Below are 57671 nucleotides of genomic sequence, written 5' to 3'. Positions count from 1 at the left end.
GCGTCCCCAGCGGCCCACGGTTCACACCGTAAGGACGGGTCTTGCCGACCGGCTCCACAACAAACATGAGTCTGTCAGCTGGTCCCGCTGCTAAACTCCCCAACGGAGATGACACCTCAATAGTCTCGGGACTGGTCCGAGCATGCTCAAAAGGAGGCTGTACAAAAAGTCTGAATCGGGTGCCCATCCACCCCTCCAAAAGACCCTGTATTTGCCAAAGCCGGCCATCGCCGTCCGATGAATTTTAGCACGTCGTAAAGTAGTATTGAAAACAGTTGGCTAAATGTAAAGGGGTATTATGCGTAAAGCTCAACCAACTTCAGGTACCGAAGGTTCTCGCGAATGGAATCCAGATCGGAATCGTGCATGAACCAAAGCCTCATCTCAGCGCCGACTTGAGGCATCCAGCCTTCCAGCACATCGATCGCTCGATCAACCTCGCCGAGCAGCGCATAGGTACAGGCAGCATTGTATTGGATGTTTATGTCGTTTGGGTCGGTTTCCAGAGCGCGGGCCAGCCATTCCAGCGCCCGATCGCTGATACCAAGAAAAGCCAAGGCGGTCGCTCCAAGACAAGCGACGTTAGCGTTTTCCGGATGTAACCGCATTTCCTGCTCAGCCTTCCTGATCGCGATACGAGCGTAGCTCTGTGCCCGGTCTAACTGTCCGAGTGAACGAAAGACGTTCACAAGCATGATGGGTGCACCGTAATCCGCCGGCTTGATTTCCAACGCGCGCTGAAAGTATCTCGCCGCAGGCTCGAATTGCCCCTCGGTGACGCAAAACTCAGCGTAATACCGATTGGCCTCGTGGCAACTCGGGCCGAGTGACAAAGCCTGCTCGAATGCGAAAACCGCCTCGGCGCGATTGCCGGCGACCGCCAATGCAAATCCTCGGGCCGCATGCGCCTCCGCCAGATTCGGATCGATGGCGAGGGCCTTTGCCGTGTTTGAAAGAATGTCATTCACCGAGATCTCCAAGCCAAACTGAGAGCGGAGACGCGCGTCGCAAACCGCTACGCCGGCATAGGCGCGAGCGTAACCTGGATCCAATTCGATCGCCCTTGCAAAGCTCTGCCTAGCCATCAAATGGTTTGATCTCGAGGCGATGTGGTAGTACTCGCGCCCCCTCAAATAGTGCGTGTAAGCCTCCACGCTCTCTGTTGGTGCCTGCTCGATCGCCCGTTTCTCTTCCGGGAGCAACTTGACCTTCAGCTGATCGACGATCGCCTTTGCGATCTCGTCTTGGACTTCGAAGATGTCAGTCAGGTCACGGTCGTAACGCGCGGCCCAGACGTGACCGTCACTTGCCGCCTCGATCAATTCGGCATTGATCCTCACATGGTTGCCGGCCTTGCGGACGCTACCTTCGACGACATAGGCGACGCCGAGTTCTCTGGCGATACGCTGGAGGTTCTCGGTTCGGCCTTTCCACGTGAAGACGGTGTTGCGGCTCAGCACAAACAGACCTGAAACATTCGACAAGTCGGTGATGATGTCCTCAGTGATGCCGTCGCTAAAAAACTCTTGCGCTGCGTCATTGCTGATGTTGGCGAACGGCAGGATCGCAACCGACGGCTTGCTGGATGATGCCTGTGTGTGAGTGCCCACGGCAATATGAAGCTGGTCGCTCGAGCTTTCGTTGCCCCAGTCGGCAAAATAGACATGCACTGGACGCGAGATATTCTTGACGGTCCTCTCGCCCTGGTCGGCAAAGTCGAAACCAAGCTTGTTTCCGACTTCATGACGCACAGGCGCCGAGCAGGCGATGCCGCCGGGAGCAGCGAGCGCTTGCAGCCGCACGGCAACGTTTATGCCATCCCCATGAAAGTCATCTGTATCGAAGACAATGTCACCCAAATTGAGGCCTATCCGGAACGCGATATGTCTGTCCGCTGGAATACCGACGTTGCGCTCCAGCATCCCGCGCTGGATTTCAACAGCGCAGCGTGCGGCGCTGAGCACGCTGCCGAACTCGACCAGGAAACCGTCGCCCATTACTTTGATTATATGCCCGCCGTGACTTGCGACGGCGGGATCAAAGAGCTCTCTGCGATGAAGACGAAGAGCATTTAGCGTGTCCTCTTCGTTGGCCTCCAACAGACGGCTGTAGCCCACCACATCGGCAGCGAGGATAGCCGCCAATCGACGTTCAACATGCTCGGCGCACATGCCCGTCCCCCAACCTACTGGTGGCAACATCACTCAATTCAATCACTAGGCAGCGATGTTGCCGGACGTTTCCATTGCTGACAACTAAAATATGCCCGTGCTGCTAAACCGGCAATTGAGTTGCGACGCGATTTCGAACAGACCGCCTGTGGCGGACCTATCTGCTCCTGATCTCGCGTAATTCTCTGACTGATCATCGCAGGTGCAAAGGCAGTACGCCTTTCAATCTGGTCGCCAAAACCAAGGCACAGGACGGGCAGTCGCTGGCATTAGGCCATCAGACGGGCATATAGATCTGCTGCGCAGCTTCGGCGCCCGTAGGCTTGCCTTGCTTTGTCGCCCTTCCAGCCGCCATGCCGTCAATCGCCACCGGCCTTCGCATCAGCCTTGGGCGGAGCACCATCGCGGTCATCATGGCGGAAATGCTGGGCGCCTATAGCGGGTCGGCCAGATCGTGACCGCGCTAAAGCGAAGATGGATTCGCAAACCGTATGGTCCGCCATTCTCGTCTCATCGCTGACGGGCCCCGCGCTTTACGCCCTGCTGGTGATTGCCAATCGGCGTTTGATCTGGTGGCGATGACATAGACCGACCCGGGCGGAGCACCTACGGGTGGTCCTGAAGGTCATAGGATGCATCTTCGCCAACGGCGTCGACAGCGCCTGCGATTTGATAGTCTCCGTCCGTTGTCAGCGCGGGGCGGCGGTACAACCATGAGGCCGCCCGCTACCATTTTCTATCGACTACCGCGCACACACCCGCTAGATGATCGCGCAACTCACCTTCGCCTCCGTCATCGGAGCCTCGAGACGGTAGCGTCCTCGCCGCCAAGGCGCCGACCTTAGAAGGTCGCCGCACCGCTGCCCCATGGGCCGTGGTGGAAGTCCTTGCCGTCGAGGCGGTCGAAGCCGTGCGCGCCGAAGAAGTCGCGCTGCGCCTGGATCAGGTTGGCAGTGCCGCGGCCCTGGCGGTAGGCGTCGAAGTACGTCAGCGCCGAGGTGAGCGCCGGAACCGGCAGGCCCGCCTGAAGCGCGGCGCCGACGACGCGACGCAGCGCCGGCAGCGATTCCTTGACCATGTCGGAGAAGGCAGGCGTCACGATCAGGTTGGCAACGTCAGGCGCCTTCGTGAAGGCCGAGGTGATCTCATCGAGGAACTGCGAGCGAATGATGCAGCCATCGCGCCAGATCTTGGCAATGACAGGCATCGGCAGCGACCAGTTGAACTCGCGCGACGCTTCCGCCATCACCGCAAAGCCCTGTGCGTAGGCACCGATCTTGGCGGCGAACAGAGCCAGTTCCAAGTCCTTGACCAGCTCGGGACCGTAAGCGATCGGGAACTTGTATTCCGGCTTGCCAAAGATCTTTTCGGCGGCTTCGCGCTCGGTCTTCATCGACGACAGGCTGCGGGCGGCAACCGCCGCTTCGATCGCCGTTGCCGGAATGCCCATGTTCTGCGCTTCGATCGCCGACCACTTGCCGGTGCCCTTCTGGCCGGCCTTGTCGAGGATCATGTCGACCATCGCACCGCCGGAGATCGGGTCGGTCGCGGCCAGAACCTTTTCGGAAATCTCGATCAGGTAGGAGTTCAGGCGGCCCTTGTTCCAGTCGCCGAAGATGCCGGAGATGTCCTTGGCGCTCTTGCCGAGACCGTCGCGCAGGATGCCGTAGATTTCGGCGATCATCTGCATGTCGGCATATTCGATGCCGTTGTGGATCGTCTTGACGAAGTGACCGGCGCCGTCATTGCCGAGCCAGGCGACGCACGGGTCACCCTTGTACTTGGCGGCAATCGAGGTCAGCACCGGCTCGACGCGCTTCCACGAGTCTTCGGTACCACCGACCATGATCGACGGGCCATGGCGCGCACCTTCCTCGCCGCCGGACACACCCATGCCGATGAAGGTCAGTTCGGTGTTCTTCAGCCGGTCGAAGCGGGCGATCGTGTCGCGGAAGTTGGCGTTGCCGGCATCGATCATGATGTCGCCCTTGGAGAGATAAGGACGCAGGAGCTCCATCTGCTGATCGACGGCTTCACCGGCCTTGATCATGATGATGATCGGGCGCGGCGGACGGATCGCCTCGACGAACTCCTCGATCGTCTTGCAGGGAATGATCTGCTTCTTCAGATCGCCCGCACTTTCGTAGAACTCATCCGTTTTCTCAGGAGTACGGTTGAATACCGCGATCTTGTTCCCTTTTTCCGCGATGTTGAGCGCCAGGTTGGAACCCATGACCGCAAGGCCGATCAGCCCGATTTCTGCCTTTTCCATAGTGCCTCTGCATTTGAAGGCGTTCGAATTTATCAGAACGCGAGTTGGACCTTCATCGACTTCGTACGGTCGCCAGCGGCTTCGAATGCGCTAACGGCATCCTCGATCGCATAGGTGCCGGTCAAGAGAGGCTTGAGATCGACCCGTCGCTGATTGATGAGATCGACGGCCAAACCAAACTCCTCGTGGAAGCGGAAAGTACCCTTCATCTCGATTTCCTTGGCGACCACCATGTTCTGCGGGATCGACACGTCTCCACCGAGTCCCAATTGAACAAGCGTGGAGCGCGGACGAAGAACCTCTAGGCCGGAGCGGACAGCACGCTCATTACCGGACGCTTCGAACTGAACGTCGAAATATCCCTTGTTGGCGGAATAGGCCGAGAGCTCCTCCGGATTATTAGCAACGTTGATGACGCGATCGGCTCCGATCTCGAGAGCCTTCCCGAGTACCGTGTCCATCACATCTGTCGCGACAACTTCGCGCGCGCCATGCGCACGCGCCGCGATGATGGCGAGTGCGCCGATCGGGCCGCAGCCGGTCACCAGAACGCGCTTCCCGAGAAGCGGTCCGGCGCGATTAACCGCATGCAATGTGACCGCGAATGGTTCCGCCATGGCTGCCTCATTGATCGAGACGCCGCTGGCAACCTTGTGGCACTGCCAGGCTTCCGCAACGAGGCGCTGGCGGAAAGCGCCCTGGATGTGCGGCATCGGCATCGCCGAGCCGTAGAAGCGCATGTTGAGGCAATGGTTCTGCTCGCCGCGCAGGCAGTATTGGCAGGTATTGCAAGGCCGGCTTGGCGACACCGCCACCCGATCACCGACAGCGAGATGAGAGACGCCTGTTCCAAGCGCCCTGACCGTTCCAGCCACCTCGTGGCCGAGGATCATCGGCTCGCGAACGCGCACCGTGCCGAAGCCGCCATGATTGTAGTAATGCAGGTCAGAGCCGCAAATGCCGCCTGCCTCTATGGCGATTTCCACCTGACCGGCTGAAACCGTTTCGACTTCGCGTTCTTCGACCCGCAGATCCTTGGCCGCATGAATGACGACTGCTTTCATGATGGGTTCCTCACACGACAGGGGTCGGCAAAGACTTGCCGGCGAAATGCGCAGCGAGATTGTCGCGCACGAGTTGGCCCATTGCCCTCCTGGTTTCGACCGTGCCGGATCCGTGATGCGGCTGCAGCACCACATTGTCGAGCTCCAGAAAGCGCGGATCGATCGTCGGCTCGTTGAGGAAAACATCGAGACCAGCGGCCTTGATCGCGCGGTTTCGAAGCGCGGCAATGAGAGCGTCTTCATCGACGGTCGAGCCGCGCGACACGTTGATGAGAATGCCTTCCGGCCCCAGAGCCTCGAGCACCTTGCCATTGATGATGTTTTTCGTTGCATCACCACCCGGAACAATGACCACGAGAAACTCCGACCATTTCGCCAGGGCAATCAGATCCGGCTCGTGCGAGAAGGAAACCTGCGTCTGTGGGTTGCGCGAGAAATAGCGGATATCGCATCCGAATGCGGCAGCGCGCTGGGCAATGGCCTGGCCGATGCGGCCCATGCCGACGACCCCGACCCGCTTGCCACTGACGCGCGTGACGAGCGGCATCGCGGTCTTTCCCCACAGTCCCGAACGCACCATGGCGTCGCCATGTGGTATCAGCCGCGCGGCTGACAGAAGAAGGCCGAGCGCCATGTCGGCAACGTCTTCCGACAGGACGTCTGGCGTATTGGTAACGCGAATGCCGTTCTCGCGTGCATGCGGCAGGTTCACCGCATCGGTGCCAACACCATAAACGGAAACCACTTCGAGCTTCGGAAGGCTCTGCATCAGTTCGGCGGAGGCACCGAGTTCACCGCGCGTGGCAATGGCACGGATATTGGCGCCGACATCCTTGAGGTAGGCGTCGCGGTCGCTAGCCTCGTACAGCCTGTGGACGACGTACCTGTCTTCAAGATCGACCATGTCCCATTCCGGATAGGGGCCGGCGAGTAGAATTTCGGGCTTGGACATGCTTCCTCCGTTATTTTCTGGATAGTTCGCTTTGCCGTTTGGACAGCGAGGCCAGGGACGCCATGGCGATCGAGACGATGCGTTCGATCGTCTGGTCGATTTCGATGGTGACGACATCCCGCTCTCCCCTTGGCAGTTCAAGGGTTGCGAACTGGCTGTCGAGCAGCGAAAGCGGCATATAGTGTGCCTTACGGCCGCTCATTCGCGCAGCAAGCGTGGCGCGATCGCCCTGCAAGAATATGAACGTGATTGGTCGACCTGCCCGCAATCGCAAAAGGTCGCGATAGGACTTCTTCAAGGCCGAGCAGGAGATCACCGTTCCCTCCATGGCCGCCAGCTCTTCGCCAAGCACTTCCAGCCACGGCCACCGGTCATCATCGCTGAGCGCAACGCCCGAGCTCATCTTCGCGACATTGCTTTCGGGATGGCGGCTATCGCCCTCGACGAAGCGATAGCCAAGTTGCGAAGCCAGCATCTTTCCGACAGATGTCTTGCCACACCCGGAGACGCCCATAACAACGATGGGCCCGAGGCCCGCGTCCCCGTTAGAGGCAGGTTGTGATGCCACCATCGACATAGAGAGTGTGTCCATTCACAAATGAGGATGCCCTGCCGGAAAGGAAGACGGCAGCGCCAACGAGCTCGTCGACATTGCCCCAACGGGCGGCCGGCGTGCGCTTTTCAAGCCAGGCGGAGAACTCGGCATTGTCGACGAGCGCCTGATTGAGCGGTGTCTTGAAATATCCGGGCGCGATCGCGTTGATCTGGAGCCCATACTTGGCCCAGTCGGCACACATGCCCCGCGTCAGGTTTTTCACCGCTCCCTTTGTCGCCGTGTAGGGGGCGATGCCAGGACGAGCGAGTTCGCTCTGCACCGATGCGATGTTGATAATCTTGCCTTCGCCACGCTTGATCATGTGGCGGGCGACTGCCTGACCGACATAGAACACGCTCGACACATTGGTCTTCAGCAACTGCTCCCAACGATCCGCTGGAAAGTCCTCCAGCGGCGTCCGGAATTGCATGCCTGCATTGTTGACGAGAATGTCGACCGGTCCGATCTCGCGTTCGATCTTTCCGACGCCGTCTTCGACGGCCTTCGCGTCGGTGACATCGAAATCGGCTGTGGCAACCAGATGGCCGGCATTGCCGAGATCCCTGGCCGCCGCAGACAGCTTCTCCGGATCCCGCCCGTTGAGCACAATGCTCGCGCCGTGCTTGGCAAGCCCCGTAGCCAGCGCGAGCCCGATGCCCTGAGAGGATCCCGTTACAAGAACCCTCTTTCCTGAAAGATCAAAGAGCGGATAAGTCATTGTCTGTTCCTCAGTGCCACGTCGGCTCAGGCCTCGACTACCAGGCCCTTCGCTTTCAGCACAGCTTCGAGATTGGACACCTCTACGACCGATTTTCCGGCCTTGTAGGCGGCGATATAGCCTGCTTCGGCATCCTCGCGTGCCTGCGACAGCTTGGCAACGTCGCGGACCTCATTCTTCCTGACCACAACCAGACCATCGGCATCACCAACGATGATGTCACCTGGGTTGATGATCTCGTCCCCAATCGTGATCGGCTCGTTGGTTGCTCCGAGCGTCTCCTTCACGGTGCCCTTGATGCAAACGCTCAAGGAGAAGACCGGGAAGCCGAGTTCGCGAAGCTGAACCGTGTCGCGCACGCCCGTATCGGTCACCAGACCGCCGATGCCCTTTGCAAGGCAGGCGTTTGCCAGCACATCACCGAAAGAGCCTGCTTCTTCATACTCGCCGGCTGACACCACGATGATGTCGCCAGGCTGAGCATAGTTGATCGCGACCTGAAGCATGATGTTGTCGCGCGGCGCGCACTTCACTGTAAATGCGGGACCGCAGAGCTTCATGCCGTGATCGACGGGCTTGATGCGCGACGAAAGCGCACCCTTCCGGCCCTGTGCCTCGTGGATCGTGGCAGGCGAAAACTTGGCGATTGCCGCGATCTCGTCCTTGGACGGACGCTCGATCTTCTGGTTCAGCTTGATCATTTTTTCCTCCTTGGCGGGGCAGACGACTTGGATCTGCTCGGTGCTGCCCAGCGTCTTATCAGCGGGGCAATCCATCGCACAAATATATGTTCTCGATGCCAGCTATAACTTGCCTGTATACGAAACAATGCGCGCGCCAGTTCGGTGTACGGGCGATACGTTCGCCGAAACACAACGCGCCGAGATCGTGAGATGAAGGGCGAAGAGGCGGCCAGACCCTAGTGCAGAATCTGGCTGAGGAAGAGCTTCGTGCGCTCGTGCTGTGGATTGTCGAAGAACTCGGCTGGCGAGTTCTGCTCGACGATCTGCCCCTGGTCCATGAAGATGACGCGGTTGGCGACCTGGCGTGCGAAGCCCATTTCGTGGGTAACGCAGAGCATCGTCATGCCTTCTTCCGCAAGGCCAACCATCGTATCCAGGACTTCCTTGATCATCTCAGGATCGAGTGCCGAAGTCGGCTCGTCGAACAGCATGATCTTCGGGTTCATGCACAGCGAGCGGGCGATTGCGACGCGCTGCTGCTGACCACCTGATAGCTGGCCCGGATACTTGTTCGCCTGTTCCGGGATCTTGACGCGCTTGAGGAAGTGCATGGCAACTTCCTCGGCCTGCTTCTTCGGCATCTTGCGTACCCAGATCGGCGCCAGCGTGCAGTTTTCCAGGATCGTCAGGTGCGGGAAGAGATTGAAGTGCTGGAACACCATCCCGACTTCGCGCCGGACTTCGTCGATCTTCTTCAGATCGTTGGTGAGTTCCACGCCATCGACGATGATGCTGCCCTTCTGGTGCTCTTCCAGCCGGTTGATGCAGCGGATCATCGTCGACTTGCCGGAGCCCGACGGGCCGGCGATGACGACGCGCTCGCCGCGCATGACCTTGAGGTTGATATCGCGCAGCACGTGAAAATCGCCGTACCACTTCTGAACATTGACGAGATCAGCTGCGGGGAACGTGTCTGACATAGGTTATCCGATATGGCTGGCTTAACGGGTGCGGTTGACGGCCGACAGGAACGAGCGCACTTCGGACGGCGCATCTTCGGAGAAGAAGGCAGCGGGCTCGCCGTTGAACTTGAGCTCGCCCTTCTTCAGGAACCAGATCCGATCCGACACTTCGCGGGCAAAACCCATCTCATGGGTGACGCACATCATCGTCATCCCCTCCTCCGACAGCTTCCGGAGCAACTTGAGAACTTCGCCGACCATCTCCGGATCAAGCGCGCTCGTCGGCTCGTCGAGAACGAGGACGCCGGGCGTTAGGACGAGCGACCGCGCAATAGCCACACGCTGCGACTGACCGCCGGAAATATCGGCTGGAAGCGATTTGGCCCTGTCGGCAAGGCCGACACGCGTGAGCATGTCCATCGCAGCCGGTGCCGCTTCCTTTCGTGACTGCCCGCGAATTCGCTGCAGAGGCAGCATGACATTTTCGAGCACCGTCAGATGCGGGAAAAGGTTGAACTGCTGGAAGACGAAACCAATACCTGTCCGCAATTTGTTGACGTCGACGCCCGCCGCATGGATGTCGGCGCCATCGATCGTGATCTTGCCTTCCTGGATCGGCTCCAGCCGATTAACGGTGCGCGCAAGCGTCGACTTGCCCGACCCTGATGGACCACACAAGACAACCGTGCTGCCCTTCGGCACGGTCGCCGAAATCGAGGTCAGGACCCGAACCGCGCCGAACCACTTCGAGACATTGCTGAACTCGATCATGCCAGGGCCTCCACGAAAACACGTCCCGTCCGTCTCTTGGCGATACGGCGTTCGAGCCAGTTCGTCGCCTGCGAGAGACAAAAGCACAGGATGAAGTAGGTCGCAGCCAGAATGCCGAAGATCTGCAGCGGCTTGGTCACTTCGTTCGAGTTGACCTGCAACATCACATAGGAGAGTTCCGAGACCGCGATGATCGAGCCGAGCGAGCTTTCCTTGATGATCGTCGTCAGCTGATTGATGATGCCCGGGATCACGTTGAAGAGTGCCTGCGGCAGCACGACGCGAAAGGTCGTTGGGATGTAGCCCAGCCCCAAGGCCTTGGCGGCCTCCGCCTGCCCTTTCGGCAGGCCCTTGATGCCGGCGGCCACGATCTCACCGAGATAGGCGGTCTGATAGATCACGATGGCGACGACGAGCGTGACCGTCGCATCGATGGGAAAGCCCGTCAGCATCGGCAGCGCGAAATAAGCCCAGAAGATCAGCATCAGCAGCGGTATCGCCCGCACCGAATGCACGAATCCAGCAGCCAGCCTCTGCAGCCAGACCACATTTCCTGTTCGCGCCAAGGCGACGAGAACGCTGCACGGAAATGTCGCGAAGAGGCTGACAAAGGAAATGATCAGGGTGAGCGCGAGGCCACCAAGCTTACCGTGCGGATATTCGCCGATAAGCAGCATCAATCCATATTCTCGGAGAATTTCCAACATCACTTGACCCGCAACTGGAAGCGCTTTTCGAGCAGGGAAGATACCCACATGATGGCGAAGGAAATCACCATGTAGATGAGCGTGGTGATCCCGTAGGCTTCGAAGATCCGGAACGACTGTTCCTCGACATAACGCGCTTGATAGGAAAGCTCCGCGACGCCGATTGCAGCACCAAGACTGGTCGCCTTGAACAGGATCAGCGTCTGGCCGAGAAGCGCCGGCAAGGCGAGCCTCCAGGCCTGCGGCAGGATCACCCACCGCATTGCGCCGAGATAAGTCAGCCCGATCGACCTTGCGGCCTCCATCTGCGCCGGGTGTATCGAGCGCAGCCCGCTGCGGAAGTCTTCCGACATATAGGCGGCCTTGTTAAGAGCAAGGGCGACGATCGCATAGCCCATCTCCGCCCCGATGTCGTTCAGGAAATCGTTGATGGAGTCGGGCAGGATAACGGCAAAACCGAAATACCAGACGAACAGCTGGATCAGGATCGGCACATTGCGGTGGTACTCGACGAAGGCTGCGACGAGGAAATTGGTTGGCTTGAATTCGGTCGCCCGGATGACGGTGACGATGATCGCCAGAACCAGTCCGAAGACCCAGGAGACAACGAAGAGTATCATCGTTGTCTCCAGGCCCTGCAGGATCATGTCTAGATACTGGCCCTGCAGGACCTTGCCGAAGTCGAGTTGGTAACCCATGCAATTAGGCCTTGGTCGATTAGTTCGTAAACCAGGTTTCCTGGGGCTTGCCGAATTGGAACTTGCGCGTCGACTTTAGGTCGGAATCCTTACCAAGCCACTTGTCGTAGAGCTTCTGGCCCTCGCCAGATGTTTCCAGCTGAGCAAGAAAATCGTTGGCGGCCTTCACCAGTTCCGGCGACCCTTTGCGGAACGCAAAGCCTGACGGCATCGAGAGCAGCGGCTCATCCAGGAAGCGGAGTGCCTTGATGCCATCGCCGGCATTTCGTTCCACCGCCTTGCCCTCGGAATAACGGTAGACGGTCGCCTTCACCTTCCCCTGCTGAAGAGCCAGGAACGAGGCGGCACTCGTCTCGAATGACAGCACGCGCGCGTCCGGCAGGCGCTTTTCGGTGAGCGGGATCAGAACCGAGCCCTTCACAAGCCCGATACGCTGACCCGAGAGATCATCGACCTTCTTGATGTCGGACTGATCGAGAACGACGAAATTGAAATCCTCGGCAATATAGGCGCCGCTGAAATCGACCTGCTCGGCGCGTTCCTTGCTGTAGCTCAACAAGGAGGCAAGCACGTCGACACGGCCCTGCACCAGCTCAGCCATGCGGGTCTGCGGCGAGACAGGCACCAGTTCGGCGGTCACCCCGATCGACTGGGCAAACTGCCGGCAGATGTCGATCTCATAGCCTGCAGGCTCTCGCGTCTTGGGGTCCTGGAAGCCGAGCGGTGGCGAATTCGTCAGAACGCCGCAGGTGATCTTGCCGGCCTTCTTCACGTCGTCCAGCTGGCTTGCGGAAACGGAATGGGTCAAAGCCGCCAGTCCGATAACGGAAACGGCAAGCAGTTTCTTGAAGCTCATGATGTCCTCCTACTGAGCGTCCTCTCGCTGACTAACCGTTTAAGTGGGTTGCGCTATTCTCACAAATATATATTGAAGATGGCTATTATAAAAATCCGTTATGGGGACATCGCAAAGAGCGTGGCACTCGATCTCCTTAAACTGCGCTATTTCTCGAAGATCGCCGAGTTCGGCTCGTTCACGCGCGCCGCGCATGAGCTGGGCGTGGCCCAACCTGCGCTCAGCCTGCACATGCGCTCTCTTGAAGAGCAACTTTCAGTTCAACTGCTGACCCGTACGCCCCGCGGGGTTGTCGTGACCGAAGCGGGAACGACATTGCTGGCGCATACCCAGGCCATCCTCAAGGCTCTCGATCAGGCCGAGGCAGCAACAAAGGAACAGGCGAAAAACCCTAGCGGTGACGTTTCCCTCGGCGTCCTTGCGTCGATCGCGCCCCTGATTGCCTTGCCCGTTCTGAAGATTTGCGAGGAACGGTTTCCGAAAATCCGCCTGACGATCAGCGAGGGTGACAGCCAAACCCTGCGCGCAGCCATTGAAACCAAGGCGCACGATCTTGCAGTCAACCTTGGTGAGGTCGCACGCCCGACGGCATCTCCTCTCTTCGACGAGATGCTTTACGCCGTCGGCCCTGCCGGACATTTCGCCGAGGACGGTTCCTCCATTTCGATCAGCCAGGCGCTCGAACTTTCGCTCATTCTCCCGACGCGCCGGCATGGCATCCGCATTCTGCTTGAACGCGAGGCGCTCATTCTCGGAAAGACCATCAACATCGCGCGGGAGATCGAGGGACTTGCAAGTACCAAGGCCGCAATCGGTGCCGGCTTCGGCTTTACCGTGCTTGGGCGCGGAGCGGTCTTCGAAGATGCCCGGAGGGGTGCCTTGTCGGTGCGTCCGCTCGCTGGCAAAGGGTTCACGCGACGTCTGGTTCTCGACAGTCCCGTCGATCACCCGCAAACCAAGGCCGTCCTCGAGGTCAGGAATATCCTGCTCGAAGTCGTGCTCAGACTCGGCGAGCAGGGAAACTGGTCGTGCGTTGCACCAAAGCAGGCGTAAGAGCCGACAGACAGTCAAGGTCACAGAAGCGCATGAGGAGACGGCGGAACGATCCGCCGTCTCCTTTGTCTCGTGGGAGGATCAGGAAGGTTCTAGGCGATCAGCCGATCAGGGAATCGGATCGAACTTCAGTTCGGAGAGCGGCACCACCTTGTCGGTGCGGGTCATCTTGTATTCGGTGTTCGGCCCAAGCCAAGTATCCCAGATCTTGTTGATCTCGCCTGCATCGTCGAGTTTGTGCAGGATCTCGTTGACCTTCGCGGTCAGTGCCGGCTGGTCCTTCTGCATGCCGATACCGATCGGCTGATACAGCATCGGATCGTCGATCATGCGCATCTTCTTGCCGCGCACCTGGGATTCGTTGACGAGCTTGGTGATGGTCATCGTATTGGCGACCATGCCGCGCGCCTTGCCCTGCTGTAGGGCGAGATAGGCGGAGCCGGTGTCCTGAAAGGTCAGCGGTTCGGACTTGTTGAGCTTGATCGACAGTTCCGAGGTCGATCCCTTGCTCGAGGCCAGCCGCTGCCCCTGGTAATCCGCTTTCGTCTTGCCCTGGTCGTCGGCAGGAACCATCAACATTTCCTTGGCGACATAATAGGGGTCGCTATATTGGATTTGCTCTGCGCGGCTCTGCGTATAGGCCAGATTGGCGACCGTGATGTCGACGCGGCCGAGCTTGACTTCCGATACGCGGGCCTCGACCGAGATCGGCTTGATCTCCGCCGTGACACCGAGTTCGCGCGCGACCGCCTTGCACAGATCGACGTCGAAGCCGACCATCTCGCGTGTTTTCAGATCTGGAGAAGAAAAAGGAGGAACGTCGGCATAAGTCGCGCAACGCAGCGTCTTGTTGGTAAGGATCGAGCCAAGCTCATCAGCCTTTGCAGGCAGCGCGGCGGCGCCGGCAAGCATCAGGCCCACTGTAATGCATTTCCAGTTCATTGCTGTTCTCCGTTGTTATGAAGGCTTGTCCGTCAGTGCCGCAGATCTGAGAGGAAACGCTGCGCGCGCGGGTGGCGGGGATTCTTGAAGAAATCTTCTGGTGTCGCGGTCTCGAGGATCTCGCCAGCGTCGATGAACCAGATGCGGTCTGCGACATCGCGCGCAAAATTCATCTCGTGCGTGACGCAGAGCATGGTCATTCCCTCAGCCGCGAGGCTCTTCATGACCGCCAACACTTCACCAACCATTTCCGGATCAAGCGCGCTGGTCGGCTCGTCGAAAAGCATGACCGGCGGTTCCATGGCGAGCGCGCGTGCAATCGCCACGCGTTGCTGCTGTCCACCGGAAAGCTGGGCTGGGAAGGCATTCGCCTTATCCGCCAGGCCGACGCGATCGAGGAGCTTGAGTGCCTTCTCGCGGGCAACGCTTGCTGGCACGCCCTTTATCTTGATCGGCGACATCGATACGTTTTCGAGCACCGACAGATGCGGAAATAGATTGAAACTCTGGAAGACGAAGCCGATCCGGCTACGCAGCCTGTTGAGCTCGGACGCACGCATCTTTGCGTGGATATTCTGCCCCTCGAATTCAATCGCGCCGCTGTTGATCTCCTCCAGCCGGTTGACCGTACGGATCAATGTCGATTTTCCCGAACCCGAAGGTCCGCAGATAACAACCACTTCGCCGCGCTTGACCTCGGCATCAATGTTCTTGAGCACCTGGTAATCACCGTAGCTCTTGCTGACGGCTTCAAGGCGAATGGCCTGCCCATCCTGCGGCTTAGACTGAGGCGCGGTCATAGTTGCTCCGTGATTGTCTTGAGAGGCATGCTTTGCGCGGGAAGGCGGACGTTGACCGGCCCGGCGCGGCGGCGCGCGATGCGTTTTTCGACGCTATTGGCAACAAAGGTCAGCGTCCAGCAAAGCACGTAGTAAACAAGTGCAAGCACCAGGAAGACCTGGAAGGGCTGCGTCAGCAACTGGTTGTTGACCTGGCTTGCGGCGAAGGTCAGATCCGGAACGTTGATGACATAACCGAGCGTCGTATCCTTGATCGTCGAGACGAAAGTCGAGATCATGCTCGGGATCATGTTGTAGAGCGCCTGCGGGAGAATGACATAACGCATCGCGCCCATGTAGCTGTGACCGAGTGCGCGAGCGGCGTCCATCTGCCCCTGCCCGAGAGAAACGATTCCGGCCCGCACCACCTCGCTCAGGAAAGCGCCTTCATAAATCACGAGTGTCACCAGCATGATCCAGAAGCTCGGAACGTCGGCTCCCGTCCAGAGCGGCACGACGAAGTAGCACCACAGGATGAGCATAAGCAGCGGCACGCCACGCGTGACGTAAACGAGACTGGTCACCGGCCACTTCAGGAGCCGGAACCTCGAGAGGCGGGCAAGAGCCAGAAGAATGCTCAGCGGGAAGGCAAGGGCAATGGCAAGAGCGGACAGAACGAGGGTGTTCGCCAGGCCGCCAAGCGGGCCATTCGGATATTGGCCGATCAACAGCAGCAGCCAGTAATCCTTGATGATGTTGACGATATCCTGGATCATCGGCGTACCCTCAGGACGGGATCGGCGCGCATCGAGATGGCTGCGCCCGCGCCCATGATGATGAGAGAGAAGAACAGGTAGATCACCGTGCCGATCAGATAGATCTCGAACGTCCGGAAACTGACATTGTCGATCTCCTTGATGGCATGGGTCAGTTCCGACGCACCGACGACGATGGCAAGACTGCTGTTCTTGAAGAGGGAAACGGAATGATTGATGAGTGGCGGCAGCGCATTGCGGACACCTTGCGGCATGATGACGAAGCGCATGGCTGAGACATAGCCGTGCCCAAGCGCTTTCGCCGCCTCCATCTGACCGGGGCTTACCGCCCGAAGGCCGGAGCGAAGGTCTTCGCTGAAATAGGCGGCCTGGCAGAGCCCCAGGCCGATGACCGCGAAGATCGCCTCGGCATTGTGGTCGGCCAGCCATCCGGTCACCGCATCCGGCATCAGGGTATAGATGCCGAAATACCAGAGCATCAACTGCACAAGCGTCGGGACGTTGCGGTGGTAGGAGACATAGGCCTTCACAACAGGTTCGGCGAAGCGGAGCGAAGAAATCCTGAGACCCAAGAGCAGGATCGCAAGCGTCATCGCCAGACCCCAGGAGCCGATGTAGATGACGAAGGTCATCTCGACGCCATGCACGAGCATGGAAATATAGTCAGGGTTGGAAAGGATCGCCGAGAGATCGAACCCGCTCACGACCTTGCCCTCTCGTCAGGCTTTTCGCCAGCTGGCGCCTGAGGCTTTGCGGTCTGCAGGCCACCCATCACCTGAAGTGTCGGGGTGATCTCCAAATGGCCGATATTGACGGCAACCGGCGCAGCAATCGCGAAGGCGATCGCGTCAGCAATATCGCTTGCCTGCGGCAACTCAAAGCCGTCGATGAAGCGTTCGCGCACGCTCGGATCGTTACCATGCACGTGGTTGAAGATATCGGTCGCAACGCGACCCGGGCAGACTTCCGTTACACGGACGCGCTTGCCGAAAGCGTCGATACGGAGCTGGTTCGACAACATGGCAACGCCAGCCTTGACGGCGTGATAGGTCGAGTTGCCGCCAAAGTTATAGTTTCCGGCGATCGACGAAATATTGACGACGTGTCCACGGTCGCGTGCGACCATGCCCGGGACGATGAGGCGGCAGATATGCAGGACAGCACGGAGATTGACGTCGACAAGCAGGTCGATATCGCTCTCGTCGGCCTCAAGGAATTTCTTCGGACGATCGACACCTGCATTGTTGACGAGGATGTCGAACTCGACGCGACCAGCAAGGTCAGCAATTGCCTGACGGTCGGTGACGTCGATCGCATGCACAATGCATCCGGTGCGGGCAGCAAGTTCACTCAACGCTTTCTCGCTGCGAGCGATCGCATGCACCTGGATATTCTCGCGGCGAAAGCGCTCCACCACTGCTGCGCCGATACCGGACGACGCTCCTGTCACCAATGCTGTCTTGTAATCTGCAAAAGGCATCTCGGTTCCCTTTTTTGTTGGCTCGGACCTTAGCGGAGCTTTCGACCCTTGCCTAAGACCGATTATTTCTGACCTAATAAGCAAGTCTTATGGACCCGAGCGGCTCTCTCCCGGACACCAAGTTCGGGCCATTACCGACGGGGATGGCAAGCCGCGTGCGTTGCAAAAGCTGCCGGCGACAGTAAGATCAGAGCCCCAAAGCATTGGAACGCCCCGCCCCAGATGGATATCAAACGCCTCAAATCCTTCATCGTCATCGTCGATAGCGGTAGCATCACGCGGGCCGCCGATATTCTGCATCTCGCCCAGCCCGCACTAAGCCAGCAACTGGCAGCGCTCGAAGACCATTTCGGACAGAAACTGCTCATTCGAAGCCAGCAGGGGGTGAGCATGACCGATGCCGGTCACGCGGTTTACCGTCATGCGCAGATCATTCTGAGGCAAATGGAACAGGCCCAGGCGGATGCGTCGGCCGCTGGAAATTCGCTTGCAGGCAGAGTTTCGGTCGGGTTGGTTCCCTTCAGCAGCGCGGCAATGCTTTCCGTCGAACTGCTCGCCGAGACTCGCAAGCGTCATCCGGGCATTCTCCTGCACCTGACCGAAAGTGTCGGCCAAACCTACAGTCAGCTAATCATGAACGGTCGCCTGGAAATGGCGCTCATCCATGGTGTCGGTCCGATCAAGGGTGTGCGTTTCGAGCCGATTCTCAGCGAGGAATTTTATCTCGTCGCGCCAAAAGATTTTGCAATCGAGGCGGATGCGAAGCCGGTTCCGGTCAGCGCCCTGGACGGCATCCCACTCCTGCTGCCGCCCTCTTATAATTTCGTGCGTCGTGCCATCGAGACCGCATTTACGCGCAGCAGAATCAATCTGAAAGTGGTCGCCGAAGTCGAAGTTGTCCGTACGCTTGCTCGCGCCGTCTCAAGCGGCCTTGGAGCAACCATCATGCCCAAAGCCATAGCCGACCGCATCGTCACCGAATCCAACGAGCCCCTGGTACGCCGGCTTATTTCCCCTCGGATCGAGGAAACACTTTCCCTATGTACGTCCGATCAGAACGCGTTGTCTGAACCTGCTCTTGCGGTTCGCGCCATCCTTATCGAACTGACCGAGCGCCTCAACGCGTAGGAGCCCGCCGGCGCGGGCTCCATTTGCTTGCATCAACGCATTTCGTCGCAGAACTGCGCGATCCGAGCGCAGCCTTCGCGAAGCATCTCCATGCTCGTCGCGTAGGAGATGCGAAAATAGGGGCTCATGCCATAGGCCGCACCCTGAACCGTCGCGACATGGTGCTCATCCACCAGAGCCATGACGAAATCGACATCGCTTCCGATCTTGCGCCCGCCCTTGGTCGTCTTGCCGATCAGGGATGCCATGTTGGGGTAGACGTAGAAGGCGCCTTCGGGCTTGTGGCAGCGAAGGCCATCGATCCCGGAGAGCCTATCGACCACGAAGTCGCGACGTTCCTGATAGATCGCTGCCCGCTCCTTGAGAAGATCCTGGGGACCGTTCAAGGCGGCGATCGCTGCGGCCTGCACGACCGTGGAAATACCGCCACTATTCTGGCCATTGACGTTGCTGATGGCGCCGATCAGTTCCTTGGAGCCGCTGGCGCAGAAGCCGAGCCGCCAGCCGGTCATGGCATAGGCCTTCGAAACGCCGTTCATCGTCAGCACCCTCTCGTGAAGCCGCGGCTCCACCTCTGCAATGGTGCAGAACTCGAAATCATCGTAGACGAGGTGCTCGTAGATATCGTCGGTGAGGATCCAGACGTTAGGGTGGCGCAGCATCACTTCGGCAATCGCCGCCATCTCAGCCCGCGAGCAAGCCGCACCGGTCGGATTATTTGGGAAATTCAGGAGTAGCCACTTGGTGCGTGGCGTGATCGCTGCCTCCAAATCTTCCGCGCGCAGCTTGAATCCGGACTTTTCGAAGCACGGTACCGCGACCGGCACGCCACCTGCGAACTTGACGATATCGGCGTAGCTTACCCATGATGGCGTCGGGATAACGATCTCGTCGCCTGGATTGCAGGTCGCGAGCATCGCATTGAAGATAACCTGCTTGCCGCCACCGGATACGATGATCTGGCTGGCGTCGTAGTCAAGATTGTTATCGCGCTTGAATTTCCGCGATATCGCCGTCTTCAGAGCAAGCGTCCCATCCATCGGCGGATATTTCGTGTCGCCGCCAAGGGCCGCGGCATGAGCCGCCTCGATCGCGTGAACCGGCGTCGCAAAATCCGGCTCACCGGAAGACAGGCTCACGACCTTGATGCCCTTGGCAGCGAGTTCGCGGGCGCGCTGCGTCATCGCAGCAGATGCAGAAATGGAAACGTTCTTCAGGCGATCGGCTATGGAGGACATGGTCAGATCTTTCACTTTCGGGAAGACAAGTAGCGTAAAGTCAGGTGGAACGGGTCAGGACGCCAGTTCAGATACCGATGCAAGCTCGGCGCCGACGTGATTGATTTCACTTCGAATAAGCCTTGCGAGCTCGAGAGACCCGGGTGTATCGCTATGAACGAGAATGGACCGCGCCGGCATGCTGATCACCGTTCCGTCGATCGCCGCGACCGTTCTATCCAGCAAGAAGCGGCGCACGCGGGCGCGAACGGAAGCTTCGTCCTTGACGAGAGCGCCGGGAAGTCCCCGGGGGACAAGTTTCCCCGACGCATCGTAGGCACGATCAGCAAGGAAAAGTGCAAGTGTCCGAAGACGCGCGCGCTTGGCCGCGCGTTCGATCTCGCTGTCCGGCGTGACGAAAACCACCAGTCGGTCATCGACCCTGGCGATCGCATCCATCATCAGGTCCGCAAGTTTAGGATCGCGGTTGACCATGTTGCCCATCGCCGCATGGAAGGAAAAGTGGCCGACCGTCATACCCTGTGCCCTGGCAATCGCCTGAAGGGCGCCAAGCTGGTAGACCATCTGCTGACGAAGTTCGTCGGGCTCGAAGGCTATCTCACGGCGGCCAAAACCTGCCCTGTCCGGCAGTCCCGGATGGGCACCGATCCCGACACCGTTTTCCTTCGCCAGTCGAACCATTCTGGCCATCGTGTCCGGATCCCCGCCATGAAAGCCGCAGGCAATGTTGGCTGACGAAACGAAACTCATCATCGCCTCGTCGTCACAAAGGCGGTACGGACCGAAGCCCTCCCCCATGTCGGAATTCAAATCGATTTTCACCGTTTTCTCCCTTTAACCCCGAGGGTCGCCATCAGGCGATTATGCCGAGCGCCCGCTTGACCATTGTTGCCGTTCGGCACACGTCCTCGACATAGCGATCGACCGCCTGTTCGGTGGCCCTTGCCTCGGCATGGGTCGAGCGTACGAACCGGATCTTGGTGCCGATGCGCGCCTGGCCTAGGCGCCACAAGTCGCTTTCGATCACACCCGCGATCTTCGGATATCCGCCAGCAGTATTTGCGTCGCTCATCTGGATGATCGGTTCGCCGCCGGGGGGAACCTGAACGACCCCTGGGACAACGCCATGCGAGCGCATTTCCACCGGCGCCTCCGGCTTGATCGGCTCGCCTGACAACCGATAGCCCGTCCGATCGCTCTGCGAGGAGATGCGCCAAAGCTGGCTCCAGAACCGATCGGCATCGCTGACAAAGAGCACGTGCTCCCCTGCTGGAATTGCGCGAATTGGCAAGACATCGTCCGTCGCAGCGGGAAAGAAATCCCGTAAGGCGACAGCAGGCTCGACGACAGCGATGGCGCGCTGAGGCAGATTGCCGTCAACCGGGATTGTGGCAAGTGCGTCGCCTGCCGCAAGCGGGCGCCCGTCATAGCCCCCAAAGCCGCCACGCAACGTCGTGCTTCGCGACCCCATGACCACAGGCACGTCCACGCCACCGGAAAAGGTGATATAAACGCGACCCAGACGGCGCGGTTGGCGTATTTCCAGGACATCGCCCGCCGCTGCCCGGTGGATTGACCACGCCATCACGTCGCGCTCGTTCAGGAGCAGTGCGCCATCCGCGCCTGTGACTGCGAAATCCGTGATGGCGGAGAAACGGATCTTGAACGGGAATGTCTGCACTTCGATAGCAGCGGCACCCTGCTCGTTGCCAAGCAAGACGTTGCCTGTTCTGACCGCCAGAGGATCCATCGCGCCGCTCGCCGAGACGCCGATGGCGCGATAGCCGGGGCGTCCGAGATCCTGAACCGTGTTGAGCGGACCCGTTTGAACAATCTCGATCACAACTCGATCCTTTCGGGAAGAAATCGTACGGCATCGCCAGGCGCCATCAGCGCGGGGGTGGAAGACGTCGGATCGAACATCTCCTGGTCAGCGTGACCGATCGAGTTCCAGCCATTGGGGCCAGTCAGCATCGCCACTCCGGTCTGCATGCCCCCGATGGTCACACAGCCCCTCTCCATGCGCAGCGAAGGGACCTTCTTGCGCGGCATGTAAATGCTTGGATTGAGCCCGTGCAGGTAGCCAAACCCCGGTGCACTCCCGAGCGCGAACACCCGGTAACTTCCCTCATGATGGAGCCTGACAACTTCGCGGTCGCTCAGGCCTGAGTGATCACAGATAGCGGCGAGATCGGTGGCATATTCGCCGCCGTAGACGACGGGGATTTCAATCGTCTTGCCCTTGAGGTCAACGCTGCGCGCAGCCTGCCAGGCCGCTTGGAACCGCTCGACGAAATCCTCAGGATATTCCGGCGTCTGCTTCAGGATCGCGAGCAGATTGGTCATCCCAGGAATGACCTCCCCGACGTCGTCCCATGCCGCCACCGACCGCGCGACCGCCCAGATCAGACGCTGCGCGGGCAGGTCGAAATCACCCGGCGCCTCCAACAGGAAAGACCTGGCGCCAATAAAGGAAATTCGTGCACCATCCCGCACGACTGATGGTCCATCGTAGCTCGACGAATGATTGCTTGGCTGGATCGTCATGACGTTTTCTCAAGCTCGAAGAGGGGCGTTCCGAAACCGATCAAGTCCTCTGGTTCGGCATGCTTGCGCCGCAGAATGCCGGCAGAAGAAGCGAGCATTGGAACGAGGATGGGGCCGATGACCATGAAGCCGAGGGGTTCGCCCTGCATGACCTCGCGCTCTGTCTCGCCAGCGGCCGCAGCAGCCGGGCGGAAATAGCCCGCGATTGGTGCCTTGATCACAGCACTATCCGCAGAACTCACGGCAGACGACGGTGCCGAGTGGGAGATTGCAGCGCTTTTGCCTCCTGAGACCACGATCCGGAGGTGGCCATCACGTGTCGTGATCTCCACCCCTTCGACCCCCGCCTTTGTCAACGCGTCGGATAGGGTCGCTATTGTCACCGGGTCGGTAAGACCGATCGTACTCATGCCGGTCTCCTCGTCTTGAGCCAGTGCTCGAGGTAGTGGATGTCGGTCTCGCCACGGCCGAACCCATCGTCATCGAGGATGGCGCTGAGGAACGGCAGATTTGTTGAAATTCCACTGATCCGCGTGGCGGCCAAGGCATCGCGCATCTTGACAATAGCCGCGGAGCGGGTTTCGGCGTGGACGATCAGCTTGGCGATGAGTGAATCGTAATAAGGCGAAACCCGATAACCCGCATGGATATGAGTATCGATGCGAATGCCCGGGCCCTCGGGGAGGTTTAGTTCGTCGATAACGCCGGCCGATGGCAGGAAGGTCTCTGGGTCTTCGGCATTGATGCGGCACTCGATCGCGTGGCCTTCACATCCGATCTCGGCCTGGCCAAGGGTCAAAGGCATTCCCTGAGCGATTGCGATCTGTTCCCTGACGATATCAAGACCGCTCGTCATTTCCGTAACGGGATGCTCGACCTGCAGTCGGGTATTCATTTCAATGAAATAGAACCGTCCGTCCTCGTAGAGAAACTCAAACGTCCCTACGCCGCGATAGCCTATCTGGCGGCAGGCTTCGACGCAGGCCTGCCCCACCGGGCCGATCAATTTCGCCGTAATCCCGGGAGCCGGAGCTTCTTCGACCACCTTCTGATGCCGGCGTTGCATCGAGCAATCGCGATGACCGAGCCATATGGCATTGCCGTGACGGTCACAAACCACCTGTATCTCGATGTGGCGTGGATGCTGAAGAAATTTCTCCATGTAGAGCTCAGCCGAACCGAACGCCTGGCGCGCTTCTTCGCGTGTCAGCGCAACCGCTTCGTGAAGTTGCTGAGGCTCAGAAACGACGCGCATGCCGCGCCCGCCGCCACCACCCGCGGCCTTGATGATGACAGGATATCCGATCTCCCGCGCAGTGCGATCGATCAGGCCGCGGTCATCGGGAAGTGCTGTGTCTGGACCGGGAACACAGGGCACGCCTGCTGAAATCATGGCACGCTTGGCGGCAATCTTGTCGCCCATCGTGGCGATCGCCGATGCGGGCGGCCCGATGAAGACGAGACCCGCCCGGTCGATGGCTTCGGCAAATGAAGCCTTTTCAGACAGGAAGCCGTATCCGGGATGGATCGCACCGGCACCTGTGAGCCGCGCGGCCAGGAGGATCGCGTCTTGATTCAGGTAACTCTTGGCGGCCGGCGATGGTCCAATGCAAAGGAAATGTTCGGCCGCGTCGCCGTACTTCGCCAGCCTGTCCGCCTCGGAGCAGATCATCACGGTTTTTAGGCCGAGTGCGCGGCATGCCTTCTGGATTCTGGCAGCGATCTCACCGCGATTGGCGATCAGGACAGTGTCGAAAGGAGCACTCGCTTTCTCAATGCCGACAGGGGCGCTCATGCGGCAATCTCCGCGAGTGTGTCACCGGTTTCGACCTCTGCTCCGTCGATGTCGGTCAGTTTTGTAATACGCCCCGCGCGCGGTGCCGTGATGCGATTGAACACTTTCATGGCTTCTATGATGAAGAGGGTCTGCCCCTCCTCAACCGTGTCGCCCATTTTGACAAAAGGTGGCTCATCGGGCGCCGGCGTGCGGTGCAGGACGCCGAAGACGGGAGCGGATACGGTGTGCGATGTCGCGTTGTCGGTCGGAACTCCGAGCGCTTCCCCGCGCTGCGCTTGTGGTGCAGGGGTATCCGCCGCACTGTGATCGCGCGTGCGGAAGATCCGAACCGTTGTCCCTTTTTCCGCGACGGACAGCTCGGTGACATTCGACCGCCCCACAAAGTCGATCAAGGTCTTTATCTTCTCAAGATCCATCAGCATCTCGGTACATTGGAATGCAATTATCGATCACGGCGCGGCGCCGAAATCGGTCATTCAATTCCTAGCATGATGCTTCCGACGATGGGGTCAGACGAAGTTTTGATGACCGGCAGATTCTGAGCGGCGACCGGAGGCTCACAATTTGATCTCGGAGATTTCCGTCATGTCGGTCTTCGATCTTGGCGCTACGCCTCGAGCGCTTGATGGTGGATACGCATCGCAAACGTAGCTACCGCGTCGAGATCCGCTCGCTCCTCAGTCTCGAAATCTTAGATCGTTCACGGCTTCACGGGAGTAATCTGATCGCAGTCAGTGCAACTGGCGACACATCGCGAGAGACATTGCGTCCGCGCATGTGAATGCCAAACATTGCCTGCGTTAATATTAGCGCGCCCGACGGACCGCGCGGACTTTGCCGCTATCACCGCCACCGCAGTAGAGACGATCACCCCCATCGGACTCAAGCCCTGACACCGTGAGACCGGGCGGCATCTCGATGAGTTCCAGCACACGCCCGCTCTCAGGCTCAAGGTGCCTGATATCGCTCTGCTCGTCCTCCCAGGTGGCATGCCAGAGTTCGCCATCGATCCACGTCACACCGGTAACAAACCGGTTGGAGTCGATGCTGCGGAGAAGCGCACCGGTTTCCGGATCGATCTGATGGATCTTTCGACCGCGATAGTCTCCAATCCAGAGCGTCCCCTCCGCCCAGGCGAGGCCGGAATCGCCCCCCTTGGCGGGCGTTGGGATCGTCTTCAGCACCGTACCCGTCTTCGGATCGATCTTCTGGATTTGTCCTTCCGCAATCTGAAAGAGATAGCGTCCGTCGAAGGCCGTACCAGCCTGTGCGGCAACGTCGATCGAGCGCACGACCTCGCCGGCATCGGGATCGAGCGCATTGAGCCTGTCGCCCGAGGCGAACCAGACATGTCGGCCGTCATAGGTGACACCCGCCACGTGATTGACGTCAGGAAAGGGACCATATTCGCGAAGTATTTCAGCCTTGCTCTGTTTCATTGGTCTATCCTACTGATTGGCAGTGGACCCGGGAGTAACAAAGTTGACGGGAAGCCGGGCAGCGACGGGATCGTCCATCGGCGTGCCGGCCCTCGTCCGAACGATTGTACCTTGCCTGCTTCGGCGAGCGCATCAAGGGCGCGCTGCACGGTGCGCGGACTCGATCCGATTGCGATCGCCAACGCTGAACTCGACCAGGCCTCCCCATCCGCGAGGAATGCGAGGATCTCGCCATTCTGCTCCTCGACGGGTGGCGCCAGGATAATCACGTTGGTGGCGCGCCGAGGGGCGAGCACGAAACCGTCCTTGGTGGCGCTGATGTCGGCGATGCGATGAAGCTCGCCGCGGAGCCGCCCAATCTCGACACGCAACCTTGCACGATGGGAATCATCGGCGTCCTTCCCCTTAAACGCCCGGGCAACCAGGATGTGCCGCGACACGTCTGCCGGCCAGTTCGCCGCCAGCGCATGCACCAGCGCGAACAGCACCGGGCGCGTCGTCAGCGAAACGATCGCGTCCCCGTCTCGCACGACATAGCGGCATGCATCGACCACAAGCGCACCTGATGCCAGTACCGTCTCGACTTCCTGCAGCGTCAGGAAGCGTTCCTCGCCCTGCCCGACCAACCGTGCCACCGGCGCTTTGAGAACTTCGGATGCTCTGTCGACCTCGGCGCTCAGCGAAGGAATGCCCGACTCGCGCGCGGCGTTTCCTGCGCGATGGAGCGCCGCGCGTGCAACGTCGGCCTTGAGACGGCGGATGGCGATCCCTGCGGTGGCGAGTTCGTATCCCGTTCGCAAGGAGGCCGGAAGCTGTATTGGATCGAGGCCAACAAGCAGCCGTTCGGCTTCGTCGAGATGGCCGATGAGGAGCAGCCGCCTCGCTTCGAGATGGCGCGCATGCGCCGCGTTCAGGCGATCGCCGTGAGCTTCCAGCACTTCTCGAGCGGCGGTCAGCGTCTTGGCCGGCCAGGCAAGATCGCGCGAGACCAGTGCGATTTCTGCTTCGGCGACGAGACAGCGCGCCCGCGCGACAGCGTCCCTCGGCCCGAAGGCGCGGGCCGCCGTCTTCAGGAGGACCTTCGCCCGGACGAGATCACCAAGCTGCGCCATGACGATGCCGCGAAGCGCGAGCGCAGGCGCATCGTCTCGCAACGCCACCCTCTTCAAAGCACCAAGGAGATCGCCGGTCGCAAGCAGCCTCGCTGCGGCGGTGATCACCTCGTCCATCGAAATCCCGCCAAACTTGTAACTCCCACCCTCTCCCGCTTCGACCCTAGTCTGCTCACGACCATCAAGCGACCGCAAGGGGCGGTACGCTGCACCGACAGAGATCAAGAGGAGAAGTACAATGACGATGCACATCACAGGCACACGCGAGGAGTGGCTTGCCGCGCGGCTCGACCTGCTTGCGGAAGAGAAGGAACTGACACGGCAAAGCGATATGCTGGCAGAGCGCCGCCGGGCACTGCCATGGGTTCGGATCGACAAGGACTACCGGTTCGAGACCGCCAAGGGCAGCGCCTCCCTCGCCGACCTCTTCAATGGTCGGTCGCAGCTGCTCATCTATCACTTCATGTTCGGGCCCGATTATACGGCCGGATGCCCCTCGTGCTCATCGATCGCGGATGGTTTCAACGGCGTGGTCGTTCACCTGGAAAATCATGATGTCGCCTTCAACGCCGTTTCCCGCGCGCCTCTTCCGAAGCTCGAGGCCTTCAAGGAGCGGATGGGATGGACATTCGATTGGGCATCCTCCTTCGGCAGCGATTTCAATCTCGACTTCAGCGTCCTGTTCACTGAGCAGCAACAGCGTGAAGGCGGGATTGAGTATAACTATCGTCGCGAGCCGCCGGCACCAAAGGCTGCGGGCCAATCCGTGCAGGAATGGAAACTGCGCGGCAGCGAAACCCCTGTCGGCCAGATCGCCGCGATGACCGGAACCGACGTAGCCACCTATACACGCGACAGGCCAGGCATCAGCGCCTTCGTGCTCAAGGACGGCGTGGTCTACCACACCTACTCCAGCTACGCGCGCGGCGTCGACGGCATTTGGGGCGTCTATCAATGGCTTGACCGCGCGCCGCTCGGCCGAAACGAACAAGGCATCTGGTGGCGCCTTCACGACGAATACGGCCAAGGATGAGGTCATGGTTTACGCCAACCGAACACGGCAAGGCCCCGGGACGACGACCGGCACTGCGGCAAGCATCGCCCGCTGGCTGTGCCTCGCAGCGGCGCCGACCTTCGCCTTCATGGCGATTTTGACCTTGGCAAGCGGCGGAACAGACATGATCTGCTCCGCAATGCAGGGCACCTTGCCAGTGGATGGCATGACGACCATGTACCTGTTGATGGCCGCCTTCCATCTACCGCCATGGTTGCGAATGATGTCCGGCCGTACGGTCGAGACAGAGCGGCACTGATGCCCGGTCGGAGTCATCATCTGGCGTCAACGCTGCCTAGTCTAGTTCACCACGCTCTTTCCCGTGGTGCCAAGGCTGCTGTCGAGCTTCTGCGCGGCGAGGACAACCTCCAGCCGGTTTCGCGCATCCAGTTTTTGCATCAGGACAGTCATGTAGTGCTTGACGGTTTTCTCGCTGATGTCGAGCGAGGAGGCGATCTCGCGGTTGGTGCTGCCGCGCATCAGGTAGGCAACGATCTGCTCCTCGCGGGCACTCAGCCGTGCAGAGGTCTGCGCTTTGCGGCGCAGCGACTCCGTTTTCATCGACATGATGACCTTGGTGGCAAAGCCGGGGGTGATGAAGGTGTTGCCCGCATGAACCGTCTTGATTGCCTCGTGAAGGTCGGCGGCAGTACTGCCCTTCAGAACATAACCGGAGACCCCCAGGCCCAATACTTGGATGGCCGTCTCGATACTTGAACTTGCCGTAAATACGATGATGCGCGTGCGCTGATAGCGTTGAGCGATAATCTCAATCACTGCAAGCGGATCGCCGGGCATGCTCAGATCGAGGACGATCACGTCAGGACAGAGTTCGTCGACGAGCTGTAACGCGTCAACAGCGTTCTCGCCGCGACCAACGATGGAAAGATCCGTTCGATTTGAATAAAGACTGACCAATCCTTCAAGTAGTATTGGATGATCATCCACGAACGCCACGGAAATTACCATGTTGCTCTCCCACTCATTATCTCCGACAGTAATATAGCCCATCATTACTATATTAGTAAGATAACACTTATGGGTGACGCTGCAGTAAAATGACAAATACACCTATTGGTCTTGCCGGCAGGCCCTGCACTATTCCTCCCTGAATGCCTTCATCATCTGGTCGGTGAACGGCTTGAGGATGTATGACATCGCGGTCCGCTCCGCGGTCTGAACGAAGACTTCGACAGGCATTCCTGGCAGCAGCTTGTTTTCCTTGAGCATGTGCGCATCGTCGAGGGAGAGCGTTGCAAGATAGTAGGGTTGGCCGGTGGTTCGATCGAGGGTCGTAGCGGCGGCGATGACGTCGACCGCGCCGTGGAGCTCCGGCGTCGTACGCTGATTGAACGCGACGAAGCGCATCCGTGCAGCCTGCCCGGTCGTGACACGATCGATATCAACGGGGGGAATACGAACCTCGACCGTGAGGTCGCCGCCGTCGGGAACGACCGACATGACGGTTGCCCCGGGGGCGATGATGCCGCCGATCGTGTGGATCTGAAGGTCGTAGACGAAGCCGTCGACGGGCGCACGGACTTCCATCCTGCTCATTCTGTCGCGCGCGGCGACCTCGCGCTCACGCAGTTCGGCAATCCTGGCCGAGAGGACGACGATCTCGGTCTGCGTTTCCTTCCTTGTGGTCTGATCGATGGAGATCAGCTTCATGTTGAGCTCGCTGATCTGACCGGCGGCTTCGGCGATCTTCGCGACTAGTTCGCCGCGGCTTCCTTCAATGCGGGCGCGCTGGCGCAGCAGATCGCGCTTCTGCGCGATCGGCACCAGCCTGTTCTGCAGAAGCTTTTCCATCTTGACCAGCTCCTGCTCGACGATCTCCGCCTCGCTCTCGTTCGACCGGTTCTGAGCCTCGAAGCCACGTACCTGCTGCTCGAGCTGGCCGATCTGCAGCCGCAGCTGCTCCTTCTGGTTGGCGATCATCCGGCGATTTTCCTCGAACAGCTTCTTCTCCCCGGCAATGATGGCGGGGCTAAGCGCCAGCGTTTCGAAGGCGATGCCGTCGGCCGCATCTCGCTCTGCCATCAGTCGGGCGTGGGTGGCGACAAGTTGCTGTATCTGTGCCTGGACGATCGAGAGTTCGACGCGTGTCTGGGTGTCGTCGAGCACCAGGAGAACGGCGCCCTTCTTGACCTGGTCGCCGTTGTCGACCCGGATCTCGGCGACGATCCCGCCGTCGCGATGCTGGATCGTCTTCACCTGCTCGGAGACGACCACCTGGCCATGGGTGATCACGGCACCCGACAACTTGGCCTGCGCCGCCCACCCCCCGACGCCGAAGACCAGCGTCCCGGCCAGCAGTCCCGAAACGATGACCCGCGAGGAGATCCCGAACTGGGCATTGCGCTTCGTCTTGTCGTTTGTCCTTGCTGTTGTCGTCATCTTTGATTCCTCCCGAAATATTTCATCGACGCAGGGCAGATTGTCAGGCTTGGTTAACGGCATCTTGGGTGCCACCATCCAGTGCGGCGAGAATGAAGTCCTGTTGCGTCAGCTCGTGATGACCGCGCAGCAGGATCTGGATGTCGTCGTCATCGTCGAGATCGACGATGGTGCGCACGACGGTCCGCGTGTCGTCGCCCAATGCTTCGTAGAAGAAGCTTACGCGGCCGATCTGCGGCGACGCTCCATCGAGCTCCAGGCCCGCGAACATCAGCGTACCCGCTTGGCCCGCAAAGGCGGACAGATCGAGGCGATCGCCAACCTGGAAGTCCGTGATTTCGTCCCATGCGTTGCCGTCATTGCGTGCTGCGGCAACGGAGTGGAAGACGAAGACATCGTCACCGTCGTTGCCGGTCAGAACGTTGACGGAGATCGACGCCACGAGCACATCGTCGCCCCTACCGCCAATCGCATTCTCGACGCTTTTCAGAACATCGTTGCCGATTTCCGAACTGGAGGCGGTGCCGAGTTCGAGGTCGATCACGACCCCTGCGATGGTGGCCGACGCATCATAGACGTCGTTGCCGCTGCCGCCGTCGATCTCGTCATTCCCGTCGGTGTCGCCGTCCATGTGGGCGATGACGAGGAAGACATCGTTACCAGTGCTGCCGTAGAGGCGGTCGTTGCCGTCGCCGCCAACCAGATGGTCGTCGCCGCTGCGTCCATCGAGCCGGTCGTCGCCAGCCCCGCCATAGAGGATGTCGTCGCCGCTGCCGCCGGAGAAGCGATCGTCGCCGCGACCGCCGTGGATCGTCTCGAAGCCGAGGATGGTATCGCGGCCGATCTCCTCGCTCTCCGTATAGCCGGCCTCGATATCGGCAATGACCGCCTTGACGAGTGCCGACAGGTCGAGCGTGTCGTACCCGTCACCGCCGTCATAGATGTCGTTGCCATCATCGACGTCTGCGTTGCCGATCGCTGTAACGATGACCGTATCATCGCCGTCGTTGCCGCGGACTGTGTCGTCGCCACCGCCGCCGCTCAGTCGATCGTTGCCGGCTCCCCCCTCCAGTGTATTGTCTCCGTCGTCCCCGGCAATTGTGTCGTCAAAAGCGCTGCCCTCGACGTTCTCGATTTCCGCAAGGCTGTCTGTGCCGATCGCGGCACCGGTTGCTGTCCCAGCCGCAAGGTCGACCACCACGCCGCCTGCGGCAGCGCTGGCATCGTAGGTATCGTCGCCTTCACCGCCGACATAGGTGTCGTCGCCGTCGCCGAGCACCGTCCCGGGCGCGATCGCCGGCTGTCGCGTATCCTCCTCGACCAGACCGGCACGGAAGCGGTCATCCCCGGTTCCGCCAAGTGCCACATCCTTGCCGGCGCCACCGGCAAGATCGTCGTCGCCATCACCGCCATCGAGCAGATCGTCGCCCGCTTCGCCAAGCAGAGTATCGTTGCCCGCTTCGCCGAAAAGGCGGTCATTGCCGGCGCCGCCATAAATGCGGTCATCACCTGCCTCGCCCATCAGACTGTCATTGCCGTCCTCGCCGTGAAGATGGTCATTGCCGGCGCCACCGAAGAGGACGTCGTTGCCGCCGCCACCGAACAGTCGATCGTTACCGGCTTCCCCGTGGATCAGGTCGTCGCCATCACCACCAAAGACGGTGTCGTCGCCATCGCCGGCAAAGATGATGTCGCGGCCCTCGCGACCGTAGACGAAGTCGTCGCCGCCCTTGGCGGTGACCAGATCGTCTCGGGGCGTGCCAAGCAACCGGTCATCCGCCTCGCTGCCGTCGACCTCATGTGGTGGCGCCTTCAGAAGCGACATCACGGATTGCGTGACAATGTTGCCCTTCCCATCGGAAACCTGGTAGGTGAAGGTGACATTGCCGCCAAAGCCGCGCTCTGGCGTATAGAGCCAGATGCCGTCACCATAGGCAGTGATCGCTCCGCTCGAGACGACCAGGTTGCGCACATCGAGCTTGTCGCCATCGGGATCACTGGTCTTGGCGAGCAGGTCGTCGAGAAAAATCAGCGTCGACAGGTTAACCATGCCGCTGGCAAGGATGTTGCGCCCGAGCGAGACCGGCAAGCGGTTTGCACGTTCCTCGTGGTCATCCCGATCCTCGTCGTCATCGTCATCAGGCTGGTGGCCACCGCCGCTGCCCGTCTGCCCGACCGGCTGGCGCCCCGAGCGCACAACAGCAGACGGAGGAAAGCGGAAGCTCTCGCCGCTAATATTGATGCGGCCTTCGTTATCGTTGGCATTGTAAGATCGAAGCACGGTATCGGCGAGGTTGGGCGAGCGAGAAAGCGGCGCGTCCTCGAAGCTGAGGCGTACGGAGGCAACGTGGCGGCCGCGAGCGAAGTTTGCTGTACTCGCCATCAGTTCATCGGTCATCTCGCGCAGAAACGCGGCGACATCCTCGATGGCTGCAAGGTTGCCATTTGTACCTGCGATCCGCGGCCCCGCATCACTTGTGTTGCGTGGTGGCGTCGCCGGGGCCGCGTCTTCCTGCTCGCTGCTGCCGAGTATGACGCCAAGCGTCCCGAACAGTAGCGGCAGCGAATAGAGCCGGCGATCAGCGCCCCTGGATGGGCCCTTGCCGTTGCTGTTGCCGAGGTCATCGTCCTCTGCGAGACGGAAGCGGTTGGCCGGTGCCACGCTGGCCTGACCATCGTCCGGTAATCCCAGGATCAACTTGTCGCCCATAACGAACTCCTTGCTCTCTGGCTTGTCGCCTATTCAGCGGCAAGCGGCTTCGCGCTACGGCCGGCTGCAGCCTTCTTTTCCACGACCAGCGGGCGGACCTTGGTGGGCTGGATGATGTCGTCCTTCGGCCCGAAGGCGGCCAGCCGCCCGTTCTGGACGAGCCCGACCATGTCGACGGCGGCAAGAGCGCTCGGCCGATGAGCGACGATGACAACGATGCCGCCGCGCTCGCGTACCTTCGCGATCGCCTTGCTGAGCGCCTCCTCACCCTCGGCATCGAGATTGGAGTTCGGCTCGTCCAGCACCACCAGGAAGGGATCGCCGTACAAGGCACGTGCCAGTCCGATACGCTGGCGCTGCCCGGCCGACAGCGCTGTGCCATGCGGACCGAGCTCGGTCTGGTAGCCGTCGCGCAGATGCACGATCAACTCGTGAATGTCCGCAGCCTTGGCAGCACGGATGATCTTGCGGGCATCCGCCGTCTCGGCAAAGCGCGAAATATTCTCGGCGATCGTGCCTTCCATCAGCGCCACATCCTGCGGCAGGTAGCCGACATTTTCGCTGAAGAAAGCCTCGTTCCACTGGCTGAGATCGGCCCCGTCCACCCGTACGGAGCCACGTAGCACCGGCCAGATACCGAGGATCGAGCGCGCCAGCGTCGTCTTGCCGCCGCCCGACGGGCCGATCAGCCCGAGCGCCTGGCCGGCCTTCAGCGTGAAGCTGACGTCGCTCAGAAGCACCGCGCCGCTGGTCGGCGCAACGGTGGTGATGGCATCGACCGTCAGACTGTCATGCGGGGCCGGCAGCTCGACATGGCCGCTCTTGTCGTTCAGCACCGCAAGCGTCTCAGTAAGCCGATGATGACTGCGTCTGGCGCTGACCACGCCCTTCCACTGGGCGATGGCCAAATCGACCGGTGCAAGCGCTCGCGCGGTGACGATCGATGACGCGATGATCGAGCCGGAAGACAGGTCGCCGCGGATGGCAAGATAGGCGCCGAGGCCGAGGATTGCCGATTGCAACATCATGCGCAGCACCTTCGACAGGCCAGACAGCGTACCGCCGATGTCGGAAGTTCGCGTCTGACAATCGAGGTGACGCCGGTTGGCCCGCTCGAAGCGGTCGACTGCCCGGCCAGTGATGCCCATTGCATGCATGATGTCGCTGTTGCGGGCGTTGGAATCGGCCACCGAGTTGCGGGCAACCGTCGCCTTCAGCATGGATTGGGAGTGGCGCCGAGTCAGGAGTTCGGCGGCGATCGTCAGCAAGGTGAGCACCACCGCGCCACCGACGGTCAACATCCCGAGCATTGGATGCAACAGCCAGACGAACACCAGATAGATCGGCATCCAGGGCAGGTCGAACAATGCCACCGGCCCCTGGCTGGAAAGAAAGCCGCGTAGCGTGTCAACGTCGCGGCCGCGCTCCATCGCTTCGGAGGTCGAGTAGCCGAAACGCGGCATCTCGATCACCACCTTGTGGGCGATCGGCGCAAGTTCCGCATCGAGGCGCGCACCGAGCCGGATAAGGATCTGCGAGCGGATGATGTCGAAGACGCCCTGGAACAGATACAGGCTGATCGCCAGCACCGACAGCGCCACCAGCGTCGAGATCGAGCCGCTGGTCAGCGCCCGGTCGTAGATCTGCAGCATGTAGAAGGCGCCGGTCAGCGCCAGAATATTGATAATACCCGAAAGTCCGAAGAGGTAGATAAGGATACCGCGCAGTCCTTCGATCTTGTATTGCGGCTCGATCTTCTTCTTGGTCATGGCATGCCCCTCTGCTTTGAACCACCGTCCCGGCCGGTTCACCCGGCCGGGAGACTGTCGCAACCGTGTTACGAGACGCCGTTGAAGTCGCTCGTCGTCAGGTTGAGGTTGCCCTTCAGCATCAGCACGAAGTCGGCATCGGTATTGGCGTCGACATTGCCGTGGATCACCGTGAACTCGGTGCCGTTCAGCACCTCGTGGGTGACTGAGATCTGTCCGGCAGCCGTCAGCGAGCTTCCCAGAGTGAAGTGCTGCACGCCCGCGGTTGACGTATTGGCATCGATCGAGCTGAAGTCGATCTTGTCGCCGGGATGGAAGCCGTGGATCGTATCGCCATTGGCCGCCGCCGCCGACAGGAAGCGGAAGGTGTCGTTGCCGAGCCCGCCGTCCATGATGTTGGCTTCCACCGTCGCCGTGATCGTGTCGTGGCCGGAGCCGGTCACCACATTCTCAAAGCCGTAGACGATATCCGTCCCCGTCGATCCACCCGACACTTGGCCGCGCTGCATGAAGCCATTGCCGAGATCGACCGTCAGGTTGCCGGTGGCTATCGAATAGTCGAGCGTGTCGACACCGTCGCCACCCCAGTACTGATCGTCGCCATCTCCGGTCGAGGCAATCACGGTATCGTTGCCCGCTCCCGCCCAGACCTGGTCGTCGCCGGCTCCGCCCTCGATGAAGTCATGACCGGCTTCACCGTGGATTGCATCCTTGCCCGCATTGCCGAACAGCATGTCGTCGCCACTGCCGCCATGCAGCTCGTCGTCGCCATTGCCGCCGCTGACGCTGTCGTCACCGTCACCGGCGGTCACCACGTCGTCACCGTCCTCGCCACGCAGGATGTCGTTGCCGCTATCCCCAACCAGGATGTCGCCACCGGCTCCAGCGAGGATGGTGTCGCCAGCCGCGGCCCCGATCAGGACGTCCGCAGCAACCGTCCCGATCAGCGTCCTGGCAGCAACCGGCAACGGTGCAACACCGTCATCGGGAACGTCATCGTCGTCATCGCCACCAGACGGGCCGTCGTCGTCCTCATCGTCGTCATCATCACCGCCGCCACCAGACGGCAGGTCATCATCATCATCGTCGTCGTCATCACCGCCAGACTGGCTGTCGTCGTCATCATCGCCACCACCAGACGGGAGGTTGTCATCGTCGTCGTCCACCGGTCCGGTTGGGTCGCCGTCTTCGTCATCGTCACCACCAGACGGGCCGTCGTCGTCTTCATCGTCATCGCCGCCGCCGGACGGGATATCGTCATCTTCGTCGTCGTCGACCGGGCCTGTCGGGCCGTCATCTTCGTCTTCATCATCCAACGGCTCGGTTTCGAAGATGTCCTCCGAAAGGTTGGTCAGGCCGGTATTGCGGGCAACGATGTCCGCGAAGGCCTGTCCGTCGATGAACTCTTCGTAGAAGTCGAAATTGTCGAAGCGGTTGAGGTAGTAGAACCGGTCCGCCTCCTGCAGACGATCGAATTGCTCGTGCAGGACAATCCAGAAGGTCTGGCCGACCATGCCATTGTTGATGTGCTGCTCGGCAAGACCACCGACCCAGAGATCGACACGGTCGATACCCTTCACGATGCCCGTGCCGTTCGCCTGGATGGCGACCGCGATGTCGGGATTGATCGCCTGGAAGCTGGCGATATCACCCTGCTGAAGGACCAGATCGGGATAGGCCTGGCGGAACTGCGCAATGACAGTGTTCGACAGATTGTTGCGGGTCTGGAAGTCTTCCCAGGACGTATAGGCAGCCAGGTTGCCGGCATACCCGATCGCTTCTCTGATATAGGGATCCTGCGATGCTGCAAGATCCATGCGGACCTGATTGAGTGTTCCCAACCCGACATCCCATGCACGAGCAACGTTGAAGGAGAACAGGTCTGCATTGATGCGAACGAGATCGTTGCGAACGGCATCAACGATGTTGAAGTCCACGTCTTCCGCCTGCTGGGTGACGATACCTCCGAGGATCGAATTGACCCCCAGCTGTTCGTAGCCCGGCTGCGGCACGTATCCGGGAGGCAACGGCGCCGCGAATACGTCGGCGTCGTTGCTTGGGTTGAGGAATGCATCGAACAAAGCGACCTGCTTTGGTTGCCCGTCCGGTCCAAGTACCGTCATCGTCTGGCCGATCAGGGAATGGCCAACGCGATAGACGGCAGCGGCGAACTCGTGCGAGATCGAAGCCGAGGCATCGGGATTGTATTCCTCGAAGCCATGGTCGCCGTCGCCGCGTATGCCGCCGATCAGCATGTCGGCAAACTCCGTGAACACGACGCGCTGGTACTCGGCCTCGTTGACCATCTTGGCGGCCTGGAACAGCTCTTCGGCCGTTCCCTGGAAACCAGATTCCTCAAGCAGGTTGACGTGGTAGTTGTGGTTGCGAGCCCAGATGGTGTGCATCGCGGTCAAGGCGAAGTTTTCATTGCCGCGTCCGTCGCCGACCACATAGTGATCGAGCAGGCTGACGAAGGGATTGGTATCCAGCAGCAAGGCGTGGCCGCTGCCCATGAAATTCGCCGCCGCCCCCTTCAGGACGTCAGGATCGAAGGCACCCGTGACCTCGTCGAAGAGGTTGCCAGTGGCTGTCTCCGAGATCGGATAGTGGCTGTAGTAGTCCCGGAAACTGATCTGGCCGCCAGGCAGAGACGGATCGTGGAAGATAGTATTGGCCTGCCAGTGGTGCTGGATCAGCTCGCGTAACGTCGGCAAGAGACGGAATTCCGGATTGGATGGATCGACCGCCCCCTGGAACAGATGCGAACCGACACCCTGGTTACCGTCGCTTTCGCGCAGGAACTGGCCAACCAGCTCATGCGAGCCGTAAGCCTGGTTCTGGTCGACGAACGGCGATGTCTTGTTGATATGCTGCGTGACGCCGTTCTCGTCGATCGCATAGACGGTACCGCGCGTGAGGTCGGCGGGGTTACCGGAGCCCGGCGACCCGTTGCCCGGAGCGCCGATCTGCACCGTGCCGTTGCCACCCTTCGACAGGAAGTCGAGGCCATGGTCGAAATACTGGCCGAATGCCATGAAGAAGATGTTGGCATTGCTGGCATTCTTCGGCAGATCGGCTTCCTGTGCGCCGAGGATGTTGCTGATGTTGCGCGGATCCAGGCCATTGAAGATCGGGTTGATGGCATTGTTTCCGGTTACAGGATCATATTCGCCGAAGTGCGCGTTGGTGATGCGGATAAACGGTGTATCGGCAGAACCCCAGTTCGGGTTGTCTTCGTTGTTGCCGTGTCCCGACAGGGTCCGTACGCCGCCGAAACCTTCGGTGTCGTCATCGCCGGGGAAGGCGGACTGACCGTTTATCAGGTTCTTCAGCCCGGCAAGGTCGGCAGCCGTGTATGCGAAGTTGCCGGTGACCCCGTCGTCATTACCCGGCGTTGTCGGCGCGTTCTGGAACTGCGGAGGCACGGCACCAGTGAAGGTGACCGAATGCGTGCCGTTCGAGAACGTCTTCGTTCCATTGGCATTGGTGGTCATCGCATAGGCGGAAAGATCGCTTCCTGGTGCCAGTTCCACCACATCCTGCGGCCGCAAGTTGCCGACTATCGTGTCGTGACCGCCGTTGGAGCGGAAAAGAATTCGATGCGCCGACTGCAGTGCAGAGATATCGACGGTATCGTCGCCTTGTTCGCCATTCACCGTGATCGTGTTGGTGAAGAGAGCTGTCGGCGAAAAATCACCGCTCGTTATGATCGTATCATTGCCGGCACCAGTATTGATGACAATTTCCTCGATGCCAGACAGCTCTGCCACGATCGAATTGAAGTTGGTGCCGTTGCGGGTGATGACGATCTGGGTGGCTGCGGCTAGCTGTGCGCCGTTGTTGCCGCCGATTGCATCCCAGGCCGCCCGCGTCATGACGCGGAAGGTCTCGGCACTGGCGTCGCCGTTGATCACCATCGTGTCGCCGACGGCCGTGTTTGTACCGCCGCTGACAATATCGCGACCCTCGCCGACGTTCCAGACGACGGTGTCGTCGCCGTCGCCAGCATTGATCGTATCCGTGCCTTCCCCACCTTGAATGATGTCGTTTCCGGCATTGGCATTGATCGTGTCATTGCCGTCGAAACCCAGGATGAGCTCGGCGTTGGCGCCACCATTGAGGGCCGCGTTGCTCGCATCCGTGCCCTGCACGAGGTTACCGACCGCTGTCGAATAGACCGTTGCGCCGAACTGCAACTGTTCGATGCCGGAGAGCGTATCCGCACCGCCTGCGCCCGACACCACCAGGTTCGCCCCGGCAAGCGCAAAGCTATGCGCCGCGGCCGAACCGGTGAACATAACGCGGTCGGTACCGGCACCACCCGTGAAGGTGTTGTTGTTCACGTCACCGGTGAAGACGTCGTTGCCGCTTCCGCCCGTGACGTTCTCGATGCCTGAGATCGATGTGAACCCGCTCGCCGTACCGGCCGAGAGATCGACGTTGACGGCGGCCGTTGTCGCATAAGCCAGCGTATCCGTCCCGACGCCAAGATCGGCGGTTATACGCTCGATACCGGCGATCGAGCCGCCACCCTCGATCTGCGTGATCGACGTACCGTTATAGGCTACGTTCAACGTCTCGGCGTCGGCACCACCGCTATCGATGATCGCCAATGTGTCGGTGTTTGCACCGCCATCGATCACATCGCTGCCGCCGGCGCCTTCATCGATGTCGTAGACGATCGTATCGTTTCCTGCTCCACCGTCGATCGTGTCGTTGCCTTCGCCGCCAACGATCAGGTCATCGTCGCCGCCACCGCTGAGGATGTCGTTGCCTGCGTTGCCGAACAGCAAATCGCGACCAGTACCACCGGTCAATCGGTCGACGCCCGTTTCGCCGGCGATCAGATTATTGCCGGTCGTGACGGTAACCGTCCTTGCGGTTGGGGCGCCACTGTTGGCGGGATCAGAGGTGCTGATGGTGTAGTCACCGGCACCGAGCTGATAGCCAGCGAAGGAACCACCGTCAAAATTGATCAGTTCGATGCCTTCATTGGTGTTATCGAAATGATCGATTGCCGTGACCTGCTGCCCATTGAAATCGATAACCAGGTTTCCGTTCTGTGTCCCGGTATCGCTGTCCGACACCGACAAGGATGTCAGAGCAGCACCTGCGGTGGCGATGGTGATGCGATCGGCCGCGCCGCCCGTTTCGTTGATCGTGTCAGCCCCGGCGACAAGCTCGAAGCGGTAGGTGTCGCTGCCAAGGCCGCCAGACAGCGTGTTGTCGCTTGTGCTGCCGGTAATCGTGTCGTCGAAGCCGCTGCCGATGACATTTTCAACCGCGGTAATCGTATCGTTGCCGTCTGCCCCGGTTGCAGCGCCCGTTGCCAGGTTGACAGTGACCGAGCCCGCCGCTGCGGCATAGGTGACCGTATCAATCCCCGTTCCGCCGTTCAGAACGTCGTTGCCAAGACCGCCATTCAAGGTGTCGTTGCCGCCGCCCCCGTTGATGACGTCGTCACCAGCCAGACCGCTCAACACGTCGTCGCCATTTCGGCCATTAAGGAGATTGGGAGCAGCACTGCCGGTAAACGGCGCGGCAAGGGTCCCGTCATTGCCATTGGTCCCGACGCGAGCCGTCATCTCGGAGACGACGGTTTCTGCGAAGCCGTCGTTATCGATGTAGCTGACAATGACCCGGTAGAATGTCCCCGCTGTGACGTTGTTGATCGTCGCGGCCGTTGCTCCCACCACGTTTGTCCAGGGTCCGTTGCCGGGCGCAGCGGAACTCTGCCACTGATAGCTGAAGCCGTTGGTCGGCTTGCCGTTCTCGTCCTGGATTCCCGCTGTGTCGACTGTCAGATCATCGTCGACCCCGGTGATCGTCGGCGCGCCGGTCGCTGGCGAATTGGTCAAGCGAATCCGCGTGCCATCGGCAAACTGCGCCCACTCGACGTTCCGCAGCGTATCGACGCCATCGGAAACCAGATTTCCGCCGGTCAATGGGTCGACAACGTTGGACACGGTGACATGCGAGATCGTCGTGACCATCGCCTGGCCGGTGCCGGTGCGGGTAATCGTGTAGTTGGCAAAGACGTCATTGTAGTAGGCGACGTCCTGGTCGGCTGCGCTCGCACCATCGGTGAGGATTTCGCGCACGATCTGCATCTGGGTCGGCACGATGGCTCGATCGACGAGAAGTTCGAACAGCGACTTGCCCCGCCAGGCGGTGATTGCGAAGTCGTCCGAAAACACGTGCCGCATGCTGTCGACGGTGGCGATTTCGGGACCGCTGCCATCGGCATTCTGATGGATGCCGATCCGGACGTTCAGCCATCGGTCACCGTCGAGAATATCATCCCCGCCGTTGCCGCGAAGGTTGTCGCTGCCCGCACCACCCAGCAGGATGTTGCCGCTTTCGAAGAAGCCGGTAGCTCCGACCTGAACGATCTGGGACAGGTTCCGGATACGATCGATACCGGCCTGATCCAGACCGTCGTTGAAGAATACCCCTTCCGTCGTACCAACTGTCGCGCCCGGCGCAATGTCGCCGAACACCCGGCTGTCGCCGATCAGCGTGTCGTCATGGTCCCAGCCCGACAGTGCTTCCACCTTGTCGAAGCGATTGCGCAGGATGTCTGCCTGTTCGGTCGTGAAGATCGGGATGTTCATATCGGCATAGCCGTTGAGCGCCATGCCCTTGAAGATCGCCCAGTCGAAACCGAACATGCCTTCGTTGCGCATGACGCTTTCGCCCTGCACCATGATGTCGTCACCGGATTCCGCGTCGAAGTCATGCTCTTCGTTTCCGGCGAACATCACATCATGACCGATGATCGTCGAATTGAAGAACAGCTCGGAATTGTCGCCGGCTGTCGTATCAAAGCCGCCGCCGGCCTCGATCCAGTCGTCGCCTTCGTTACCCATCAGGAAGTCGACACCATCGCCGCCGGCGATGAAGTCGTCACCCTCGCCGCCAAACACCTCGGTGTCATCAACGCCGACGAAAATGACATCCTTGCCGGTACCACCCATCAGGATGTCGATACCGTTGGAATTTGCGATGACGTCATTGCCTTCATCGCCCTTGAGGAAGTCGCCGCTATCGCCGCTGTCGGTGATGATATCGTCGCCGCCGCCGCCGTTCACGAGATCGACGCCGGCACCCGATTCAATGCGATCATTGCCGTCATCGCCCCAGATGCCGTCATCACCGAAATCGGTGATGATCGTGTCATTGCCGATCGTGCCGCCGACGACGACGTGCTCGCCGCCTGTGAAACGAATATAATTGGGATCGGCGCCAACCGTGCCGGGGTCGTCGCGAACCACCTTGCCGAGCCCCATTGCTTCCAACGCAGCATCGGTACCGATGGGATCAACGCCATCGACATCCGCCCCGTTGTAGTCCACCTGGTTGGCAGGATTGACCTCGAGGACGAAGTCGTAGGCTGCGAAGGCGTCCACGCCGATATGACGGCTGATAATGTCGTCGGCAGTGCCGCGAATGCCGTCTGCTCCGGGCTGGGCGATGTCGGTATTCGCCATGATCATCTTGGCGAAGGAGTTCTGCTCCAGCATATGGAGGAAATTCTGGCCTTGGGTGCGGGTCAGGTAGTAGAGCCGGTCGCCGTCCTGCAGCGCTTCGAGCTGTGCTTCGAAGATCGCATTGAAGGTGGAACCCAGGAAGCCGCCGAATTCCATCTGCTTTTCAGCAAGGCCGCCGATCCAGAGATCGATTGTATTGAGACCGCTGTTGGCCGCATTCCAGGTGCCAGTGCTGTTCAGGAAACTCAGACGATCGGCGGGAATTTCGGTAACCGATCCCGATGCTTCTCCGAATACCAGCGCCCAGGCGGCATCGCGCTTGCCGGCAACAGTCGCCTGCGCGGTGATCGACGTGTGCGTGCCATAGGCGGCGATGAAATTCACAACCGAAATCGGGTTCTTCAGTTTGGCAGCAAAATCGGTCCAGCTGTCATACGGCGTCAGGAAGCTTGAGCCGGTTGCCCCGAAAAGCTGGGTGCGGGCATCGTTCAGCGAAGGGATGCCAGTATCACGGCCGCGTGCAATATTGATGGACGCGAGATCAAGCGGCAGACCGAGCAGATTGTTGCGCAGGGCGCCGGTTATGAACTCGTCGATCTCGTTGCCCCGCTCGATCGTCATGCCGCGCACGATGGCGCCGGCCGCCTGATCGGCGGTGATGAACGGGTCGTTCGCCTCGTTCTGAGGCGTATTGGGATCGTCTACGGTGGGAGTTGACCCGTCGTTGTTGAAGGAGAGCGGGTTAAGGAAGGCGGTGATCAGCCCCATATCGTCCGTTGTGATGCTGCCGTCCGCGTTGAGATGGATTCTCGGCATGCTCTCCGTCAGCATCGAGTGACCGAAGCGATAGACGGTGTTGGCGAATTCGGAGAAGATCGCCGGATTGATATCGGTGATGTTGTTGAAGACGAAGGGATCGATCGCCGGCTGTATCTTGCGGGCAAACTCCTCGAAGACCAAATGCTGGTACTGCATTTCCGTGGCAAAGCGGCCCGCCTGGAACAAGCGTTCGCCATCCCAGTCGAGCGTATCCGCATAGGCCAGCCTCTGGACAGCGCTCATCGTTGCGAATGCCGGATCCAGCGCAGCAATATCGCCGACCAGCCACTCGTTGATGAAGTCGATGTCGCCGCTTTGCAGGATAGTCAATCTTTGAGAGTCGACTTGGCGATTGTGCTCGGAGTGGAAGATATGGTGGACGGCCGTCAGGCCGATATTCTCGTTGCCGCGCCCATCGCCGGTGATGAAATGGGCGTCGAGAAGCTCGTCGTCATAGGCAACCTTGCGCCCTCGGTAGTCCAAGGCGATGTCGTTGCCGGCAACGTCGTCGCTGTCCGGAGCAATCGGTGTGTCGCCGAGAGGGCCGGCAGGCCCATCCGGATCGAAAACACCCGTCGGCACCGCGTTGTGGGCGATATCGTCAAGGAAGGCGTGTCCGGTGCGTACGGCGCCGGTCAACGTGCCGTTCGTGACCGTAAAGGTGTTTACAGGATTTGCGAGGTTGCCTTCCACGACGACGTCGTCCGCCGTGTTGGGAGTGCCGTCCGCGCCGATGCCGAGCACCAGCAATGGCAACCCGTTCGCACCGCGAATGAATTCCCCGTAGAGATCCGTCCGCAACAGAGGCAGATTGACGACATCACGATCGGTCAACTCGATCCCGAGAAAATCGCGCGCCTGTGCCTTGATATCTCTCCACGTCGGGAGACCATTATCCGAGCCGTCGAGCAACTTTCCGGTCGCAACCGGCCGCGAGTCGGGAATGCTGTCCGGATCGGCCGCAGTATCCACAGAGAACTTGTATTCGCGGAGGAACACCTGATGCGACGGATGCGATGTATAAGTCTGGTTCTGATCAACGAACGGCGTTGTCGTATTGGTATGCTCGCCATTGGCATCCGGTGTCGCGCGCGTCAGCACCATGAAGTTGGTGTGGCCGTCGTCCGGTGTGCCGGCAATGCCGTCGGCGCCCTTGTCGTAAAGTGGATCGTCCGCCTGCAGCGGTATGTAGACGGTGCCGTTGCTTCCCTTGGTAATCAGATCGAGGCCGTGGTCGAAGAACTGGCCGAAGAACGTCATCCAGGCATTGAACGGCTTCGATAGCCCTTCGTCCGGCGCGACGTTCGGGATAACCAACGAACCCTGTGCGTTGATCGTCAGGCCAAGTTCCTGCGCAAGCGCGGTGAACGCTGCGGCGGGGTCGGCAGCCACTAGTTGGGCATGCACGAGCGTTGCTTCGGCGTCGCTGAGCGCGGCTGCGGCATCCTGAATAGCATCGATGCTCGCCGAGCTGGGCGCAGCAGTGTAGGCCGCGACAGCCTGGTCCAACTCGCTTTCGGCCGATTGAACAGCTGTTTGCGCCTCTGCGAGCGCTGCAGCTGCCTGCGCAGCGGTCACCCGTCCCGCTATCAGGCGTTCGAGGTCGCCGTGTGGATCCTCGGAGCCAGCAAACTTCAGAGCGGCAAGAATTGCCGCTGGGTTGTTCAGGCTCATGTCGACCACAAGGTTGGAAATCAAACGCGGGTCGGCGTCGGCGACGCTTCCGGGGGCGCCGTAGTCCGTGTTGGTTACGGGCGTCGCAGGCCCAGGGCCATCAGGATCGAAGGTGTCTCCGTCCTGATCATTGACGAAGCTTCCGTCAAGCAATCTTGGCATCGGCTGGTCGGCCGAGCCCCAGGTCTCGCGTCCTGGGACGATATTGTTATAGGTCCCATCGACGGTTCTCAAACCGACGGGAACGTGAGGATCAGGAATGGCCAACAGGGCGCCAGGCGTGCTTGGGTCCACCACGTTACCTTCGGCATCAACGTAGATTTGGGTCAGCGCTGTGCCCGCCGCGTGTGCTTCGGCGACCTTGATCTGACGCAGAATGAAAATCATGTCCTGCAGGTTCAATGTAAACGCGGCCATTGCTCTCTCCCTCCGAAGCAAAACGACCCTGCGGAACAGTTGTTACATTCGCTCCGCAAGCTTAAATGATGTCGTTACTTTTATATCTTCGGCCTGAGCGCCCACACAGAGAACAAGGTCGGGTGATTTTCGAGACGTTGGTGTAGGCCGTGCGGAACGAAAGTCAGTATATCCATCAGACTAAAGTCGCATCGGCACTGGGGATCGCGAAACGCGCCGAAGGAGTGGCGGCGGTGCACAAGATTGCTGTTGGCAGATGCAATATTGCGAAATACTGATATAAATCAGGAATGTCGTGACTCGGGGGGAAGCATGACAACCGGGGACATGGAAACACTGCAATCGGATGGAGATGTCGTCGGCGGGCCCCGAAGCCCGTGGGAGCGAGCGGCAGTTCTATTCCGTCGGTCCCGTCTTGAGGTCCAGTTCATCGTCATCGCATCGCTGATCGTGCTGGTGCTTATGTTCGTTCTCGGCTTATGGACGACGCACAGGATCGAAAAGGCGATCATGAAGGGTGCTGGCGGCGTCGGCGCGGCTTACCTGCAAACCTTCGTCGAACCGATGATCTCGGATGCGGATATCCAGGCAAAGGCGCTCTCTCCTGAAGTGAAGCAGAAACTCGATGGGCTCCTCGGCGATAGCCCGCTTGGCCAGCACGTTCGCGAGATCAAGATATGGAACCCGGACGGCAGCCTGTTCTATTCCACCTCGGGCCAGGAACTTGACCATGAAGACGCTTTCCCGGAATTGAAGCGCGCACTGGCCGGTGAGGTTGTCGTCTCACGGACAATGGTCGACAAACACAAGTATTCCGACGAGGAGCAGGCAGCCGAGTACATCGAGGTCTACGCTCCGTTGGTGCGCGATGCATCCGGCGCAACGGTACTTGTCGGCGAATTCTACGAACGGCCAGACTATCTGCTTGCGGAGATCGGTGGCGCCTGGCGGGCGACCTTCGCCATCGTTCTGTTGGTCTCCGCCCCGATGCTCGCACTTCTTTACATGATCGTGCGCAGTGGCCGTCTCATCATCGATCAACAGCGCGCTGCCGCGCGGGCGAGCCTGCGCCATGCACTGGGCCTATCGAACCAGAACAGGCGTTTGCGACTTGAGGCCGAGCGCGCACGACTGGAAGCCGGCAAGCTGAACGAAAAGATTCTGGACCAGATCGGTAGTGACCTGCACGATGGGCCCATACAGGTTCTGACCCTCGTCAAGCTTCGCTTGAGCGACCTCGGCGCCCCCCCTCAAGAGGCACGAACCAACCACGTGAACGTCGCGGTCGAAAGCCTGGGCAAACTCCTGCAATTGATCACCATGACGCTCGATGAGATCAGAAACATCTCCTCCGGCCTAGTCCTGCCGGAACTCGACAATCTTTCCGTGAAAGAGACCATACAGCTTGCTGTCCGGCGGTTTACCGACCTCACCGGACATGTGGTCGACGTCAAGGGGGAGATCCCGACCGATAGCGTTCACGGACATCTCAATATCTGCGTCTACCGCTTTATCCAGGAAGCTTTGATGAATGCGCAAAGACATGCTCCTGGAAACCTGCAGCAGCTAAGATTCCGAATGCGGCAAAATCGATTGGTGATCGCAGTCGCTGACATCGGCACGCCTCCCAAGTTGGCGAATCCAGCTGCCGAAGACAGGATCCGGCTGGGAAAGCTGATGCAAAAACGCCGCATCCGCGCCTTCGGCGGCAAGATACGCACCATCGCGCGCGACAACGGTACACTTGTCACGGTCGTGCTGTCATTGGACGGACAAATCGCGGCTTAGCGTAGCGGGTACTTTGCCGGCATGTCCCCGACCCACTGCCAGCCCCAGTTCTGATACCGGAATGCCCTTTCTATCTCACTCACGAGCGCGATCCACCTTCACGAAGCAGGTCGAGCGCGCCATAGGGCTTGAGACTGGAAAGACAACATGCATGCCCGCACAATGATCGTGCAGGCTGAAACAGCTGTAACCCGGAGCGACAACGCTATCGTGCCGCCGCTCCAGGTCAGTCCAGAGGTTTGACCGCCGGCTCTCGCAGTCTGGATGATTGATCCCAGGGGTGATGGGCATCCGCACCCTCCGAAGTACGGGATGCGCTCGACTTCGAGCGCTCCACCGATCACCGAGGTCAATCCTATTTTGCTGCGATCCTGGTTTGAATGCGCAAGGCCTGGACCGAAACAGTATCCTCGTCGATGAGCTTGGAATACTCGTCCTTGCTCCAGGGGTTACCGCTCTTGAAGACGTACCATTTCCCCTTTGGTTCGCGCTTCTGGTAGATGGTATCTCCAACCTTCAGATGCCTGAAGCACGTCCTGTTCTTCCCGCTCGTCTCTTTCGTCTTCCAGGTCGCAACCATGCAGAGTTTCCCGCTGTTGGTCAGTTCCCAATGGCCTGTGCCATAGGTATCCACACCATCGGTGCTCGACCACGCCACGAAGGAACGGTTGGCTTCGGAGAACCGACCGCCGCCGACCTGCCACTGCCACGTCTTGTTGTCATAGATCTGCTTGAGCTCGCGCGGCGGAACGGGAACCGCACCCGGCGGCACCACCGATTTCTGGGTGGCTGCATGCGCTGCGGCAGCCGTCATCAGCATTGCCACGCCTACGCCGAAGCCTATGAGGCGAACACTACTAGCCATCGATCATCTCCGTGATTTGAGCTTTCGGATTTATTTGTACAATTGGAGCTCGCGGCGTAGCGCGCACCAGGTTGCCAATCGCGACGCGCTTGCGAGGCGTGCTTGCCTTTGCTGCCCGCTGACGGCTCGCCTTGCCGACCGAGTGGACATGGAAGCCGAACTCCTCGGCAAGATGATCTTCGTCATAGACGCCACGAAGGTCGACGATGAGGCGGTCGCGCATGATCGTCCCCAACCGTGCGAAATCGAGGTTCACGAGCACGTCCCAGTCGGTCATCAACACAGCAATGTCGGCTTTCGCCGCACATTGATAAGGATCCGCGGAGAACGTGATATCATTCAACATCAGGCGAGCATTGTTCATGCCTTCCGGATCGAACGCACTGATCTTGGCCCCCTCGTTCTGTAGGGCCTGGATCAAGGAGAGCGAGGGCGAATCCCGCATGTCGTCGGTATTTGCCTTGAACGTCAGGCCGAAGATCGCGACCCGCTTGTTGCGGAGGCTGCCGTTGACCAACTGACGCAGTCTGTTGATGAGTGTGCGTTTGCGCGCGGCGTTCACCGAGATGGTCTGCTCGACAAGCCGCATGTGGACACCGTATTCCTGCGCGGTGCGCAGAAGCGCGATCGTGTCTTTCGGGAAGCACGACCCGCCATATCCAGGGCCGGCGCTGAGAAAGCTCGGGCCGATACGCTTGTCGAGGCCCATTCCGACGGAGACGTGCTTGATGTCGGCACCGATCTGCTCGCACAGGTCGGCCATCTCGTTGATAAAGGTGATCTTGGCGGCCAGAAACGCGTTCGAGCCGTATTTGATCAGCTCGGCGCTGCGTCGGCCCGTTGTCAGGATCGTCGTGCCTGCGTCCGCCGCGACCTTGTAGACATCCGACAGCACGCCCCTGGCCCAGACATTATCCGTACCGATCACCACGCGATCCGGGTTCATGAAATCATAGATCGCCGAACCTTCCCTGAGAAACTCAGGATTGGAGGCAACGGCGAAATTGAGCTCGGGCCTGATTTCGCGGATGATCCGCTCGATGCGATCGCCTGTCCCGACTGGCACCGTCGACTTGGTGACGACGACCAGATCGTCGGACATGTTTTCGGCGATGTTCCTGGCGGCCGCAAAAACATACTGCAGGTCCGCCTCCCCATCCAATCCACCCGAGGGAGTGCCGACAGCGATCAGAGCGACGTCAGCGCCCTTAATCGCGTTCGCCAGATCCGTTGTGAACTCCAGCCTCTGGGCCGCCATGTTCGACAGGATCAAATCATCAAGACCTGGTTCGAAGATCGGAACGATGCCAAGCTTCAAACCTTCGACCCTTGACGCGTTGATGTCGACGCAGACAACATGATGACCCCACTCGGCCATGCAAGCGCCGCTGACTAGGCCGACATATCCCGTACCAAGTACGACAATTTTCTTCGTGAAAGATTGCACGTCATCGTCCCCTTTTTTGATGAGTTTTGAATGCGTCCCAACTCGCTTCAAACCGCCAAAGCCACCGAAGCCGAAACCTTGCCGAGCTCTCGCTCGAAGTAGGCGATTGTGCGCTTCAAACCATGATCAACCGAGGTGGAAGGCTTCCAGCCGATTTCACGCTCGGCCTTCCTGATGTCGGGACGGCGCTGTTGTGGATCGTCCACCGCCGACGGAAGATGGATGATGCGCGAGCTTGAGTTGGTCAGAGCTATAATCTTCTCCGCCAGCTCCAGAACCGTGAACTCCGACGGGTTGCCGATATTGATCGGACCCGTCACGCCCATGGACGACTGATAGAGTTTCAGGAAGCCGCCGATGAGATCGTCGACATAGCAGAAGGACCTTGTCTGGCTTCCCGAACCGTAGACAGTGATGTCCTGATTGGTCAGAGCCTGGACAATGAAGTTCGAAACAACACGGCCGTCGTCCGGCCGCATACGCGGGCCATAGGTGTTGAAGATACGGCCGACTTTGATGGTGACGCCGCAGCAGCGCGCGTAGTCGAAAATAAGGGATTCAGCGCAGCGCTTGCCTTCGTCGTAACAGGCGCGAGGGCCGATCGTATTGACGTTGCCAAAATAGGTCTCGACCTGGGGCGATATGACCGGATCCCCATAGACCTCCGAGGTGGACGCCTGGACAAAAATGGCGCCGTTTTTCTTGGCGATCTCCAGACCGTTCAAGGTTCCGAGAACGTTGGTCTTGGTGGTACCCACGGGATCGGCCTGGTAAGCCGGTGGCGAGGCAGGGCTCGCGAAATTGAAGAACGCGTCAACCTTGAGATCGAACGGCGCGCGCACGTCGTGGTTTTTCAGCTTGAAACCCGGCGTGGAAACAAGGTGCTGAATATTGTCCAGCCGACCGGTGGAGAAATCGTCGACGCAGATGACCTCATGGTCGAGCTTGAGAAGCTCCTCGCACAGATGCGAGCCAAGAAAGCCCGCGCCTCCAGTGACGGCGGCAACTCTTTGTTGCTGGCTTCTCTTGGGGGAGATGCTTCCGCTTCGAACGGATGATGCTGGCGCTTTAATTCCACTCATGGCGATCGATACTCCTAGATTGTTGGAGACAGCGGATCTCCCTCCGCAAGGAAACCCGCGGACGACAGAAATCCGGAAGTCGTTAAAACAGCGGCGATGGAGAGAACGTTCTAGAAATACAATCGCAGCACAAATAGAGATACCGCGAGATGAGCCATGGTGACCCACAGTGAGGATTTATACCTCAGGTATCGAAAGATATACTCTCGACATACTTAAGATTACCGAAGTCGATTTAATCGTCAATAACTAATTATCATATTGTTAATTTTTTTATTGCATTGCATCCAAGACTGATTCGATCCATGCTGCACCGCATCAATCTCCACGAAAATGCATAGCTGGATTAGAGCAAGATGATTTCAGCTAGAAGCGCAAGGGTATGCGGATTAGCTTTCTGCCTGTTGGGGGGTGGCATGCCTCTTTTCGATCATCTTCGAGCGGCAGGGCCGACAAAGGCCTCCGCTTCGCTTCAGACCTGGTTTCAGTACGGCATCTATGATCCTGGGAGCAGGATGTCGAGAAACCAGATCTTTTCGATTTCCCACGTGTTCCTGTACTGGCAGGACATCAACACGACGGCTCTGGATCGAAGCATAGCCACGGCCGATCGGAATGGTCGCGATCTCCTAGTGACCGTCGAGCCCTACACCCTGGCAAGTGATTGGCGAAGCGGATCAAGACAGCTGCTCTCCGACATCACCGCCGGCCGGTTCGACACACAGATCACCGACGTGTGCACCGCATTAAGCAAAGCGAAGCATCGAATATACGTTCGCTGGGCACATGAGATGGAGGGCACTGAAGGGCGCTACCCTTGGGCCGGAAAACAGCCGCAGAACTATATCGACGCATATCGCCATTTCGTGACGCGATGCCGGGCCCTTCTTCCCAACGCAAAGTATGTCTGGTCACCAAGAGGCGCTTCCAATTTCGAGGCGTACTATCCTGGCTCGGACTATGTCGATGTCGTTGGCTTCGCGATATGGGGCCTGCAGCGGTGGGAAATCAAGCGCACCGGCCGCGCAAGGACCTATCTCGAGACGTTGGCTCTGACCTACCAGAAGATGAGCGGCTTTGGAAAACCGATGATGGTCGCCGAGGCGGGCGCGGCTGGAGACCAAGCTTACAAGAGCGCTTGGCTTTCGGCTATGTTTCAGGGGCAGACCTATGCAAACGACTTCCCGAACTTGTTCGCGGTCGTCTATTTCAACGACAAGGAGCCATATCACTGGCCAGGCGGATATGGCTCTCCCGACTGGCGCATGGACGAAGCCGACATCCCGCAACAGTAGCGTGATCTTGGCAACCGCGTCGCGTCGGCGGTCATGCGTTGGCGGACCTCCAGGACGTTTTTAGTCTCTTCTTCAGGCGAAGCGCCGGTTCCTCGATGAGGCGCCAGGACAGCCAGGCGATCGGAAGCGTCACCGCCAATGAAACAGCAAACAATTCATACCAAGCCACACCAGGCCACAGTGCACGGACGGTTTGCTGCACAGGCCAACCGTAGAGATACGCCCCGTAGGAAAGATCGCCCAAAGGCCTGACATCGGGTAAGCGTATCGCCCTCGTCGTGGCGAGATACATGATCGGATAGGCAGCGCAGAAGGGAAAGATAAACAGCAGGTTTCCATACATCGCCATCATGACGCAAAGCACTGCAAGCGCCGAGGCGAAAAGTGGATCGAGCTCAAATCGACGCGAAAGAAAGGCGACGAGGACACCGCACAGGAAAGACGGAAGCAGGAACGCCATATCCGAAATGAACTTGGTGCCAGCGTGGACAAAGATCTGCGCCTGGAAGGCTAGCGTCAAACCGAGAAGCACCAGAATTCCCACTGCGCTCATCAGCCGAAGGCGATACAGCAGGAATATCAATAGATAGCACGATATCTCAACGGGGATGGTCCAAAGGCTGCCATTGATGATGGCGCCGAGCCACTCGGTGGTGCCATAGAACTGGACTGAGGGGATGGAGCTCACCGAATTGGGCAACAAGAAGTTGAGGCCAACAAAACTCCATCCGACGTTCGAGCGAAGATATGCAGCGATGCCGAGGTGAGAAAAGAAAGGCGCAAGGAGTAGAGCGCAGATGATCATGCTCACGAGGAGACCCGGATAAATGCGCAAAAAGCGGTCCAGCAGGAACCTGCTGCTACCGCTGGATCGCTGAAGGCTGTGAGCGACAAAATATCCGCTCATGATCAAGAAGGCCATGACCGCGTATATCCCGAGGATATTGTGAGCTCCCAGCAAGCGAACGAAAGGCTCGTTAGCCTCCGTATCTTCAGCGATCAGAAAAGAATGGGAGAACAGCACGCAGCTTGCAAAGACCAGACGCATGAAGTCCGCGTTCTGGGCGTATGTATTGGCACCACTATTCTTGCTGGCATCAATCATTAGAAAATCCTTACAGCATGTTCGGTTGCTCGGCGATTAGAAGTATCCCGAATGACCTACCTTGGCCGCTTTGATTTCCGCCCCTTAAATATATTATCTTATCTTCCATGATGGACACGGAACAATATTTGTACTTTTTTCAAAGCGTATCTATTTTTCAAATTGACTGCAATATTAAATTATGAATATTTAATTAATAGGGTTGGGATACACCAAGGCAAAACTGCATCAATGCGCAGCCGATAATGCCTAATATTTACAACAAAATACCATAAATACAATAGATTAGCGCGGCCATAACCTGACCGGGCGTCATCAACCCGCTCCACAATCGCGCAGCCATCGTCGCAGGATATACTTGCGCATTGATGAGCATCCCGACGCGATACTGGAACATATTTAGAAGGTGTATCTCGTGAAAAATACAGTCTTGGTAACGGGTGGTGCCGGCTTCATCGGAAGCCATACCTGCAAACAATTGCAGATGAGCGGCTTCGTGCCGGTGGTCTACGACAACCTGTCGACGGGCCACGAAACCAATGTCAAATGGGGACCGCTGATCAAGGGCGAATTGCGCGATATGGATCACATCAAGCGTGTGATCAAGCTCTGGGAGCCGGCTTGTGTCGTCCATTTCGCCGCCTCGGCCTATGTCGGTGAATCGACGGAGAATCCCAGCAAATACTATAACAACAACGTTCGAGGCATGATCTCCCTGCTGGATGCCTGCAAGGAGACGGGCGTCCGCAACGTCGTCTTCTCGAGCAGTTGCGCCACATATGGCATGCCCGCACAAAGCCCGATCACCGAGAGCACACCGCAAAGGCCGATCAATCCCTATGGTCGCACCAAGCTGATCGGCGAATACATGCTCGAGGATTACAGGGCCGCCTATGACCTCTCCTACGTTTCACTTCGGTACTTCAATGCCGCCGGTGCCGATCCGGACGGGGAGTTGCGCGAAAGACATGATCCGGAGACGCATCTCATTCCCCGCGCTATTCTTGCGGCCGCCGGCCGCCTGCCGCAGCTGCAGATTTTCGGCAATGACTACGAAACCCCGGATGGTACGTGCATAAGAGACTACATCCACGTGACCGACCTCGCGCGTGCGCATGTACACGCGGTGAACTACCTCCTGGAGGGCGGAGAAAGTGCCGCGATCAACCTGGGCTCAGGGCAGCCGACGTCGGTGCGGGAGATCGTCAACGCAATCGCGAAGTTCAGCAAGCGGTCCATTGCCGTCAAGGAAGAAAACCGCCGTGCCGGGGACCCACCGGTACTCTGCGCCGACACCTCCTACGCCCGCGCAATGCTGAAATTCACGCCGATGCATTCGGATATCGATACGATCATCAAAACCGCGGCTCCGACCTTCGGCCTGGAGGTTGCCGAATGAGCTCAATTGAAATGCAAGGACCGACAGACCTGTCTCCCGGCGCGGTTCAACCGCGCCCACTGGAGCCGCTCTTCAGCGGCTCCGCGAAATCGACCTTCATCGTCGGCTTCCTGATATGGTGGGCGTCATTCATCTATTTCTGGATGTGGTGGCTGCAGCCGGACCACATCCAGTCATGGGCAATGTACTGGCTCGCGACCTTTATTCTTGCCTGGGTCACGATAACACCCGTCTACTTCATGCTGCTGTTCTACCGAGCCAAGGTCATTCCAGCAGATCGCGAATGGCTGCAGCCGCCTCCCCGCATCGCCCTGGTTGTCACCAAGGCGCCGTCCGAGCCGCTCGAGGTCGTCGCCAAAACACTCACCGCCATGATGGCGCAGGTGGGGCATCCCTTTGATGTGTGGCTGGCGGATGAAGATCCCTCGACGGAAACGAGAGCCTGGTGCGACGCACGCGGGGTCCGGATCTCGACCCGCAAGAATGTCGAAGCATATCATCAGACCGCATGGCCAAGACGAACGCGATGCAAGGAAGGAAACCTTGCCTACTTCTACGACATGTATGGATACGAACTCTACGACTTCGTCCTGCAGTTCGATGCCGACCATGTTCCTGAGAAGACCTATTTGGAGGAAGTAATGAAGGGCTTCGCCGACAGCCGGGTAGGTTATGTCTCGGCGCCCAGCATCTGCGACGCGAACGCCCAGACGAGCTGGTCTGCCAGGGGACGGCTATACGCCGAAGCCAGTATGCACGGCTCTCTCCAAGTCGGATATAATGACGACTGGGCACCCCTATGCATCGGGTCGCATTATGCAGTGCGCACCGCCGCGCTGAAGCAAGCGGGCGGCCTCGGTCCGGAATTGGCGGAAGACCACTCCACCACGCTGCTCATGAATGCGGCCGGGTGGCGCGGCGTGCATGCGATCAACGCCATTGCGCATGGCGATGGCCCGCAGACCTTCGCGGATATGGTGGTCCAGGAGTTCCAGTGGTCGCGGAGCCTGACGACGATCCTCCTGCAATACCTTCCTCGCTACTACGCCCAACTGCCTGGAAAATTGAAGTTCCAGTTCGTGTTTGCGCAGCTGTGGTATCCACTTTTCTCGATCGCCATGGCCGTCATGTTTGCGATGCCGCTGGTCGCAATCCTGGCCGGACGCAATTATGCAATCGTCACCTACTACGACTTCCTGATCCACTTCACGCCGATATCCCTGTCGCTGATCTTCTTCTCATTCTTCTGGCGGCGGACGATGAGCTACCGCCCGTTTGATGCGAGGGTTTTCTCCTGGGAGAACATTCTCTACGTTTTTGCCCGATGGCCCTGGTCCCTGATCGGATGCCTATCGAGCTGCAAGGACAAGGTCACGGGCAAGTTCGTCGATTTCAAGATAACGCCAAAGGGCACAAAACAAACTGACCATGTTCCGGCGCGTGTTCTATACCCCTATGTCACACTCGCCCTTCTATCGGCCAGCGTCGCAGCGTTCTTCCCGACAACAGAGGCGGCGCACGGATTCTACATCTTCGCGATCATGAATGCCTTGATCTACTCCTTGCTGGCGCTGTTGATTTTCATCTTCCACGTGACGGAAAACAAGGTTCGGTCACTCCCGCGCCTACCCTCGCTATGGCTAGCAATTCTTGGGATCATGCTTTCAATTTTCATCGGGGCATACGCAATTCCCAACCACGGGCGTCTGGGCTTGGTGGCCCTCACGAAGGGCACTCAGATTGAAGCCAGCGTTGCGCACCATCTAGGGGTGGACCTCCAGCAACTCACATATGCACCGTCGGCACGTCCTTCGGTTTGGCTATGGCGGTGAACTGCGCACCCCGACGCAGCTTATGGAGTCGCACCACCGCCGTATACGCAGGCGTTGTTTTCAGCGGCACCGATCCCTGATCCACGTCTGGCGCGTTGCCGCGAGCGCATCCGCCTGCGGGGGGATCCACCGTCCCCACTGAACCCTCCTTCAGGCTGCGTGTTTTCTCCGCGGTGCTGGAAGGCGACGGAGATCTGCGGGACCTCGCCGCCTGGAGTGCTCCCCGTTTCACCGGACAGATCGGCTAGTTTGATTTAGCCCTGATGAACTGCCGAGGGGAAGCCATCTTGAGCGCGGAATGAGGATGGATTGCGTTGTAGTCTTCGATCCATCCGTCGATGAGCCGGAGCGCTGTTTCGGCGTCCGGTAGTGCCGAGATGCGGATGTAATCCCGCTTCAGGGTTTTGACGAATGCCTCTGACATGCCATTTGACTGCGGGCTGGCCACCGGCGTGAAGCAGGGCGTCAGATTGAGCGCCTGGGCAAATAGCCTGGTTTCCCGTGCTGTATAAGCCGAACCGTTGTCCGAGAGATGCTCGATAGCATGCGGTGCTCGGGTTGCCTGGAAGCGTTTCTCAACCGCCTCCAGCATCATGTCGCGGACATCCGAGCCGGATATTCCGGCATTGGCGACGGCCGTCCAGGCGATGATCTCCCGGTCGAAGGCGTCGATGATGAAGGCGAGACGAATGACCTCGCCATTCCAGCAGGTGAACTCCAGGCCGTCCGAGCACCAGCGCAGGTTGGAGCGCATAACCATGACCTTGCCATCGTGGAGGCGGCCCTTGCGGACGGCCGTATGCTTCTCCAGCAGCATGGCGTGGTTGCCCATGATGCGATGGACCCGTTTGGCGTTGACGACAGGCTTATCGGCGGCTCGCCTTTCGCGATTGAGGAGCGCGGCGATCCGCCGATAGCCATAGGTTGGCCTTTGATCCACTAGCCTGCGAATGGCGGGCAGAAGCTCTGCATCCTCGACCTTGTGGTATGGCCCACGCGGCTTTGATTTGCCTTTCAGCCGCTCGATGAGGTTGGAACGGGAGACACCCAGCGTATCTGCCACGGCCTTCATCGGGAACCGTCCTTCGGCAACAAGATCGGCCGCGATATCCGTTTTTTTGAGTCCGCTTTGGAAAGAGCTTCGCGGAGGATTTCGACCTCCATCGTCTTACGGCCGAGCATGCGCTCCAACTCGCGGACGCGATCTTCCAGCTTCTTTACTTCCGAATTGCCGACCACCGGCTCGTCAGAATCCACGGCTGCAGCACCTCCCTCGCTCAAAAGCCTGCGCCACCGATAAAGCAGATTGGGCGCGACGCCATGGTGGCGAGCGGTGGACGATACCGTCTCGCCTGGTTCGAAACTCTGCTCAATGATTGTCAGCTTTTGCTCGGTTGTCCACCGCCTGCGGCGAACATCACCCGTCAGCAATTCAACGTGTCGATACTCGTTAGACATAAGCCTGTCCTCAAGCCTGTGCTTGAGCCTTTCTGCTTATGCCGACTGTCCGGTCGAAATGGGGTGCAGTTCACCGCCTGAGACGGAAGAGGTTGGGCCGGAGCAGAGGGCTGCGTGCTACCATACCGATCGCTAGGCGGGTCCTACCTGGGCCCCTCTGCGCCCGCAGCATGTCTTTGGCCTATAAACACAAATAGCCCCTTACGGGGGATATTGAGTGTGAGTTCGTCTCGATTGGGAAGATTGGTTGCGGGGGCAGGATTTGAACCTGCGGCCTTCAGGTTATGAGCCTGACGAGCTACCGGGCTGCTCCACCCCGCGCCATC

At 59.4% G+C, this 57671-nt stretch carries 46 protein-coding genes, 1 tRNA gene and 1 pseudogene (1 of these 48 running past the window's edge); 10 read left to right on the top strand and 38 right to left on the bottom strand.

Features of this window, described 5'->3' with window-relative positions:
* Together A6U87_RS07870 and A6U87_RS07865 are read right to left on the bottom strand one after the other, a co-directional pair.
* Nucleotides 1-187, bottom strand: partial view of a hypothetical protein gene (locus tag A6U87_RS07870; protein ID WP_065690703.1) — the 5' portion only. 1178 nt of this gene lie to the left of the window's left edge; 187 of the gene's 1365 nt are visible here — the first part of the coding sequence; the start codon lies at nucleotides 185-187; its stop codon lies off the left edge, out of view.
* A 109-nt stretch (nucleotides 188-296) separates the two neighbouring features.
* Nucleotides 297-2171, bottom strand: a complete 1875-nt coding sequence (locus A6U87_RS07865) for an adenylate/guanylate cyclase domain-containing protein (RefSeq protein WP_065690702.1) — start codon at nucleotides 2169-2171, stop codon at nucleotides 297-299.
* Between the two features lie 323 nt (nucleotides 2172-2494).
* Here A6U87_RS07865 and A6U87_RS30670 point away from each other — a divergent pair, with 323 nt between their 5' ends.
* Nucleotides 2495-2629, top strand: a complete 135-nt coding sequence (locus tag A6U87_RS30670) for an ABC transporter permease subunit (RefSeq protein WP_206744125.1) — start codon at nucleotides 2495-2497, stop codon at nucleotides 2627-2629.
* A 383-nt stretch (nucleotides 2630-3012) separates the two neighbouring features.
* Here A6U87_RS30670 and gndA read toward each other — a convergent pair whose 3' ends face one another.
* The 11 genes from gndA to A6U87_RS07810 all read right to left on the bottom strand — a co-directional run bounded on the left by gndA (nucleotide 3013) and on the right by A6U87_RS07810 (nucleotide 12449).
* The gene (gene gndA / locus A6U87_RS07860; protein ID WP_065690701.1) at nucleotides 3013-4443 is read right to left on the bottom strand and encodes an NADP-dependent phosphogluconate dehydrogenase; all 1431 of its coding nucleotides are present in this window, start codon (nucleotides 4441-4443) and stop codon (nucleotides 3013-3015) included.
* A 32-nt stretch (nucleotides 4444-4475) separates the two neighbouring features.
* Nucleotides 4476-5507, bottom strand: coding sequence for an L-idonate 5-dehydrogenase (locus A6U87_RS07855; protein ID WP_065690700.1), 1032 nt, complete (start codon nucleotides 5505-5507; stop codon nucleotides 4476-4478).
* A 10-nt stretch (nucleotides 5508-5517) separates the two neighbouring features.
* Complete coding sequence (locus A6U87_RS07850) at nucleotides 5518-6459, bottom strand: 2-hydroxyacid dehydrogenase (RefSeq protein ID WP_065690699.1); 942 nt, start codon at nucleotides 6457-6459, stop codon at nucleotides 5518-5520.
* A 10-nt stretch (nucleotides 6460-6469) separates the two neighbouring features.
* Complete coding sequence (locus tag A6U87_RS07845; RefSeq protein WP_275078382.1) at nucleotides 6470-7030, bottom strand: gluconokinase; 561 nt, start codon at nucleotides 7028-7030, stop codon at nucleotides 6470-6472.
* Nucleotides 7005-7772: an SDR family oxidoreductase gene (locus A6U87_RS07840; protein WP_065690697.1), complete on the bottom strand. Its 768-nt coding sequence runs from the start codon at nucleotides 7770-7772 to the stop codon at nucleotides 7005-7007. The genes A6U87_RS07845 and A6U87_RS07840 overlap by 26 nt, the downstream gene beginning before the upstream one ends.
* Before the next feature lie 26 nt (nucleotides 7773-7798).
* Nucleotides 7799-8473 carry a 4-carboxy-4-hydroxy-2-oxoadipate aldolase/oxaloacetate decarboxylase gene (locus A6U87_RS07835; RefSeq protein ID WP_065690797.1) on the bottom strand — a complete coding sequence of 225 codons (675 nt, stop codon included), beginning with the start codon at nucleotides 8471-8473 and terminating at the stop codon, nucleotides 7799-7801.
* A 218-nt stretch (nucleotides 8474-8691) separates the two neighbouring features.
* A complete protein-coding gene (locus A6U87_RS07830) occupies nucleotides 8692-9435 on the bottom strand; it encodes an amino acid ABC transporter ATP-binding protein (RefSeq protein ID WP_065690696.1) in 744 nt (247 codons plus the stop codon).
* A 21-nt stretch (nucleotides 9436-9456) separates the two neighbouring features.
* Nucleotides 9457-10188: an amino acid ABC transporter ATP-binding protein gene (locus tag A6U87_RS07825; protein ID WP_065690695.1), complete on the bottom strand. Its 732-nt coding sequence runs from the start codon at nucleotides 10186-10188 to the stop codon at nucleotides 9457-9459.
* A complete protein-coding gene (locus A6U87_RS07820) occupies nucleotides 10185-10895 on the bottom strand; it encodes an amino acid ABC transporter permease (RefSeq protein ID WP_065690694.1) in 711 nt (236 codons plus the stop codon). Before A6U87_RS07820 ends, A6U87_RS07825 begins: the two co-directional genes overlap by 4 nt.
* Nucleotides 10895-11593: an amino acid ABC transporter permease gene (locus tag A6U87_RS07815; RefSeq protein WP_065690693.1), complete on the bottom strand. Its 699-nt coding sequence runs from the start codon at nucleotides 11591-11593 to the stop codon at nucleotides 10895-10897. The genes A6U87_RS07820 and A6U87_RS07815 overlap by 1 nt, the downstream gene beginning before the upstream one ends.
* 19 nt (nucleotides 11594-11612) lie before the next feature.
* Nucleotides 11613-12449 carry a transporter substrate-binding domain-containing protein gene (locus A6U87_RS07810; protein WP_065690692.1) on the bottom strand — a complete coding sequence of 279 codons (837 nt, stop codon included), beginning with the start codon at nucleotides 12447-12449 and terminating at the stop codon, nucleotides 11613-11615.
* Nucleotides 12450-12569: 120 nt separating this feature from the next.
* Between A6U87_RS07810 and A6U87_RS07805 the strand changes: the two genes are divergently transcribed.
* Nucleotides 12570-13502 (top strand): LysR family transcriptional regulator, encoded by a 933-nt coding sequence (locus tag A6U87_RS07805; RefSeq protein ID WP_065690691.1) that lies wholly within the window; start codon nucleotides 12570-12572, stop codon nucleotides 13500-13502.
* Between the two features lie 108 nt (nucleotides 13503-13610).
* Here A6U87_RS07805 and A6U87_RS07800 read toward each other — a convergent pair whose 3' ends face one another.
* Genes A6U87_RS07800 through A6U87_RS07780 form a run of 5 tightly spaced genes read right to left on the bottom strand, consistent with a single transcriptional unit; the run spans nucleotide 13611 to nucleotide 17479 of the window.
* Entirely contained in the window at nucleotides 13611-14444 is an 834-nt protein-coding gene (locus A6U87_RS07800; protein ID WP_065690690.1) for an ABC transporter substrate-binding protein, read from the bottom strand.
* 32 nt (nucleotides 14445-14476) lie between these two features.
* A complete protein-coding gene (locus A6U87_RS07795; protein WP_065690689.1) occupies nucleotides 14477-15244 on the bottom strand; it encodes an amino acid ABC transporter ATP-binding protein in 768 nt (255 codons plus the stop codon).
* Nucleotides 15241-15999 carry an amino acid ABC transporter permease gene (locus A6U87_RS07790; RefSeq protein WP_065690688.1) on the bottom strand — a complete coding sequence of 253 codons (759 nt, stop codon included), beginning with the start codon at nucleotides 15997-15999 and terminating at the stop codon, nucleotides 15241-15243. Before A6U87_RS07790 ends, A6U87_RS07795 begins: the two co-directional genes overlap by 4 nt.
* Nucleotides 15996-16703 (bottom strand): amino acid ABC transporter permease, encoded by a 708-nt coding sequence (locus A6U87_RS07785; RefSeq protein WP_065690687.1) that lies wholly within the window; start codon nucleotides 16701-16703, stop codon nucleotides 15996-15998. Before A6U87_RS07785 ends, A6U87_RS07790 begins: the two co-directional genes overlap by 4 nt.
* Nucleotides 16700-17479 (bottom strand): SDR family oxidoreductase, encoded by a 780-nt coding sequence (locus A6U87_RS07780; RefSeq protein ID WP_065690686.1) that lies wholly within the window; start codon nucleotides 17477-17479, stop codon nucleotides 16700-16702. Before A6U87_RS07780 ends, A6U87_RS07785 begins: the two co-directional genes overlap by 4 nt.
* Before the next feature lie 222 nt (nucleotides 17480-17701).
* Here A6U87_RS07780 and nac point away from each other — a divergent pair, with 222 nt between their 5' ends.
* Nucleotides 17702-18607 carry a nitrogen assimilation transcriptional regulator NAC gene (gene nac, locus A6U87_RS07775; RefSeq protein WP_065690685.1) on the top strand — a complete coding sequence of 302 codons (906 nt, stop codon included), beginning with the start codon at nucleotides 17702-17704 and terminating at the stop codon, nucleotides 18605-18607.
* A 32-nt stretch (nucleotides 18608-18639) separates the two neighbouring features.
* On the opposite strand, the gene A6U87_RS07770 is transcribed toward nac, so the two are convergent.
* From A6U87_RS07770 to A6U87_RS07730, 9 genes are all read right to left on the bottom strand, one after another.
* A complete protein-coding gene (locus tag A6U87_RS07770) occupies nucleotides 18640-19845 on the bottom strand; it encodes a pyridoxal phosphate-dependent aminotransferase (RefSeq protein WP_065690684.1) in 1206 nt (401 codons plus the stop codon).
* 54 nt (nucleotides 19846-19899) lie between these two features.
* Nucleotides 19900-20667 carry a 5-oxoprolinase subunit PxpA gene (locus tag A6U87_RS07765; protein WP_065690683.1) on the bottom strand — a complete coding sequence of 256 codons (768 nt, stop codon included), beginning with the start codon at nucleotides 20665-20667 and terminating at the stop codon, nucleotides 19900-19902.
* A gap of 31 nt (nucleotides 20668-20698) precedes the next feature.
* Complete coding sequence (locus A6U87_RS07760; RefSeq protein ID WP_065690682.1) at nucleotides 20699-21688, bottom strand: biotin-dependent carboxyltransferase family protein; 990 nt, start codon at nucleotides 21686-21688, stop codon at nucleotides 20699-20701.
* Complete coding sequence (gene pxpB, locus A6U87_RS07755; protein WP_065690681.1) at nucleotides 21685-22392, bottom strand: 5-oxoprolinase subunit PxpB; 708 nt, start codon at nucleotides 22390-22392, stop codon at nucleotides 21685-21687. Before pxpB ends, A6U87_RS07760 begins: the two co-directional genes overlap by 4 nt.
* Nucleotides 22389-22802 carry an acetyl-CoA carboxylase gene (locus A6U87_RS07750; protein WP_065690680.1) on the bottom strand — a complete coding sequence of 138 codons (414 nt, stop codon included), beginning with the start codon at nucleotides 22800-22802 and terminating at the stop codon, nucleotides 22389-22391. The genes pxpB and A6U87_RS07750 overlap by 4 nt, the downstream gene beginning before the upstream one ends.
* Nucleotides 22799-24187, bottom strand: a complete 1389-nt coding sequence (locus A6U87_RS07745) for an acetyl/propionyl/methylcrotonyl-CoA carboxylase subunit alpha (RefSeq protein WP_065690679.1) — start codon at nucleotides 24185-24187, stop codon at nucleotides 22799-22801. The genes A6U87_RS07750 and A6U87_RS07745 overlap by 4 nt, the downstream gene beginning before the upstream one ends.
* The gene (locus A6U87_RS07740; RefSeq protein WP_065690678.1) at nucleotides 24184-24606 is read right to left on the bottom strand and encodes an acetyl-CoA carboxylase biotin carboxyl carrier protein subunit; all 423 of its coding nucleotides are present in this window, start codon (nucleotides 24604-24606) and stop codon (nucleotides 24184-24186) included. Before A6U87_RS07740 ends, A6U87_RS07745 begins: the two co-directional genes overlap by 4 nt.
* Nucleotides 24607-24996: 390 nt before the next feature.
* Nucleotides 24997-25629, bottom strand: a complete 633-nt coding sequence (locus A6U87_RS07735) for a PQQ-binding-like beta-propeller repeat protein (protein WP_065690677.1) — start codon at nucleotides 25627-25629, stop codon at nucleotides 24997-24999.
* The gene (locus A6U87_RS07730; protein ID WP_065690676.1) at nucleotides 25626-26858 is read right to left on the bottom strand and encodes a DNA-binding protein; all 1233 of its coding nucleotides are present in this window, start codon (nucleotides 26856-26858) and stop codon (nucleotides 25626-25628) included. The genes A6U87_RS07735 and A6U87_RS07730 overlap by 4 nt, the downstream gene beginning before the upstream one ends.
* A gap of 121 nt (nucleotides 26859-26979) precedes the next feature.
* Here A6U87_RS07730 and A6U87_RS07725 point away from each other — a divergent pair, with 121 nt between their 5' ends.
* Both A6U87_RS07725 and A6U87_RS07720 read left to right on the top strand, forming a co-directional pair.
* Nucleotides 26980-27774, top strand: a complete 795-nt coding sequence (locus A6U87_RS07725) for a thioredoxin family protein (protein ID WP_065690675.1) — start codon at nucleotides 26980-26982, stop codon at nucleotides 27772-27774.
* Nucleotides 27775-27778: 4 nt separating this feature from the next.
* Nucleotides 27779-28054 carry a hypothetical protein gene (locus A6U87_RS07720; RefSeq protein ID WP_065690674.1) on the top strand — a complete coding sequence of 92 codons (276 nt, stop codon included), beginning with the start codon at nucleotides 27779-27781 and terminating at the stop codon, nucleotides 28052-28054.
* 41 nt (nucleotides 28055-28095) lie between these two features.
* Here the strand turns inward: A6U87_RS07720 and A6U87_RS07715 are convergent, their stop codons facing one another.
* From A6U87_RS07715 to A6U87_RS29895, 5 genes are all read right to left on the bottom strand, one after another.
* Entirely contained in the window at nucleotides 28096-28764 is a 669-nt protein-coding gene (locus A6U87_RS07715; protein ID WP_065690673.1) for a response regulator transcription factor, read from the bottom strand.
* Nucleotides 28765-28893: 129 nt separating this feature from the next.
* Nucleotides 28894-30195 (bottom strand): HlyD family type I secretion periplasmic adaptor subunit, encoded by a 1302-nt coding sequence (locus A6U87_RS07710; RefSeq protein WP_065690672.1) that lies wholly within the window; start codon nucleotides 30193-30195, stop codon nucleotides 28894-28896.
* Nucleotides 30196-30238: 43 nt separating this feature from the next.
* Nucleotides 30239-32905: a calcium-binding protein gene (locus tag A6U87_RS30575; protein ID WP_065690671.1), complete on the bottom strand. Its 2667-nt coding sequence runs from the start codon at nucleotides 32903-32905 to the stop codon at nucleotides 30239-30241.
* 29 nt (nucleotides 32906-32934) lie between these two features.
* A complete protein-coding gene (locus A6U87_RS07700) occupies nucleotides 32935-34674 on the bottom strand; it encodes a type I secretion system permease/ATPase (protein WP_065690670.1) in 1740 nt (579 codons plus the stop codon).
* A 68-nt stretch (nucleotides 34675-34742) separates the two neighbouring features.
* Nucleotides 34743-45074 carry a peroxidase family protein gene (locus tag A6U87_RS29895; RefSeq protein ID WP_065690669.1) on the bottom strand — a complete coding sequence of 3444 codons (10332 nt, stop codon included), beginning with the start codon at nucleotides 45072-45074 and terminating at the stop codon, nucleotides 34743-34745.
* A gap of 312 nt (nucleotides 45075-45386) precedes the next feature.
* On the opposite strand from A6U87_RS29895, the gene A6U87_RS07690 reads away from it, so the two are divergent.
* Nucleotides 45387-46862 (top strand): sensor histidine kinase, encoded by a 1476-nt coding sequence (locus A6U87_RS07690; RefSeq protein ID WP_244499442.1) that lies wholly within the window; start codon nucleotides 45387-45389, stop codon nucleotides 46860-46862.
* 355 nt (nucleotides 46863-47217) lie between these two features.
* Here A6U87_RS07690 and A6U87_RS07685 read toward each other — a convergent pair whose 3' ends face one another.
* From A6U87_RS07685 to A6U87_RS07675, 3 genes are read right to left on the bottom strand one after another with little or no spacing between them, the layout of a single operon-like run.
* Nucleotides 47218-47727 (bottom strand): DUF995 domain-containing protein, encoded by a 510-nt coding sequence (locus A6U87_RS07685; RefSeq protein ID WP_065690667.1) that lies wholly within the window; start codon nucleotides 47725-47727, stop codon nucleotides 47218-47220.
* The gene (locus A6U87_RS07680) at nucleotides 47720-49174 is read right to left on the bottom strand and encodes a UDP-glucose/GDP-mannose dehydrogenase family protein (protein WP_083199319.1); all 1455 of its coding nucleotides are present in this window, start codon (nucleotides 49172-49174) and stop codon (nucleotides 47720-47722) included. Before A6U87_RS07680 ends, A6U87_RS07685 begins: the two co-directional genes overlap by 8 nt.
* 47 nt (nucleotides 49175-49221) lie before the next feature.
* On the bottom strand, nucleotides 49222-50256 hold the full coding sequence (locus A6U87_RS07675; RefSeq protein WP_083199318.1) for a UDP-glucuronic acid decarboxylase family protein: 1035 nt from the start codon (nucleotides 50254-50256) through the stop codon (nucleotides 49222-49224).
* A 416-nt stretch (nucleotides 50257-50672) separates the two neighbouring features.
* On the opposite strand from A6U87_RS07675, the gene A6U87_RS07670 reads away from it, so the two are divergent.
* Nucleotides 50673-51551, top strand: coding sequence for a glycoside hydrolase family 26 protein (locus A6U87_RS07670; RefSeq protein ID WP_083199317.1), 879 nt, complete (start codon nucleotides 50673-50675; stop codon nucleotides 51549-51551).
* Nucleotides 51552-51582: 31 nt separating this feature from the next.
* Here A6U87_RS07670 and A6U87_RS07665 read toward each other — a convergent pair whose 3' ends face one another.
* A complete protein-coding gene (locus tag A6U87_RS07665; RefSeq protein ID WP_065690664.1) occupies nucleotides 51583-52656 on the bottom strand; it encodes an acyltransferase in 1074 nt (357 codons plus the stop codon).
* A gap of 415 nt (nucleotides 52657-53071) precedes the next feature.
* Between A6U87_RS07665 and galE the strand changes: the two genes are divergently transcribed.
* The 3 genes and pseudogenes from galE to A6U87_RS29205 form a co-directional block, all read left to right on the top strand.
* Nucleotides 53072-54055: a UDP-glucose 4-epimerase GalE gene (gene galE / locus A6U87_RS07660; protein ID WP_065690795.1), complete on the top strand. Its 984-nt coding sequence runs from the start codon at nucleotides 53072-53074 to the stop codon at nucleotides 54053-54055.
* 11 nt (nucleotides 54056-54066) lie between these two features.
* Complete coding sequence (locus tag A6U87_RS07655) at nucleotides 54067-55887, top strand: glycosyltransferase family 2 protein (protein ID WP_244499451.1); 1821 nt, start codon at nucleotides 54067-54069, stop codon at nucleotides 55885-55887.
* Nucleotides 55888-55926: 39 nt separating this feature from the next.
* Nucleotides 55927-56145 (top strand): annotated as a pseudogene (locus tag A6U87_RS29205) (oligopeptide/dipeptide ABC transporter ATP-binding protein); the annotation flags it as partial.
* On the opposite strand, the gene A6U87_RS07650 reads toward A6U87_RS29205, so the two are convergent.
* Nucleotides 56132-57345 (bottom strand): IS3 family transposase gene (locus A6U87_RS07650; RefSeq protein ID WP_141683924.1). Its coding sequence is split into 2 segments (ribosomal slippage): nucleotides 56132-57009 and nucleotides 57009-57345, totalling 1215 coding nucleotides; the frame shifts between segments, so codons are not numbered across the junction. The pseudogene A6U87_RS29205 and the gene A6U87_RS07650 overlap by 14 nt on opposite strands.
* A 244-nt stretch (nucleotides 57346-57589) precedes the next feature.
* Nucleotides 57590-57666: transfer RNA gene (locus A6U87_RS07640), tRNA-Met, on the bottom strand.
* Between the last annotated feature and the right edge of the window lie 5 nt (nucleotides 57667-57671).

This window comes from Rhizobium sp. AC44/96 (genome assembly GCF_001692185.1).
Lineage (GTDB): Bacteria > Pseudomonadota > Alphaproteobacteria > Rhizobiales > Rhizobiaceae > Rhizobium.
This window is presented reverse-complemented; position numbering and strand designations above follow the sequence as displayed.

Coding starts and splice junctions, on each gene's coding strand:
- A6U87_RS07850 (WP_065690699.1), bottom strand. CDS start 6,459: ATGTCCAAGCCCGAAATTCTACTCGCCGGCCCCTATCCGGAATGGGAC.
- A6U87_RS07730 (WP_065690676.1), bottom strand. CDS start 26,858: ATGGACGAGGTGATCACCGCCGCAGCGAGGCTGCTTGCGACCGGCGAT.
- A6U87_RS07790 (WP_065690688.1), bottom strand. CDS start 15,999: ATGATCCAGGATATCGTCAACATCATCAAGGATTACTGGCTGCTGCTG.
- gndA (WP_065690701.1), bottom strand. CDS start 4,443: ATGGAAAAGGCAGAAATCGGGCTGATCGGCCTTGCGGTCATGGGTTCC.
- A6U87_RS07865 (WP_065690702.1), bottom strand. CDS start 2,171: ATGTGCGCCGAGCATGTTGAACGTCGATTGGCGGCTATCCTCGCTGCC.
- A6U87_RS07710 (WP_065690672.1), bottom strand. CDS start 30,195: ATGACGACAACAGCAAGGACAAACGACAAGACGAAGCGCAATGCCCAG.
- A6U87_RS07770 (WP_065690684.1), bottom strand. CDS start 19,845: ATGTCCTCCATAGCCGATCGCCTGAAGAACGTTTCCATTTCTGCATCT.
- A6U87_RS07655 (WP_244499451.1), top strand. CDS start 54,067: ATGCAAGGACCGACAGACCTGTCTCCCGGCGCGGTTCAACCGCGCCCA.
- A6U87_RS07780 (WP_065690686.1), bottom strand. CDS start 17,479: ATGCCTTTTGCAGATTACAAGACAGCATTGGTGACAGGAGCGTCGTCC.
- A6U87_RS07700 (WP_065690670.1), bottom strand. CDS start 34,674: ATGACCAAGAAGAAGATCGAGCCGCAATACAAGATCGAAGGACTGCGC.
- A6U87_RS07745 (WP_065690679.1), bottom strand. CDS start 24,187: ATGAGCGCCCCTGTCGGCATTGAGAAAGCGAGTGCTCCTTTCGACACT.
- A6U87_RS07740 (WP_065690678.1), bottom strand. CDS start 24,606: ATGGATCTTGAGAAGATAAAGACCTTGATCGACTTTGTGGGGCGGTCG.
- A6U87_RS07795 (WP_065690689.1), bottom strand. CDS start 15,244: ATGACCGCGCCTCAGTCTAAGCCGCAGGATGGGCAGGCCATTCGCCTT.
- A6U87_RS07685 (WP_065690667.1), bottom strand. CDS start 47,727: ATGGCTAGTAGTGTTCGCCTCATAGGCTTCGGCGTAGGCGTGGCAATG.
- A6U87_RS07845 (WP_275078382.1), bottom strand. CDS start 7,030: ATGGTGGCATCACAACCTGCCTCTAACGGGGACGCGGGCCTCGGGCCC.
- A6U87_RS07820 (WP_065690694.1), bottom strand. CDS start 10,895: ATGTTGGAAATTCTCCGAGAATATGGATTGATGCTGCTTATCGGCGAA.
- A6U87_RS07750 (WP_065690680.1), bottom strand. CDS start 22,802: ATGAGTACGATCGGTCTTACCGACCCGGTGACAATAGCGACCCTATCC.
- A6U87_RS07840 (WP_065690697.1), bottom strand. CDS start 7,772: ATGACTTATCCGCTCTTTGATCTTTCAGGAAAGAGGGTTCTTGTAACG.
- A6U87_RS29895 (WP_065690669.1), bottom strand. CDS start 45,074: ATGGCCGCGTTTACATTGAACCTGCAGGACATGATTTTCATTCTGCGT.
- A6U87_RS30575 (WP_065690671.1), bottom strand. CDS start 32,905: ATGGGCGACAAGTTGATCCTGGGATTACCGGACGATGGTCAGGCCAGC.
- A6U87_RS07690 (WP_244499442.1), top strand. CDS start 45,387: ATGACAACCGGGGACATGGAAACACTGCAATCGGATGGAGATGTCGTC.
- A6U87_RS07830 (WP_065690696.1), bottom strand. CDS start 9,435: ATGTCAGACACGTTCCCCGCAGCTGATCTCGTCAATGTTCAGAAGTGG.
- A6U87_RS07725 (WP_065690675.1), top strand. CDS start 26,980: ATGACGATGCACATCACAGGCACACGCGAGGAGTGGCTTGCCGCGCGG.
- A6U87_RS07810 (WP_065690692.1), bottom strand. CDS start 12,449: ATGAGCTTCAAGAAACTGCTTGCCGTTTCCGTTATCGGACTGGCGGCT.
- A6U87_RS07670 (WP_083199317.1), top strand. CDS start 50,673: ATGCCTCTTTTCGATCATCTTCGAGCGGCAGGGCCGACAAAGGCCTCC.
- A6U87_RS07720 (WP_065690674.1), top strand. CDS start 27,779: ATGGTTTACGCCAACCGAACACGGCAAGGCCCCGGGACGACGACCGGC.
- A6U87_RS07835 (WP_065690797.1), bottom strand. CDS start 8,473: ATGATCAAGCTGAACCAGAAGATCGAGCGTCCGTCCAAGGACGAGATC.
- nac (WP_065690685.1), top strand. CDS start 17,702: ATGGATATCAAACGCCTCAAATCCTTCATCGTCATCGTCGATAGCGGT.
- pxpB (WP_065690681.1), bottom strand. CDS start 22,392: ATGACGATCCAGCCAAGCAATCATTCGTCGAGCTACGATGGACCATCA.
- A6U87_RS07735 (WP_065690677.1), bottom strand. CDS start 25,629: ATGAAACAGAGCAAGGCTGAAATACTTCGCGAATATGGTCCCTTTCCT.
- A6U87_RS07675 (WP_083199318.1), bottom strand. CDS start 50,256: ATGAGTGGAATTAAAGCGCCAGCATCATCCGTTCGAAGCGGAAGCATC.
- A6U87_RS07715 (WP_065690673.1), bottom strand. CDS start 28,764: ATGGTAATTTCCGTGGCGTTCGTGGATGATCATCCAATACTACTTGAA.
- A6U87_RS07800 (WP_065690690.1), bottom strand. CDS start 14,444: ATGAACTGGAAATGCATTACAGTGGGCCTGATGCTTGCCGGCGCCGCC.
- A6U87_RS07815 (WP_065690693.1), bottom strand. CDS start 11,593: ATGGGTTACCAACTCGACTTCGGCAAGGTCCTGCAGGGCCAGTATCTA.
- A6U87_RS07825 (WP_065690695.1), bottom strand. CDS start 10,188: ATGATCGAGTTCAGCAATGTCTCGAAGTGGTTCGGCGCGGTTCGGGTC.
- A6U87_RS07665 (WP_065690664.1), bottom strand. CDS start 52,656: ATGATTGATGCCAGCAAGAATAGTGGTGCCAATACATACGCCCAGAAC.
- A6U87_RS07855 (WP_065690700.1), bottom strand. CDS start 5,507: ATGAAAGCAGTCGTCATTCATGCGGCCAAGGATCTGCGGGTCGAAGAA.